The organism is Stenotrophomonas sp. YJH_SMC_123 (genome assembly GCF_059368215.1).
On sequence record NZ_JCAFRM010000001.1, the window covers coordinates 278,119 to 335,150 of the forward strand.

Annotated in this window: 47 protein-coding genes and 1 tRNA gene (2 of these 48 only partly in view); 30 read left to right on the forward strand and 18 right to left on the reverse strand. The window is 66.3% G+C overall.

Annotation, left to right across the window (positions count from 1 at the left end):
- Positions 1–931, forward strand: partial view of a M61 family metallopeptidase gene (locus AC5P5W_RS01315; protein WP_197574635.1) — the 3' end only. 953 nt of this gene lie to the left of the window's left edge; 931 of the gene's 1,884 nt are visible here — the last part of the coding sequence; the start codon falls outside the window, past its left edge; its stop codon occupies positions 929–931.
- Complete coding sequence (locus AC5P5W_RS01320; protein WP_197574634.1) at positions 928–1,617, forward strand: lysoplasmalogenase; 690 nt, start codon at positions 928–930, stop codon at positions 1,615–1,617. Before AC5P5W_RS01315 ends, AC5P5W_RS01320 begins: the two co-directional genes overlap by 4 nt.
- A gap of 59 nt (positions 1,618–1,676) precedes the next feature.
- Here the strand turns inward: AC5P5W_RS01320 and AC5P5W_RS01325 are convergent, their stop codons facing one another.
- Genes AC5P5W_RS01325 through AC5P5W_RS01345 form a run of 5 tightly spaced genes read right to left on the reverse strand, consistent with a single transcriptional unit; the run spans position 1,677 to position 7,694 of the window.
- Positions 1,677–2,384: a hypothetical protein gene (locus AC5P5W_RS01325; RefSeq protein ID WP_197574633.1), complete on the reverse strand. Its 708-nt coding sequence runs from the start codon at positions 2,382–2,384 to the stop codon at positions 1,677–1,679.
- Positions 2,381–3,337, reverse strand: a complete 957-nt coding sequence (locus AC5P5W_RS01330; RefSeq protein ID WP_197574632.1) for a hypothetical protein — start codon at positions 3,335–3,337, stop codon at positions 2,381–2,383. The genes AC5P5W_RS01325 and AC5P5W_RS01330 overlap by 4 nt, the downstream gene beginning before the upstream one ends.
- Positions 3,338–3,382: 45 nt before the next feature.
- Entirely contained in the window at positions 3,383–6,181 is a 2,799-nt protein-coding gene (locus AC5P5W_RS01335; protein ID WP_197574631.1) for a TonB-dependent receptor domain-containing protein, read from the reverse strand.
- Between the two features lie 14 nt (positions 6,182–6,195).
- Positions 6,196–7,164 (reverse strand): FecR family protein, encoded by a 969-nt coding sequence (locus AC5P5W_RS01340; protein ID WP_075076111.1) that lies wholly within the window; start codon positions 7,162–7,164, stop codon positions 6,196–6,198.
- The gene (locus AC5P5W_RS01345) at positions 7,161–7,694 is read right to left on the reverse strand and encodes an RNA polymerase sigma factor (RefSeq protein ID WP_075076110.1); all 534 of its coding nucleotides are present in this window, start codon (positions 7,692–7,694) and stop codon (positions 7,161–7,163) included. The genes AC5P5W_RS01340 and AC5P5W_RS01345 overlap by 4 nt, the downstream gene beginning before the upstream one ends.
- Positions 7,695–7,926: 232 nt before the next feature.
- On the opposite strand from AC5P5W_RS01345, the gene AC5P5W_RS01350 reads away from it, so the two are divergent.
- From AC5P5W_RS01350 to AC5P5W_RS01375, 6 genes are all read left to right on the forward strand, one after another.
- Positions 7,927–10,800, forward strand: a complete 2,874-nt coding sequence (locus AC5P5W_RS01350; RefSeq protein WP_197574630.1) for an autotransporter domain-containing protein — start codon at positions 7,927–7,929, stop codon at positions 10,798–10,800.
- A gap of 97 nt (positions 10,801–10,897) precedes the next feature.
- Positions 10,898–11,899, forward strand: a complete 1,002-nt coding sequence (locus AC5P5W_RS01355; protein WP_049404415.1) for a 2-hydroxyacid dehydrogenase — start codon at positions 10,898–10,900, stop codon at positions 11,897–11,899.
- Positions 11,900–12,119: 220 nt separating this feature from the next.
- Positions 12,120–17,507 carry an RHS repeat domain-containing protein gene (locus AC5P5W_RS01360; RefSeq protein ID WP_142234421.1) on the forward strand — a complete coding sequence of 1,796 codons (5,388 nt, stop codon included), beginning with the start codon at positions 12,120–12,122 and terminating at the stop codon, positions 17,505–17,507.
- 28 nt (positions 17,508–17,535) lie between these two features.
- Positions 17,536–18,486 (forward strand): RHS repeat domain-containing protein, encoded by a 951-nt coding sequence (locus AC5P5W_RS01365; RefSeq protein ID WP_227863666.1) that lies wholly within the window; start codon positions 17,536–17,538, stop codon positions 18,484–18,486.
- Positions 18,483–18,809, forward strand: a complete 327-nt coding sequence (locus AC5P5W_RS01370) for a hypothetical protein (RefSeq protein ID WP_197574629.1) — start codon at positions 18,483–18,485, stop codon at positions 18,807–18,809. The genes AC5P5W_RS01365 and AC5P5W_RS01370 overlap by 4 nt, the downstream gene beginning before the upstream one ends.
- Before the next feature lie 85 nt (positions 18,810–18,894).
- Positions 18,895–18,970 (forward strand) — tRNA-Thr (locus AC5P5W_RS01375).
- A 93-nt stretch (positions 18,971–19,063) separates the two neighbouring features.
- Here the strand turns inward: AC5P5W_RS01375 and AC5P5W_RS01380 are convergent.
- Both AC5P5W_RS01380 and AC5P5W_RS01385 read right to left on the reverse strand, forming a co-directional pair.
- The gene (locus tag AC5P5W_RS01380; protein WP_014646389.1) at positions 19,064–19,399 is read right to left on the reverse strand and encodes a hypothetical protein; all 336 of its coding nucleotides are present in this window, start codon (positions 19,397–19,399) and stop codon (positions 19,064–19,066) included.
- A gap of 13 nt (positions 19,400–19,412) precedes the next feature.
- Complete coding sequence (locus AC5P5W_RS01385; protein WP_046429540.1) at positions 19,413–20,048, reverse strand: GyrI-like domain-containing protein; 636 nt, start codon at positions 20,046–20,048, stop codon at positions 19,413–19,415.
- Between the two features lie 355 nt (positions 20,049–20,403).
- Between AC5P5W_RS01385 and cyoA the strand changes: the two genes are divergently transcribed.
- The 4 genes from cyoA to cyoD are packed head-to-tail and all read left to right on the forward strand — an operon-like array spanning position 20,404 to position 24,420.
- Positions 20,404–21,444 (forward strand): ubiquinol oxidase subunit II, encoded by a 1,041-nt coding sequence (cyoA, locus tag AC5P5W_RS01390; protein ID WP_014646391.1) that lies wholly within the window; start codon positions 20,404–20,406, stop codon positions 21,442–21,444.
- 2 nt (positions 21,445–21,446) lie between these two features.
- Positions 21,447–23,444: a cytochrome o ubiquinol oxidase subunit I gene (gene cyoB / locus AC5P5W_RS01395; protein ID WP_032956371.1), complete on the forward strand. Its 1,998-nt coding sequence runs from the start codon at positions 21,447–21,449 to the stop codon at positions 23,442–23,444.
- A complete protein-coding gene (gene cyoC, locus AC5P5W_RS01400) occupies positions 23,441–24,079 on the forward strand; it encodes a cytochrome o ubiquinol oxidase subunit III (RefSeq protein WP_014646393.1) in 639 nt (212 codons plus the stop codon). The genes cyoB and cyoC overlap by 4 nt, the downstream gene beginning before the upstream one ends.
- Positions 24,079–24,420 carry a cytochrome o ubiquinol oxidase subunit IV gene (gene cyoD, locus AC5P5W_RS01405; RefSeq protein WP_005415725.1) on the forward strand — a complete coding sequence of 114 codons (342 nt, stop codon included), beginning with the start codon at positions 24,079–24,081 and terminating at the stop codon, positions 24,418–24,420. The genes cyoC and cyoD overlap by 1 nt, the downstream gene beginning before the upstream one ends.
- Before the next feature lie 220 nt (positions 24,421–24,640).
- Here the strand turns inward: cyoD and AC5P5W_RS01410 are convergent, their stop codons facing one another.
- A complete protein-coding gene (locus AC5P5W_RS01410; RefSeq protein WP_049404407.1) occupies positions 24,641–26,698 on the reverse strand; it encodes a putative bifunctional diguanylate cyclase/phosphodiesterase in 2,058 nt (685 codons plus the stop codon).
- A 149-nt stretch (positions 26,699–26,847) separates the two neighbouring features.
- Between AC5P5W_RS01410 and radA the strand changes: the two genes are divergently transcribed.
- From radA to AC5P5W_RS01430, 4 genes are all read left to right on the forward strand, one after another.
- Positions 26,848–28,224, forward strand: coding sequence for a DNA repair protein RadA (gene radA / locus AC5P5W_RS01415; RefSeq protein WP_014646395.1), 1,377 nt, complete (start codon positions 26,848–26,850; stop codon positions 28,222–28,224).
- Positions 28,225–28,359: 135 nt separating this feature from the next.
- Positions 28,360–30,219: an ATP-binding protein gene (locus AC5P5W_RS01420; RefSeq protein WP_014646396.1), complete on the forward strand. Its 1,860-nt coding sequence runs from the start codon at positions 28,360–28,362 to the stop codon at positions 30,217–30,219.
- A gap of 48 nt (positions 30,220–30,267) precedes the next feature.
- Positions 30,268–32,574, forward strand: a complete 2,307-nt coding sequence (locus tag AC5P5W_RS01425) for a tetratricopeptide repeat protein (RefSeq protein ID WP_197574682.1) — start codon at positions 30,268–30,270, stop codon at positions 32,572–32,574.
- 107 nt (positions 32,575–32,681) lie between these two features.
- The gene (locus AC5P5W_RS01430) at positions 32,682–33,146 is read left to right on the forward strand and encodes a hypothetical protein (RefSeq protein ID WP_197574683.1); all 465 of its coding nucleotides are present in this window, start codon (positions 32,682–32,684) and stop codon (positions 33,144–33,146) included.
- 99 nt (positions 33,147–33,245) lie between these two features.
- Here the strand turns inward: AC5P5W_RS01430 and AC5P5W_RS01435 are convergent, their stop codons facing one another.
- Positions 33,246–34,040 (reverse strand): cytochrome C assembly family protein, encoded by a 795-nt coding sequence (locus AC5P5W_RS01435; RefSeq protein ID WP_049446996.1) that lies wholly within the window; start codon positions 34,038–34,040, stop codon positions 33,246–33,248.
- Positions 34,041–34,162: 122 nt separating this feature from the next.
- Here AC5P5W_RS01435 and ffh point away from each other — a divergent pair, with 122 nt between their 5' ends.
- From ffh to AC5P5W_RS01485, 10 genes are all read left to right on the forward strand, one after another.
- Entirely contained in the window at positions 34,163–35,539 is a 1,377-nt protein-coding gene (gene ffh / locus AC5P5W_RS01440; protein ID WP_014036403.1) for a signal recognition particle protein, read from the forward strand.
- 127 nt (positions 35,540–35,666) lie between these two features.
- Positions 35,667–36,743: an NAD(P)H-dependent flavin oxidoreductase gene (locus tag AC5P5W_RS01445; protein WP_169410908.1), complete on the forward strand. Its 1,077-nt coding sequence runs from the start codon at positions 35,667–35,669 to the stop codon at positions 36,741–36,743.
- Positions 36,740–37,552: an aminotransferase class IV family protein gene (locus AC5P5W_RS01450; RefSeq protein WP_495220783.1), complete on the forward strand. Its 813-nt coding sequence runs from the start codon at positions 36,740–36,742 to the stop codon at positions 37,550–37,552. The genes AC5P5W_RS01445 and AC5P5W_RS01450 overlap by 4 nt, the downstream gene beginning before the upstream one ends.
- A 111-nt stretch (positions 37,553–37,663) precedes the next feature.
- Positions 37,664–37,924 carry a 30S ribosomal protein S16 gene (rpsP, locus tag AC5P5W_RS01455; protein ID WP_005415733.1) on the forward strand — a complete coding sequence of 87 codons (261 nt, stop codon included), beginning with the start codon at positions 37,664–37,666 and terminating at the stop codon, positions 37,922–37,924.
- 44 nt (positions 37,925–37,968) lie between these two features.
- Positions 37,969–38,481 (forward strand): ribosome maturation factor RimM, encoded by a 513-nt coding sequence (gene rimM, locus AC5P5W_RS01460; RefSeq protein WP_010483256.1) that lies wholly within the window; start codon positions 37,969–37,971, stop codon positions 38,479–38,481.
- Positions 38,482–38,489: 8 nt separating this feature from the next.
- On the forward strand, positions 38,490–39,248 hold the full coding sequence (gene trmD / locus AC5P5W_RS01465; protein WP_046429552.1) for a tRNA (guanosine(37)-N1)-methyltransferase TrmD: 759 nt from the start codon (positions 38,490–38,492) through the stop codon (positions 39,246–39,248).
- Positions 39,249–39,402: 154 nt separating this feature from the next.
- Positions 39,403–39,804 carry a 50S ribosomal protein L19 gene (gene rplS, locus AC5P5W_RS01470; RefSeq protein WP_005415736.1) on the forward strand — a complete coding sequence of 134 codons (402 nt, stop codon included), beginning with the start codon at positions 39,403–39,405 and terminating at the stop codon, positions 39,802–39,804.
- An 82-nt stretch (positions 39,805–39,886) separates the two neighbouring features.
- The gene (locus AC5P5W_RS01475; protein ID WP_032956354.1) at positions 39,887–40,267 is read left to right on the forward strand and encodes a DUF6404 family protein; all 381 of its coding nucleotides are present in this window, start codon (positions 39,887–39,889) and stop codon (positions 40,265–40,267) included.
- A 79-nt stretch (positions 40,268–40,346) separates the two neighbouring features.
- On the forward strand, positions 40,347–40,781 hold the full coding sequence (locus tag AC5P5W_RS01480; protein ID WP_197574686.1) for a DUF1801 domain-containing protein: 435 nt from the start codon (positions 40,347–40,349) through the stop codon (positions 40,779–40,781).
- A 38-nt stretch (positions 40,782–40,819) separates the two neighbouring features.
- A complete protein-coding gene (locus AC5P5W_RS01485; RefSeq protein WP_197574687.1) occupies positions 40,820–41,227 on the forward strand; it encodes a DUF1801 domain-containing protein in 408 nt (135 codons plus the stop codon).
- Positions 41,228–41,344: 117 nt separating this feature from the next.
- Here AC5P5W_RS01485 and AC5P5W_RS01490 read toward each other — a convergent pair whose 3' ends face one another.
- Positions 41,345–42,805, reverse strand: a complete 1,461-nt coding sequence (locus AC5P5W_RS01490) for an MATE family efflux transporter (RefSeq protein ID WP_197574688.1) — start codon at positions 42,803–42,805, stop codon at positions 41,345–41,347.
- 62 nt (positions 42,806–42,867) lie between these two features.
- Here AC5P5W_RS01490 and AC5P5W_RS01495 point away from each other — a divergent pair, with 62 nt between their 5' ends.
- Positions 42,868–43,107 (forward strand): hypothetical protein, encoded by a 240-nt coding sequence (locus tag AC5P5W_RS01495; protein ID WP_014646407.1) that lies wholly within the window; start codon positions 42,868–42,870, stop codon positions 43,105–43,107.
- 9 nt (positions 43,108–43,116) lie between these two features.
- Positions 43,117–43,524: an RNA-binding S4 domain-containing protein gene (locus AC5P5W_RS01500; protein ID WP_069117404.1), complete on the forward strand. Its 408-nt coding sequence runs from the start codon at positions 43,117–43,119 to the stop codon at positions 43,522–43,524.
- A gap of 38 nt (positions 43,525–43,562) precedes the next feature.
- Here AC5P5W_RS01500 and AC5P5W_RS01505 read toward each other — a convergent pair whose 3' ends face one another.
- The 4 genes from AC5P5W_RS01505 to AC5P5W_RS01520 form a co-directional block, all read right to left on the reverse strand.
- Positions 43,563–44,165, reverse strand: a complete 603-nt coding sequence (locus tag AC5P5W_RS01505; RefSeq protein WP_111205789.1) for a DUF937 domain-containing protein — start codon at positions 44,163–44,165, stop codon at positions 43,563–43,565.
- 108 nt (positions 44,166–44,273) lie between these two features.
- Positions 44,274–45,917 carry a catalase gene (locus tag AC5P5W_RS01510; RefSeq protein WP_495220786.1) on the reverse strand — a complete coding sequence of 548 codons (1,644 nt, stop codon included), beginning with the start codon at positions 45,915–45,917 and terminating at the stop codon, positions 44,274–44,276.
- Between the two features lie 189 nt (positions 45,918–46,106).
- On the reverse strand, positions 46,107–48,698 hold the full coding sequence (gene mutS, locus AC5P5W_RS01515) for a DNA mismatch repair protein MutS (protein ID WP_197574689.1): 2,592 nt from the start codon (positions 48,696–48,698) through the stop codon (positions 46,107–46,109).
- A gap of 135 nt (positions 48,699–48,833) precedes the next feature.
- Positions 48,834–49,226: a barstar family protein gene (locus tag AC5P5W_RS01520; protein ID WP_495220787.1), complete on the reverse strand. Its 393-nt coding sequence runs from the start codon at positions 49,224–49,226 to the stop codon at positions 48,834–48,836.
- Positions 49,227–50,392: 1,166 nt separating this feature from the next.
- Between AC5P5W_RS01520 and AC5P5W_RS01525 the strand changes: the two genes are divergently transcribed.
- A complete protein-coding gene (locus AC5P5W_RS01525) occupies positions 50,393–52,615 on the forward strand; it encodes a methyl-accepting chemotaxis protein (protein ID WP_197574695.1) in 2,223 nt (740 codons plus the stop codon).
- Between the two features lie 166 nt (positions 52,616–52,781).
- On the forward strand, positions 52,782–53,150 hold the full coding sequence (locus AC5P5W_RS01530; RefSeq protein ID WP_014646414.1) for a glycine zipper 2TM domain-containing protein: 369 nt from the start codon (positions 52,782–52,784) through the stop codon (positions 53,148–53,150).
- A 129-nt stretch (positions 53,151–53,279) separates the two neighbouring features.
- On the opposite strand, the gene AC5P5W_RS01535 is transcribed toward AC5P5W_RS01530, so the two are convergent.
- The 4 genes in view from AC5P5W_RS01535 to AC5P5W_RS01550 are tightly spaced (each overlapping or abutting the next) and all read right to left on the reverse strand, a layout consistent with a single transcriptional unit that may run on beyond the window.
- Positions 53,280–54,407, reverse strand: a complete 1,128-nt coding sequence (locus tag AC5P5W_RS01535) for an ABC transporter permease (RefSeq protein ID WP_197574691.1) — start codon at positions 54,405–54,407, stop codon at positions 53,280–53,282.
- Entirely contained in the window at positions 54,404–55,591 is a 1,188-nt protein-coding gene (locus AC5P5W_RS01540; protein WP_197574692.1) for an ABC transporter permease, read from the reverse strand. Before AC5P5W_RS01540 ends, AC5P5W_RS01535 begins: the two co-directional genes overlap by 4 nt.
- Entirely contained in the window at positions 55,576–56,589 is a 1,014-nt protein-coding gene (locus AC5P5W_RS01545; RefSeq protein WP_197574693.1) for an HlyD family secretion protein, read from the reverse strand. The genes AC5P5W_RS01540 and AC5P5W_RS01545 overlap by 16 nt, the downstream gene beginning before the upstream one ends.
- Positions 56,582–57,032, reverse strand: partial view of a TolC family protein gene (locus tag AC5P5W_RS01550; RefSeq protein ID WP_014646418.1) — the 3' end only. The gene runs 950 nt beyond the window's last position; only the last 451 of its 1,401 coding nucleotides appear in the window; its start codon lies off the right edge, out of view — the gene reads right to left on this strand; it ends in the stop codon at positions 56,582–56,584. The genes AC5P5W_RS01545 and AC5P5W_RS01550 overlap by 8 nt, the downstream gene beginning before the upstream one ends.

A 57,032-nucleotide genomic window follows, 5' to 3' on the forward strand; every position in this document is an offset into this window, starting at 1 on the left:
GTACCGTCGCGGCGCCGATCTGGCCACCGCCAACTTCAACACGCCGATGGGCGATAGTCTGCTGTGGGTCTACGAAGGCCAGACCCAGTTCTGGGGCCAGGTGCTGGCGGCGCGTTCAGGGCTGTGGTCGACCGCGCAGGCGCGCGACATGCTGGCCAACGTGGCCGCGACCTATGACCGTGGTCGCCCGGGCCTGGCCTGGCGGCCGCTGCAGGACACCACCAATGACCCGACCATCGCGCAGCGCCGCACGCTGCCTTACCGCAACTACCAGATGAGCGAGGACTACTACTCCGGCGGCCAGATGCTGTGGCTGGAAGTGGAGGGCAAGCTGCGCGAACTGAGCGGCAACCGGCGTAGCCTGGATGACTTCGCACGTGCGTTCTTCGGCGTCGGCAACGGCGACTGGGACGTCAACCCGTACACCTTCAACGACGTGGTCGCGACCTTGAACGGCATAGCGCCGTATGACTGGGCGACGTTCCTGCGCGCGCGCCTGGACGGCCACGGTTCGTTGACCGGCGGCCTGGAACTGGCGGGCTGGAAGCTGGTCTACCGCGATACGCCGAACGACGCCTACAAGGCACAGGAAAAACGCGCCAAGGCGGCGCTGCTGGCGTACTCGCTGGGTGCGACCGTGCTCGACAGCGGCGTGGTCGGCGACGTGATCTGGGACAGCCCGGCGTTCAATGCTGGCCTGGCGCCGGGCATGAAGCTGATTGCCGTTGGCGGGCGCGAGTACAGCAGCCAGCGCTTGAAGGATGCGGTAGCTGCGGCGGCGAAGGACAAGGCGCCGATCGTGCTGCTGGTGAAGCAGTTCGACCGCATCGAAACGATGAACATCGCCTACCACGGTGGCCTGCAGTACCCGGTGCTGGAGCGTATCGCCGGCAAGCCTGACCGCCTTGCGGACCTGTGGAAGGCACGATGAAACCGCGCGCCCGCGATGGCGTGATCCTGTTGATGGCGATCCTCGCCATCCTCGGTGCGTTCCTGCACGGCGACGGGCGCTGGCTGCATTGGCTGGCCAAGCCGACCACCACGCTGCTGATCGCTGCCATCGCCTGGCGCGTGCATGATCCAGCGCAGCCGTTCTACCGACGCGCGGTGCTGGCTGGCATGCTGCTGTCGTGCGTGGGGGATATCGCGCTGATGTTGCCGGTGGATGCGTTCGTGCCGGGGCTGGTCGCGTTCCTGCTGGCGCACCTCTGCTACATCGTCGCCTTCCGCGATGGCCTGCGTGCCGGGCGTGGCCTGCTCGCCGCCAGCGTCCTGCTCGGTGCGTTCGCTGTACTCAATGTACTTGGTCTGTGGCCGCACCTGCCCGCACCGATGCGCATTCCGGTGCTGGCATACGTGGTGGTGCTAGCCTCGATGGCGGTCCTGGCGCTCGCACGCCAGTGGCGGCGACCGCACACCGATGCAATGGATGCCAGCAGCTCCCGCTGGGCAGCCGCCGGTGCGCTGCTGTTCGTCGCCAGCGACTCGCTGCTGGCCTGGGACCGCTTCGCCGGCGGCCTGCCACTGGCCAGCCTGCTGGTGCTGTCCACCTACTACGGCGCGCAGTACGCCATCGCCCGCTCCGTGAAACGGCAAAAAGGGGACGGAGGGGATTAAGTCGCAGACGGCACCAAGGCACAAACGACTTAATCCCCTCCGTCCCCTTTTCGCGTTGACTATCGGAGGGTCGCGTTGCCGGAACGGCCCTGTGCGTCGAAAGAGAGGCGTGCGGACTGGCGATCACCGGCGACCTCGTCCGGCAGCCAGACCAGAGTGCCACCCTTGCGCACGATCACATAGACGTGGCCGACTTCACCGGGAGTGCCCGTCAATGCGTTGCGCTGTGCCTGCAGTGCCTGGGCCACGCGCGGCACCGCCTCGAAATCGATGTTGGCCAGCGCCGTGCTGCTGCGGCGCAGGGTGATGGTGGGCGCGAAGCGCTGCGGATTGACCGGGTCGCCCTTGCGCCACTGGCCGCGTTCGAAGTGGTAGCTGTCCACGCGTGACGGCTGCTGCGGATCCACCAGGTCCAGATTGATCCGGCCATCGTCGTAGAAGTGGATGCTGTGGAATACCGTCAGCCGGTGCCCGGCCAGCGCAGGCATCTGTTCCAGTGCCTGGCGGGCGGCCAGCAGGTAGTCCGCATCGAACAACCGGTTGTTGCGTTCGGGCACCGGCGGCAACCGCGGCTCGGTCATCGGCGCGAGCGAAGCGGGCCTCTCGCGCGCTGGCGGCATGGCGATCGGCGCGCTTGCGCTGTCGGCCTGCACCGAATGGCCCAGTGTTTCGCCCAGCGTCTGCAGGGCTCCGCCTGCCACGGCGACGCCGGCCAGCACCAGCAACACCACGGAGAACACCAGCCGGGTCGAGGGCGGCTGCTTCATACACCCTCCAGGCGAACGTTGCGGCGATCTTCCGGGTCGTACAACAGCGTGACCCGCTCGCGCGGAAGATTGGCCAGCTCGATCAATGGGATGAAGCGGCGCACGCTCACCTGCTGCACGCCACCTTCGCGGTCGATGTACTCCAGCTGGAACTCCACCTGCGGCTGCTCGTTGAGATAGGTGCCGGTCTGGCGCAGCTTCAGCACCTTCGCATCCACGCCGATGCCGCGATACTTCAGCGCGTCACCGCGGGCGTCGGCCTGCAGCAGCCGGCCGAGCAGGCGCAGGCCCAGCGCGTAGCCGCACAACACCAGCGGGCACACCAGCAGCGGATGACCGAGCGACAGGAAGGTCCAGCCCAGCCCCTCACTCTGCAGCCGATAGGCGGCCACATAGGCACTGGCCACCGCCACGATGCCGATCGCTGCGCCGACACCACGACGCCAGAGGCTGGCGACATCCAGTTCGGGCTGCGCTCCCTCCAGCACCACGTTGGGGAACGCGCCCGGCATCCGGCTCAGGCGCACCTCGATACGCTGGCCGGCCACGAAACGCTGCAGCTGCGGCTTGCTGTCCACCACCAGCATCTGTTCGTTGATGGGCGTGCCGGACAGGTTCTTGAAGCCCAGTTGCAGCTTCCACTGCGCGAAGCCGCGCACGTGCACGCCGGTCGGCTCGGCCTGTTCGATCAACGCGTCGCGCGGCTCACCGCCGGCCAGGATGGTGCGCACCCGATGCAGCGCGCGCGGCGGGCCCAGCAGCAGGTAGTGCAGGAAGGCGAGCAGCAGGGCCAGCCACAGGATCACCGATAGCGCGAGCAGCAGCAGGGCCAGCCATGGCGCGCTGCGGTCGGCCAGTTGCACCGGCCACGACGTGCCGACATAGAGGATGCAGGGGAAGGGCAACGCGAAGAACAGCAGGAACGCGCCCCAGAACCAGAGATAGGCCTTCATGGGGTGGTGGTGAACCGATGGAACAGGGCGCGTAGGGTACTACGCTCAGCGGATCTGCAGGGTCAGCAGGAAGTAGCGGCCGAGCGGATCGTCGAGCCCCGGCATCTGGCCACCGTTGCCAACCAGATAGTTCACCGGTTGCGTGTCGAGCACGTTGTGCACGTCCAGCGCGGCGACCACGCGCGGCCCCAGGCGTCGTGCGAGATGCAGGTTCCAGCGCAGCTGCCGGGGGTTCATGCAGTGGTTCTGCTCGCGCTGTTCCTCCGGGCATTCCGCACCGGGCAGCCAGGCGCGCGTGCGCCCCACCTGGTTGCCGCGCAGGGCGATGTCCCAGTTGCTGTTCTGCCACTGCACGTTCAGCACGGCGGCCATCGTCGGCGTGACATGGCCGCGCAGGTCCACCGTTGCATCATGGCCACGTTCGCGGCGCAGTTCCTGCTGCTTCAGCGCATCGAGCGAGAACAGCCACTGGCCGGTGCTGCCGGTATCGATGTGGTACTCCCCGCGCAGTACAAAGTTGCGCGAGGTGGTGCGGCCGATGTTGTCGAAGGACAGGCGCAGGTTGCTCAGGTGGCCGTCCTCGTCCAGCTCCCAGGTGCCGGGGTTCCACACCGCGTCGGCCGGTTGCAGGGCCAGGATCTCGTTGCGCAGTTCGACGATGTTGTGGGTGAGTGACAGCGAGAATGTATCGGTCGGCGTCCAGGTCGCGGCCAGGGAATGGCTGCGCGACCGCTCGGCCTTCAACGCATCGTTCTCCACCACGTCCACGGTGACGCTGCAGCGCCCGTTGCCGCTGCTCTGCGCGCAGTCGGGCAGGGCGCTGGAGGCCGGCAGCTCGATCGCACCGAAGTAGCCCGGGGGACGCCGCTGTTCGAACAGGCTGGGCGCACGATAGCCGCGCCCGCTGGCAAGCAGGAAGGACCACCGGGGCGTGGGGCTCCAGCGCACGCCCACGCGGGGCGAAAAGGCCTGGTAGTCGCCGTCGCGGTCCCAGCGTGCGGCCAGGTCCATGCGCAGCGTGTGCGCCAGGGGCAGGCCGAGTTCGGCGTAGGCGCCGCTACTGCGGCGCGCCAGGTGGCGCTGCTCCTGCGGCAGGCCCAGCGCCAGGTCACCCTGGCTCAGCAGGGCGTCGGGATGCGAGGTCCAGCGCTCCTGGCGCAGGTCGATGCCGGTGGCCAGCTGTGCAGCACCGCCGGCCAATGGCATCAGCTCCCGCTGCATGCCCCACCAGCCCTGCCACTGCTCGGTGCGCCCGCGATTGCGGATCGACGGGAACAACTGCTCGGCCGCGCCCGCCGGCAACGAGGTGAAGCCGGGCAGGAAATCCAGTGTCTCGGCGACCCGCAGCAGGGGCTCGGCGCGCACGGTGCCCGACGTGGACAGGCTGACATCGCTGCGTTGTGCGCTGATGCCGGCATCCCAGCTGCGCCGGCCCTGGTCGCGGCCAATGCCGAAGGTGACGTCGGCGTCGGTGGCACGTACATGCGGACGCACGTTGCCGGCTTCGCGCAGCACGCTGTTGAAGGTGAACCCGTACAGGCCGATGGCAACGGCGGTTGGACCAAGGTCGAAGCGTTGCCGGTTGTGGCTGGCCCGCGCCTCGGCGTAGGCATAGCGACCTTCGCCGCGCTCATGCCGGTAGCGCAGGTAGGTCGAGGCGGTATCCGAGGCCGGTTGCAGCGAGCGTGGTCGGGCGCTGTCGAACCAGCAGGCACCATCGCGCCGCGTCAATGGGCCTTCGCAGCGTTCTGCCGGCCAGTAGCGTCCATCGCGGAACGCGCCGATCAGGTACTGCGAGGTTTCCGCATGCCATTGGCGGCGATCACCGGCCACGTGGTCGATGCGGTGCAGGTCGATGCCGGCGAACCAGCGGTCCCCTCCGTCGCGCACGCCGCCGGTGGCCGCCTGCACGCGATACTGGCCAGCGTCGCCGCGCCCGCTCAGGCCGGTCTGCAGCATGGCTTCCGGGCCGTCAGCCTGGTCGCGCAGGATGATGTTGACCACGCCGGACATCGCGTCGGCGCCATAGATGGCCGAGGCGCCGCCACGTACCAGCTCGATGCGTTCGACGAAGCTGAGCGGAATTCCCCCAAGATCGGTGAGCCCACCCTGTTCCAGCGACACCATGGGATAGCGTGGCAGGCGACGGCCATTGACCAGGAACAGGGTCGCACGCGGGCCCATGCCGTCCAGGCTGGTGGTGGTGGCCGCACCCACCGGCAGGTACTGCGAATCGCCACTGCGCGAGGTGCTCATCGCCGGGTGGCCGTTCATGCCCGGCAAGTGCCGCAGCAGGTCGAACAGGCTGCCGTAGCCGCTGCGCAGGATGTCATCGCGGTCGATGATGGTGACCGGCAGCGTGGTCTGCACGGAGGTGCGCGGCAGCCGGCTGCCGGTGACATGGATCGGCGCCAGTTCCACCTGCGGCGGCGCGTCGGCGGATTTGTGTGGCGAAGGTACTGCGGGCGTGGCGCGTGCCGCGACCGACGGTGGCGATGGTGGCGCGGGGCGGGTGCGGCGGACGACGAATCCGCCAGCAGGCGTACGCAGGATGTTCACCGGCATGCCCGCGACCAGTTCCTTCAGGGCCGCGGCCGCATCGCGGTGGCCATGGGTGCCGGCCGTGCGCAGGCCATCCAGCTCACGCGCATCGAACAGCAGGGCAATGCCGCTCTGTCGCGCCCATTGCTGCAGGGCCGGCGCCAGCGGGCCTGAGCCAACATCGACCTCCAGGGTGCCCGCTTGCTCGGCCGCAGCGGCAGACGGCAGCGCGGGGATGCCCAACGCGAGGCAGAACAGGGTGCGGAGCAGCAGCCCCCCCTGCAGCGCGCCCGGTACTGCCATCACCGCAGGCCTCCTCAGTACGTGCGGCGCAGTTCCAGCGCGCCATCCGGTCGCGTCTGGCCAGCCACCGACCAGCCCAGTTCCAGTGCCGACAGCAGTTCCTGCGCGTCGCCGGCACGGAAGGTGCCGCTTACCGCCAGGCTGGCGATCTCCGGATCGGCGATCACCAGCGGCGTGTGGCCGTAGCGGTTCATGCGTTCGACCACGATCGATAGCGGTGTGGCATCGAACACCAGCTGTCCCTGCAGCCAGCCTTCAGCGGCGGCATTGGACGACAGTGCCGGACCGGGCTGGATGCGGCCCGACGGCAGTACCTGCAGTTGCTGGCCGGGCGCCAGGGTGTGCTGGGTGCCCCCGCTGCTGACTTCCACCGCACCTTCCAGCAGTGCGACTTCGACCAGGCCATCATGCAGGCGTTCCACCTGGAAGGTGGTGCCGATGTCGCGGATGGTGCTGTCGCCGGCGCGCAGCTGCAGGGCCTTGCCCGACGGTGCGACCTGCAGCTGCAGGCGGCCACGTTCCAGCACCAGGTTGCGATGGCGCCAACCGAAACGGGCGTGCAGGGTGGTGCCCGCATCCAGCGTGGCCACGCTGCCATCGGCCAGCGTCTGCAGCCGGGGCTGGTGGGAATCGTTGGCATAGCGCAGCGGCGTGGGGTTGCCGTCGACGGCAATCATCCAGCCGATCCCGATGGCCAGGCAGACGCCTGCGGCAGCGGCCACTGCCGGCAGCCAGCGACGCGGCGCCGGCCGTGCCGCACGTGCCGCGGCGGTGCGCAGCCACGGGTCGGCGGCCAGTTCCTCGCCCTGCTGGAACAGGGTCTCGGCCTGGACCCAGGCAGTAACATGGGCCGGGTCCTCGGCCAACCAGTCCTCGAACGTCTCGCGCTCGCCCGGCGTACAGTCCGGAGCCTCCAGCCGCGCCACCCAGGCGCTGGCGCGTTCGAACAGCTGCGTATCTTCCCTGGGCCTGGCGTGACTCATCCGTTGTCCCTGTCGTTGTGCAGCGGATCCGTTCCGAGTTCCTGGCGCAGGCCCTGCAGGGCGCGGGCGATGTGTTTTTCCACGGTCTTGGCAGTAATTCCACAGTGCCGCGCGATCTGCGTGTAGCTCATGCCGGTGATCCGGTTGAGCAGGTACACCTCGCGCGCGCGCTCGGGCAGCTTGAACAGGGCCTGCCGCAGCAGGGACAGCATCTGCCCGGACTCGGCCTGGCGCAATGGATCGGGCGACGTGCTGGAAGGCTCGTTGCCGCCATCATGTTCGGCGAGGGACAGATGCGGCCGCGACTGCGACGAACGGCCGCGGTCTGCCAGGCGGTTGCGGGCGATACGATACAGCAGCAGCCGCAGCTCGTCGGCACTGTGCGCGCGATAGCGGATCAACCGCTCCATGCAGTCCTGCGCGATGTCCTCCGCATCCTCCGGCCCGACACCGCGCGTGCGCAGGAACGCACACAACGGCGCGCGTTCCTCCCGCACGAACGCAATGAACGCGTCCGCCGGCGCGGACAGGTCCGGCGCGCGATGGATCAGAGGAGAGGGGGCGGACAGGGCTGGCCTCGGACGTCGGTGGCGGGTACGTCTTCGAGTTTTACGCGACGATGACCGGATGGGGAAGAGTGTGCGTGGCCCACGAATCCATTGTGAATGCGTTCATGTTTCGAGGGGCGCTGCACTGGGGGAGGGCGCACCGTCCGGACGTTGAACTTTCGACCCGTGCGTTGCGGGTGGAGAGAGAGAACACATGAAGCATTCGAAGTTGAGCCTGGCCCTGGCAGCGTTGCTGGGCATCACCGCCATGGCGGCGGTTGATGACGTCATGGCAATGAATTATCACGTGCAGGACGATCGCGTCTTCCTCAGCGGCGGCGTAACCGTTGCCGATGTGGTGGCGCTGCCCGCGCTGCTGGCCAAGGCGCAGGCCGAAGGACGCCCGATCCGCGAAGTCGTGCTGCGCACGTCCAACGGTGGCGCGCTGATCGCCGGCGAGTGGCTGCAGGCGGTGATCCGCACCCAGGGCCTGGACACGATTGTGTCCGGCCACTGCATTTCGTCCTGCTCGATCATGCAGTCCGGCGGCGTCAACCGTTATCTCGGCGGCGACCTGCCGCTGGTCGATTCGGTGCAGATCCATGCCGCCAGCAGTGGTGGCAGGATCACCTACGCACCGTCGCCGCGCATGACCCAGATCTACACCGGCAACTATGGCGGCGGCATGGATGCCGGCCTGCTGCACAAGGCCATGTATGAGGTGGTGCGGCCCAATGGCCTGCTGGTGTTCCGCGACCCGGCGCGCACCACGGGTACATCGGTCACCTTCGATCCGGATGGCAGCGGCAGCAAGCTGGAGTCGTTCCCGGGCCAGGACATCCGCGGCAACAACATCATCAACACGGCAGGCTATCGCGATCCGGGCGACACCCTGCATGTGACCAGCAACGTCAGCGGCGACATCAATCCGGGCTACCTGCGCACCGCGCGCCAGTTGCAGGCCTTCGTCGACGACGATTTCGCGCGCTGGAACACCGACTGGGCCAGCACCTACATCAACTACGCGGTGAGCCTGTACAACGTCTCCACGCGGGGGCCGAACGGCATCGGCACGCAGTCGCTGCAGCAGCTGCTTGCCGACCCCGACCTCCAGGATGAGCTGCGCGGCCAGTTGCGGCTGGCCGATCTGGATGCGTCCACCCTGGCAGGTTCGGCGGGCGTGATCCGTGTCAGCAATGGCGCCACCTGGCGCACCGCCGAAACCACCGGCGCCGATTTCATGCTGGTCGACAACGGCACCATCGCGCTGGAGGGCGGCGCGCTGCGTACCCCCGAGCTGCGGGTGATGCCGGGCAGCGTGGTGGTTGGCCATGGCGATATCGCATCGGTCGGCACCGACAGTGATGCGTTGCTGGATGGCACCGGCCCGTCCTGGCGCGAAGACGGCTTCAACCGACTGCGCGTGTTCGGCACGCTGATGCCGCGTGGCGGTGATCTGGTGACCCACGGCTACGTCAACATCATGCCCGGCGGGCAGGTGCTGTTCGATGTTACCGAGGCCGGGGGCACCGGCAGTGGCCGCCTGCGCGTCGGCAGCTTCTACGATGGCGGGGCCGAAGAGGGGGCGCTGGTGATCGCGCAGGGCGCACACCTGGCGTTGAACGTCGCCCAGGGCTTCTATGCCGGCGGCTACCGCCGCGATCTGGTGGAAGGGCCGATCTACCAGGGCGGTTTCCAGGATGCCGTGCGACTGGGCGACACCGGCTACAGCGCCAGCATCACCGCGGGCGAAGTATTCCGCCCGCGCCACAATTCGCTGCTCAGCTTCAACGTCAACCAGACGGCCGACGGGCTGTGGCTGACCGCCAACCCGGGCTTCGATCAGCTGGGCCTGTTTGCCAACGGCACCTCCGGCGATGGACTGGGGCGCGCGCTGGCAGCCGCATCGGATCGCCAGGACAGCGGCCTGAAGTCGCTGCTCGGCGCACTGCAGTTCGCCGACCGCGATGTGATCGCACAGCAGGCCGGCGCCCTGCGCGGTGATGCACACGCCAGCCTGCGCCTGGCCGACAATGCACTGCTGGGCAGCATCGGCAACGTGGTGCAGCAGCACCAGGCGGCGATGCGCAGTGGCGGCGATGCCGATGGCCTGGCCTCGCAGGCGGCGCAGTCGGTGTCGGCGCAGCCGGGCATGCGCCATGGCAGCCTGTTCAACCAGCTGGCCATGCATCTGGTCGAGCCGGCCGGCGAGGCTGCTGGCGACAGCCGCGCGGCGGGTGGCAGCCGTGGCCTGTGGGCGCGCGGTTTCGCCAGCCATGGCCGCATCGACGCCGACGGTGGCGTGGCCGGCCTGAGCCATAACATCGGCGGCATCGTGGTCGGTGCCGACACGCACGTGGCCGATGACCGCGTCACCCTCGGCGTCAGCGTGGCCGCCGCGGACATGTCGACCAAGGCCAGCGATGGCTCCGGTTTCAGTGGCGACGTGCGCGCGCTGGATGTGGGAGGCTACCTGGATGCGACCTATTCGCGTGGCTACCTGTCGGCGGCCGTGCGCTACACCGACCTGCGCCACGATACCCGCCGCAGCCTTTCGGCCATCGATGGCCTGAAACAGCCGCTGCGCGCCCGATACAGCAACGACGCGATCTCGGCGCGGGTCGAACACGCGTTCTCCTTCACCACCGGCAAGGGACTGGTGATCCAGCCGCTGCTGCCGGTGGTGGATTACGCGCGGACCTCGGCCACCCGCTTCAACGAAGAGCAGGGCGCTGGCGCGCTGGTGGGGCGCAGCGGCAGCCTGGAGAGCATCCGCGTGGGTGCCGGCCTGCAGCTGTTCAAGACCTTCGAGGGCAACAACGGCGAGCGCATCACCCCGCGTGCCCGCGTGGCCTGGCAGAAGGAGCTGGGCGATTCACAGGCGCGCTACAGCACCGGTTTTGCTGCGGCCCCGGACCTGGTGTTTGGTGCCAGCAGCCAGGCCGTGGGCGAGCAGGTGCTGGCCTGGAACGTGGGCGTGACCAGTCGCGCCAGCGAGCGCCTGTCGATCATGGCCGACTACGTGGGTGAGCGCCGCGACGGGCAGATCCGGAACGGCGTGATGCTGGGCCTGGGCTACCGGTTCTAAGCGGTACCCGGCCCCGGCGATATGCGTATCGCCGGGGCCATCCCATCAGGGCAGGTGCTGCGGTATGGTCGGCAGGGAACTCCCGCCAGGCCCCGTCATGCAGATCGCCGTCTTCAGTGCCCGCCCCTACGATCGTCGTTTCCTCGACGAGGCCAACCAGCGCGATGCGGCCGGGCAGGGCTTTGCATTCGTGTATTTCGATGCCGCGCTGGACGTGCATACCGCTGCGTTGGCACAGGACTGCGCCGCCGTCTGCGTGTTCGTCAATGACCGCCTCGACGCGCCGGTACTGCACGCGCTGCATGCGCTGGGCGTACGCGCCGTACTGCTGCGCTGTGCCGGCTTCAACAATGTGGACCTGGCCGCCGCGAAAGCGCTGGACCTGTTCGTCGCACGGGTGCCGGCCTATTCCCCCGAAGCCGTGGCCGAGCACGCGCTGGCGCTGGTGATGACGCTCAACCGGCAGACCCATCGCGCCTACAACCGCGTGCGCGAGGGCAACTTCATGCTCGATGGCCTGCTCGGGCGCACCCTGCATGGGCGCACGGTCGGCATCGTCGGCACCGGCAAGATCGGCCTGGCCACCGCGCGCATCTTCAAGGGCATGGGCTGCACCGTGCTGGGGCATGATCCGTATCCGTCGCCGGCCTTCGCCGGCGTGGGCGACAGGGTTGGTCTGGATGAACTGCTGGCGCGGGCCGACATCGTATCGCTGCATTGCCCGCTGACGCCCGATACCCAGCACCTGATCAACGACGCCTCGCTGGCGCGGATGAAGACCGGCGCGATGCTGGTCAACACCTCGCGCGGCGCGCTGGTGGATACCCATGCGGTGATCCGCGCGCTGAAATCGCGGCGGCTGGGTCATCTGGCCATCGACGTCTACGAGCAGGAAAGCGCGCTGTTCTTCCAGGACCTTTCCGGCGAGATCATCGACGACGAGGCCTTCCAACGCCTGATGACCTTCCCCAACGTGCTGGTGACCGGCCACCAGGGCTTCTTCACCGTGGAGGCGCTGCAGGAGATCTCGGCGATCACGTTGGGGAACCTGCGCGATTTTGCGGAGGGGCGGGTGTGTGCGAACCGGGTGGGAGCGTAGACACGCTGCGGAAGTGGGCCTCACCCAGTCCCCACCTGGGGTATTTACTTTGGGTGAATATCATATGAAGCTGTCGTGAAGGGGGGCTTGTCCTCCCTTGAAGTACAGGGGGCGCAAGGGACGGCGCAGCTGCTTTCTGGCCGGAACATGACGCCAGCACACGTCGGTGGATTACCGATCGTCTGGTGATTGCCGACGCAATTGGACAAAGGGATGTTCCATGCGTATCTGGCAGTGGCAGGCGTTGTTGGGCGCGGCATTGGTCGTGTCATCCGGGTGGACCTGGGCGAGTAGCCCGGTCACCCCGCATACCGAGTACTACAAAAAGATCAAGAACAGCGAGGGGCTGGCACCGCTGACCTCGAGCCTGTTCGGGGATAGCATCAGCCCCAGCTCGGGGTCGACCGAATTTGTCGTTACCGACATCGACTTGCCAGGCAACAACGCGCTGCCGGTGCGATTGCAGCGTCGTCTCGCTGTGCAGTCCTTCAAGGACCGGCAGCCGTTGGGGGGATTCGGCAGCTGGGACATCGAAGTCCCCTACATGCACGCCACCTTCGACTCCATCTGGAAGTGGAACGAGTCGGGTAATGGCGCCACCCAGCGTTGCTCGCAGACCTTCTACCCCAAGACGCGTACCGGCGTGGGCACCTTCGAGATATGGACCGGCGTGCAGGTGCGTGTCCCCGACCAGGGCGAGCAGGAGATGCTGCTGATCGCCAACGCCTCCAACCCTAAACCCACCAACGGTGAAACCTATCGCTGGGGTACTCGGGGCAACATGCGCCTCAGTTGCCTGGGCTCGACGGCCAATGGCTATCCCGGTGAGGGATTCCTGGGCGTGGATGCATCGGGGAATCGCTACTTCTTCAATGTGGGTATTGAACGAACAGCCGGTTTCATGGATCTCGGCCAGGGCGTAGGTTCAAAACTGGTGCGTGTTCTGCTGATGGCCAGTCGGGTCGAAGATCGCCACGGCAACTGGGTAGCCTATGACTATTCGGGCGACAAGCTGGTTGGCATTCGCGGCAGTGATGGTCGCGCCATCTCCATTGCCTATGCCGGGGACCGTATTGCAAGTGCAACAGCCAATGGCCGTACCTGGAGCTATGAGTACAACGAGGGCTCCGGTGCAATGGGATTCGCACGCTGGCCTGCGCTGCGTGCCGTGCAGCAGCCGGATGGTGCTCGCTTCGGCTATGAGTACAGCTGGCAGGACGGCGGATTCGGGGGCCTGAACCCGGAGTATCAGAGCTGGGATGGTGAACCGAAGCTCTGCATCAAGCCCACGTTCGAGCAGTCTGGATTCACCCTGATCGCGACCCATCCATCAGGAACGCGTGGACAGTTTGAGTTCAAGTACCTGCGCCGCACCCGGCTGGGTGTAAAAAGTACCGCTTGCGCAGACATGGGCGGTGGGCGCTACGCGCAACGCGCCTCCAATGCGTTCGACCTCTTCGCGATCACCAGCAAGACGCTGACGGGGCCCGGGTTGGGCAGTTTGACCTGGACGTACGAGTCGGGCGGATATGACTCGGGCCTGGCCAACTCCGCAGTGTCGACGATTGTGGAGCCAGATGGTACGCGCCGTCACAGTGTGTTCGGACGAAAACTCGACGAGAACGAGGGGCAGTTGCTGCAGGAGGCGGTGCGTGCGCCGGACGGTCAGATCGTCCAGGTCATCACCAATACCTATATGAGTTCGGACGAGGTCCAGGCCGGACCGTTCCCGGACAGCTACGGTTCGATGACCGCGGCCGATGATCCCTTCGCCGTCAAGATTCGTCCCCTGAAGCAATCTGTGCTCAGCCAGGATGGCGTCAACTTCGTCAATACGACCGATCAGTTCGATGCGCATGTGCGGCCGGTGGTGCAGACCGAGAGTAACTCGTTGGGGCGCGCGCGAACGCTGAGAACCACCTACTTCGACGACACGGGTCGTTGGATACTCAGCCAAGTCGCGCGCAGCACACAGAGCGTTGGCGGCGTTGAGATTGAGACCGAACGCACCGAGTTCGACTCGATGGCGCGCCCGCAACGTACCTACGCCTTCGGCGCGTTGCAGCAGACGCTGGGCTATCACGCCGATGGCACGCTCGCCTCCGTGGCCGATGGCAAGGGCAATGCCATTGCGCTTGGCAGCTGGAAGCGTGGCCTGCCGCAGAGTGTCGCGTACCCGGACGGCAGCAGTGCCTCGCTGCAGGTCGATGACAATGGCTGGGTGCGCGCAGCGGTGGAGCCCAATGGTGCCAGCCGAAGCTTCGACTACGACGGGATGGGCCGAATCGTACTGGCGACCCAGGCCGCCAATGACAGCGTGGCCTGGAATCCTTCTACAACGCGATTCTTCCAGGTGGCGGGAGCGGAGATCGGGCTGGAAGCGGGACATTGGAAGCGCGAGTCCAGTACCGGCAACGCACGCGCGGTGACGTACTACGATGGGTTGTGGCGCCCAGTATTGGAAGAGTCGTTCGACGCTGCGGACCGTGGCGGTACATTGCGCCAGACGGTGACCCGTTATGACAGCAATGGGCGCCTGGTTTTTACCTCCTATCCGACGCGCGCGGCGTCCGACTTCCGCTCGGCGCTGCCCGGCACCCATACCGGCTATGACGCGCTCGGGCGCCCCAATCGCAGCGAGCAGGACAGCGAACTGGGCCGGCTTGTCACGACCACCGAGCAGATCGGCGGAGGCAGCGTAAGGGTGACCAATCCGCGCGGCATTGCCACCACCACCGACTACTTGATGTACGGCAAGCCCAGCCAGGACACGCCCATCCGGATTCTCCACGCGGAAGGGGTAGTGACGGAGATTCAGCGCGACACGCTGGGCAAACCGCTGTCGATCCTGAGGCGCAACTACGATGGCAGCGTCAGTGTACGGCGCCAGTACGTCTATGACGGCGCCCAGCGGCTGTGCAAGAGCATGGAGCCTGAGACCGGTGCGACCGGCATGGGCTATGACGCTGCAGGCAATCTGCTCTGGTCTGCCTCGGGCCTGACGTTGCTGGGCCCTCAGTGCGACAGCGACGCTGCCTATGCGTCGCCTTCGCGGGCTGACCGCAGCTACGACAGCATGAATCGCTTGCTGACCCTGCGTTTCTCTGATGGCCAGGGTGATCAGGACTGGAGTTATTGGCCGGGCGGGAAAGTCAAGCGTGTGCAGACGCGCAACAACGGCGCCGTCACCACTAACGACTACACCTACAATCTGCGTGGACTGCCCACGTCCGAGAGCGTGGCCTACGACGGTGGCGAGGCCTGGGCGCTGGGCTATGGCTACGATGCAAACGGCGCCTTGGCAACCCATGTGCAGCCGTCCGGCCTGACGATCGACTACGGCCCGAATGCGCTGGGGCAGCCGACGCGAGCCGGAGCCTTCGCCACCAACGTGCGCTATTACGCGAACGGCGGCATGAGCGGCTTCACCTATGGCAACGGCGTCGTGCATCAGATGACGCAGAACGCGCGCGGCCTGCCCGATCGCAGCACCGACAGTGGTGCAGGTGGCAAGGTCATCGATGACGGCTACGACTACGATGCCAATGGCAATGTGGCGGCCATCAGTGACGGCCTGCCGGCAGCCCCTGGAAACCGCGACATGCGTTACGACGGCCTGGATCGTCTGACCACGGTGACGGCGGCCAGCTTCGGAAACGCAAGCTATGCGTACAACGTTCTGGACAATATCGTCACCGCCAGCGTTGGTGCACGGCGGCAGTCCTTTGAGTACGACTTCAACAATCGGTTGACGAACGTGCGGGATGTCGGCAGTGGTGCGACCGTGACCGGGCTTGGCTATGACAGCCAGGGTAACCTGAAGATCCGCAATGGCGTGGCGTTCCGGTTCGACTACGGCAATCGCCTGCGCGAGGTCGATGGCAAGGAGGCCTATCAGTACGACGCGCATGGACGCCGCACCCTGGCCAGTGCGCCCAATGGCAACATTCGTTCCCTCTATGGGCAGGATGGCGTGCTGCGCTATCAGCACGATCAGCGCCAGGCGAAGGGCTTTGACTATATCCAGCTCAACGGCAGCCTTGTTGCCAAGCGTGCCGTGGATATCGCGCCTGCAGCACTGGTCGTAACGGTTCCGGGTTACAGCGCGGACGGTGCGTTTGCGGTGCAGTGGACAGCCGTTGCCGGTGCGCAGCGTTACGAGGTGCAGGAGTCGGGTGGCGGTGACTGGCAGGCTGTCTATCAAGGGCCTGCGCTGAACGTTTCGCTGGCCGGGCGAAGCTCCGGCGTCTATCGCTATCGTGGCCGTGCCTGCAATGGCACTGTCTGCGGTGCTTGGGGTGTGGAAGCCTCCATCCAGGTGGAGCTTGCTCCCACCGCTGCGCCGGTGATCACTGCACCGGCGCAAGGTATCAACGGAACCTATTTCCTGAGCTGGTCAGCGGTACAGGGTGCCGCCCGCTTTGTGCTTGAAGAGGCCGTGGGTGGCGGATGGAGCGTGGTCTTTGATGGTGCTGGCCGCACCTATCAAGTGACCAGCAAACCGGCAGGCACCTATCGCTATCGGGTCAAAGCATGCAATCCACAGGGCTGCGGCGTCTACTCGGCCGAAGCGGCGATTACCGCGCTGTATGCCCCATCCGTACCCGCACTGTCGGTACCTGCTGCGAGCTACAACGGCAGCTACGCCGTCTCTGTTTCGAGCGTGGCACAGGCCAGCAGCTATCGCATTGAAGAACAATTCAACGGAGCAGCATGGACTGAGATCAACCGGATCAGTGGGAATCAACTGGCCATCAGCGGACGAATCGCCGGCAGTTACGCCTATCGTGCCTTTGCATGCAATGACGCCGGGTGCAGTGCGTCAAGCGCCGTAGGCAGTATCGTCGTGACATTGCCACCGGTCCAAGCCACGGCGATCAATCTCGGTGGCGTGAGCTACAGTTCAACCGTGAGCATGTGGTGGGGCGCAATCCCCGCAGCGACGAGCTATCAGCTGATGGAGCAGCTCAATGGGGGTGGCTTCGGACTCGCCCAGGAAGACGGTGCGACCGCCGTGGCCCGAGGCGGCCGCTGGCCGGGACAGTGGGACTACCAGGTGCGTGGCTGCAATGTCGCCGGTTGCGGACCGTGGTCCGCGGTAGCGGGCGTGCGCGTGATTGGTCCTCCGGCGACCCCGGTTCTGCGCGTGCCGGATGGGGTGGGAATCGGCGCGGCTTACTCGATCTCCCTGCTGGAAGTGGCGGACGCGACGCGCTATGAAATCGACGAAAGTACTGACGGCGCCAACTGGTCGCTGATTGCGGGGGATCGAGCCGTTTCCCTCAGCAAGGGCGGCGGAGGCAACTTCTACTACCGTGGTCGTGCTTGCAATCCCGCAGGCTGCAGCCCCAGTTCTGCTGCTGGCCTGGTTGCGATTTCCAGTGCGCCGGCCGTACCTACGGGTGTGAGGATCGTAAAGAGCGGCCCCAACATCTGCTCGGTCATCTGGAATGCGTCGCCGGGTGCCACCTACTACAACATGCGTTCAAGCAGCGGCGGCGCGACCTATAGGGCAGAAGGCATCGGCTACGACCTCGATACGCGCTGCCAGGGTGGTTACAAGGTGCGTGCCTGCAACGCGCAGGCGTGCTCGGCCTGGTCGAACTGAGGTGGGCGCGATGAACGCAGGAATGAAGATGCTGGTGAGTCGAACCGTAGGTGGGGCCGCGCTGATTCTGGGTGGACTGTTCAATCAGGCTGCTGCGGAGACGATTACCTATATCCATACCGATGCGTTAGGGTCACCGGTCGCTGAGACTGACGCGGCTGGCAGCGTTATCCGGCGTACCACCTATGAGCCCTATGGCGCCGTGGTTGGTGGGTCCGTTGCTGATGGGCCTGGCTATGCAGGGCACGTGAGTGATGCTTCGACGGGCTTGAGTTACATGCAGCAGCGGTATATGGATCCAATCCTTGGTGTGTTCCTTAGTGTGGATCCGGTGTCGCCCCAAAGCGATTCGGTGGGAGCATTCGGACGCTACAGGTATGCCAATTCGAACCCATATCGCTACTTTGATCCCGATGGCCGGCGAGCATGTGGCAAAGACACTGACTGCCAGTTGGAGCAGGGGGCATACGGTGGTTCTTCTGCAGGTCGAGGAACGATGGGCACGGGGGCAGTGGGAAGCAGGCAGTCAACTTCGGCGTCACCAAGTTACGGTCGCTCTCCGCAATCGACTGATCCTGCTTGGACGAGAGATCCTGGGCTGAAGCGGCAGATGGAGCGAGCTTGGCAGGACTCCAACCCCGATGCGCCAACTGTATTGTGGGGGCAACCTGGATCGCTGAAGCGGGAACAAGGAGGGTGGATCGTGGCTCCGAACCTGGTTGGCGCCCCTCAATTGATTCGTGCTCAACCTGGTACTCGTGCTCAAATGGGGCAGGATGTGCTTTTCAAGCCTTCAGAGTTTCAGTGTGGTTGCCGAGTTATAGGATTCTTCCATACTCACCCGAATACTCGGGAAGAGGGTTATCGCCCTGCAGCTAACGGGTATGACTATCAGTTCCTTGAAGAAATGGGAGTGCCTGGGATGATTAGAAGTCATGAGGGTTATGAGTTCGTACCTATCATGGAGGGACGCAGATGAAACGCTCAGTCATCTTGAAAGTGGGGCTGCTGTTTTCATTGCTGATAGCAGGCGGCTGTGCAGCGAAGGAGCCCCGAGGTGAGAAGGGGTTGGAAGGGCTAGAAAGATGCGTGACGACAATCGAGACTTACGTCCAAGAGACGAGGGGATGGAAACGGGAGATGTATCGCATTGCGGAGGAGTCTTCCGGCACCGCAGATATTGGCTTCTCAGTCCAGCACGTCCATGACAGGGTTCTGCTGCCAGAAGGTGGACTGAAGTCATTTCATGTTGATCTCGACCAGCGATGTTCCAAGGTCATCCGTGAAAGCCACTATCAGTAGCTGGTAGCGGCTTGTTGGCCCATGAAGAGGGTAGATGCGCAGCCATTGACCGCATGTTGCTTGTAGTCCTACAATGTCCAGCTAGGCCGGAATAGCTCAGTTGGTAGAGCGGCGCATTCGTAATGCGTAGGTCGCAGGTTCGACTCCTGTTTCCGGCACCAGTTGTAGTTAAAAGCCCCGGCCTTTGGTCGGGGCTTTTTGTTTGCGCCCGCCGGTTATCATAGGATGGTGACCTCACTGAAGGCTGCAAGCCTTCAGCAACGTCTCGTCATCCCCGCATCCCGTGCCAGCCACCACGCGAGCTGCCGGAGATAACCACCCGCTGCTCCCGCCGATGCACCGATCAGCAGGTGTGCGAGCACCCTGATCCCACGCGCGGCCCGCTCCCGCACCCAAGGCAGGACCGCCACCACCTGCGCACCCAGCAACAGCATCAGTACGTCCAGGCCCAGCGCATCCACCACCGGCAACAACGGCAGCAGATCCGGATTGCAGGCCAGCACGATCACCAGCGCGGCACCCAGCACGGCCATCAGGCGGCGCCCGGCGGGCAGGGTGGTCCAGTGCAGCAGTCGGTTGATCAGGTGCATGGCATTCCTTGTGTCATGTGCCGGAATCCTCATCAGGCTTGATCGGCCGCACCGGCTGCCGCAGCACGGTTTTCAACCGCGCCGCGTCGGTCCTGCGCGGGTCGCTCAGGTAGATCTCATGATGGGGGCCGGCGAAGGTGTAACCCAGTGCGGGCATCACTTCCTCATGCAGATGCGCCAGGACGGGGCCTTCGTCGTCGTAGGCGCCCACGTGCAAGGTCTGCAGGCTGGGGCCCTCGGCAAGGATTTCATTGCGGAGGCTGGGCGGCGCATCCCCCAGCTTCGCGCGCGCCTTGCTGATCGCGGCCTGCCACTGCGTAGGGCCGATGCCCTCGGGCGTGCGGATCATTACGGTCCAGGCCCACTCGTCCTTGCGTCGCGCGATGAAGCTGGCCGGGTCCTCGGCGCTCCACAGCGCCTCCAGCGGTGGCACCACGTAGTCGCGCCCTTCGGCCTTCAGCGCGAACTTCAATGCATAGCTCACCGAATACAGCCACTGCACGGCCTGCAGGTAGGCGGGGGCCGTGTTCGGGTCGCCGCGACCATCGACCATCACGTAGGGCAGGGGCGGCACATCGACCGGTACGAACCTGCCGGCGGGCGGTTGATAGAGCGCCTGGTCGCGCTTCTTGAAGTCGATCTTGTCCATCGGGGGCTTCCTCCTGTGCAGAGCATCCCACGCCAGGCACCCGCCAGTACGCTGAACCGGTTCAGGTGACTTTGCCGAACGAGGGCGAATGGCCCCACGAGCGCGCGGGGCCGCGACGCAGTCCTGGGTCATGCGCCCGTCACACCTGCGCGGTGCGACAACGTGTCGCAGCCAGAATCGGGCCTTTCCTGCGCTCGATCAATGTCAATGCCTTTCTTAAATGGTGGGTGACGGCCTAAAATTGAAAGGCTGACTCGACCCCACCTCCCTGCCTGTCTTCCGGACCGGTGGGACCGGCTTTTGGCCGGAACAGGCAGGGACGGGGAACGGCATTCCCTCGCAATTGGATCGACCGATGATTCCGTTGAAAACCCTTGGGCGCTGGTTGCGCCCGGGCCTGCTGCTGTCGTTGCTGGTGATGCTCACCGGTTGCGATGCGGTGGCCATCCTCAGTCCGAAGGGCCAGATCGGCCAGGATGAGAAGACCCTGCTGATCACGGCCACCGTGCTCATGCTGCTGGTCGTCATCCCGGTCATCATCATGACCCTGACGTTCGCGTGGAAGTATCGCGCCTCCAACACCAAGGCCCGTTACGAGCCGAAGTGGTCCCACTCGACGGCGATCGAGGTGGTGGTGTGGTCCATTCCCTGCATGATCGTGCTGGTGCTGGCGGTCCTGACCTGGCGTTCGTCGCACGCACTGGACCCGTATCGTCCGCTGGATTCGGACGTCAAGCCGGTCACCATCGAGGCGATCTCGCTGGACTGGAAGTGGCTGTTCATCTATCCGGAAGAGAAGGTGGCGGTCGTCAACGAAATCAAGTTCCCGGTCAACACGCCGCTGAACTTCAAGATCACGTCCGATTCGGTGATGAATGCGTTCTTCATCCCGCACCTGGGCAGCATGATCTATTCGATGGCTGCGATGGAGACCAAGCTCCACCTGATCGCCAACGAGACCGGCGAATTCCCGGGCATGTCCTCGCACTACAGCGGCGCGGGCTTCGCCAAGATGCACTTCACCGCCTACTCGGTCACCGATGCCGAATACCGCCAGTGGCTGGACCAGGTCCGCGCCGGTGAGCAGACCCTGGACAAGGCCTCGTTCAAGGCGCTGGGTGAAGCACGCAACGCCGAGTGGTATCCGGTCACCTACTTCGGCAAGACCGAAGAAGGCCTGTTCGACTGGGTCATCGCCAAGCACATGGGCGACAACAAGCATTACGGCATGAAGCACTCGCATGCCGGTGCCGCCGCTGCCGATGCCGCCACCCATGAAGCGCACGAGGGCCATGCCCCCAGTGATGCGCATGATTCCAAGGAATCGGGTGAAAACCTGGATGCCAACGAACACGAACACGCAGGCCATGCCGGCCACGCGGGTTCGGGAGAATGAACATGTTGGGAAAACTCTCTCTTGAGTCGATCCCCCACGATCCGATCGTCCTGACGACGTTGATCGGCGCGGTTCTTGGTGGCCTGGGCGTCGTCGCCCTGATCACCAAGTTCAAGCTGTGGGGCTATCTGTGGAAGGAGTGGTTCACCTCGGTGGATCACAAGAAGATCGGCGTGATGTACCTCATCGTCGCCTTCGTCATGCTGCTGCGCGGTTTCTCCGACGCCATCATGATGCGTACCCAGCAGGCCATCGCCGTCGGTGGTTCCGAGGGCTACCTGCCGCCGCACCATTACGACCAGATCTTCACCGCCCACGGCGTGATCATGATCTTCTTCGTGGCGATGCCGCTGATCACCGGCCTGATGAACCTGGCCGTGCCGCTGCAGATCGGTGCGCGCGACGTCGCGTTCCCGTTCGTCAACTCGCTCAGCTTCTGGCTGTTCGTGTCCGGTGCGGTGCTGATCATGCTGTCGCTGTGGATCGGTGAGTTCGCTGCCACCGGCTGGCTGGCATTCCCGCCACTGTCGGGCATCGAATACAGTCCAAGCGTCGGCATGGACTACTACATCTGGGGTCTACAGGTCGCAGGCCTGGGTACCACGCTGAGCGGTATCAACTTCTTCATCACCATCCTGAAGATGCGTACCCCCAGCATGAAGCTGATGCAGATGCCGGTGTTCACCTGGACCGCCCTGGTGACCAACGTGCTGATCGTCGCTGCCTTCCCGGTGCTGACCATCACCCTGGTGCTGCTGACCCTGGACCGTTACCTGGGTACGCACTTCTTCACCAATGACGGTGGCGGCAACGCCATGCTGTACATCAACCTGATCTGGATCTGGGGTCACCCGGAGGTGTACATTCTGGTCCTGCCGGCGTTCGGTGTGTTCTCCGAAGTCATCGCGACCTTCTCGCGCAAGGCGCTGTTCGGCTACAAGGGCATGGTCTACGCCACCGCCTGCATCGGCGTGCTGTCGTTCATCGTGTGGCTGCACCACTTCTTCACCATGGGCTCCGGTGCCAACGTCAATGCCTTCTTCGGCATCACGACGATGATCATCTCGATCCCGACCGGCGTGAAGATCTTCAACTGGCTGTTCACCATGTTCCGCGGCCGCGTGCACTTCACCACCCCGGTGCTGTGGACCATCGGCTTCATGGTCACCTTCGTCATCGGCGGCATGACCGGCGTGATGCTGGCGATCCCGGCCATCGACTTCGTGCTGCACAACAGCCTGTTCCTGATCGCCCACTTCCACAACGTCATCATCGGCGGCGTGGTGTTCGGCATGTTCGCCGGCATCACCTACTGGTGGCCGAAGATGTTCGGCTTCCGCCTCAATGAGTTCTGGGGCAAGTGCGCGTTCTGGTGCTGGTTCATCGGCTTCTACGTGACCTTCATGCCGATGTACGTGCTGGGCTTCATGGGCATGACCCGTCGCCTGCAGAGCACGGTCAACCCGGCCTATGAGCCGCTGCTGCTGATCGCCGCCGCAGGTGCCTTCATCGTTGGCGCCGGCATCCTGTGCCAGATCATCCAGGTGGCCGTCTCGATCCGCGACCGCAAGAAGACCGTCGACCTGACCGGCGACCCGTGGGATGCCCGTACGCTGGAGTGGGAAACCTCTTCGCCGCCGGCCTTCTACAACTTCGGCACGCTGCCGGAAGTCACCGAGCTGGACGATTTCTGGGAGCGCAAGCAGCGTGGTGAAGCCTGGCCGAAGCCGGCCAAGTACACCGACATCCACATGCCGCGCAACACCGGCACGGGCGTTGTCATCGGTGCTTTCAGCCTGGTGTTCGGCTTCGCGATGATCTGGCACATCTGGTGGCTGGCCATCGTCGGCTTCGTCGGCATGATCGCCACGTTCATCTACCGCACCTTCGACCAGGACGTGGACTACTGGGTCCCGGCCGCCGAGGTGGAACGCATCGAGAACGAACACCGCAAGCACCTGGAAGCCCAGGGCCTGGTGAAGTCGGAGCTGAAGGCATGAGCACCAATACCTCGACCCTGAGCCACGGGCACGCCGCGCACGCGGCGGCCCATGGCCATGACGACCACGAGCACCACGACACCGGCGGCAACACCGTCTTCGGTTTCTGGGTGTACCTGATGAGCGACTGCCTCATCTTCGCCTCGCTGTTCGCCACCTACGTGGTGCTGGCAGGCGGTACCGATGGTGGCCCGACCGCGAAGGACCTGTTCGAACTGCCGTTCGTGGCGTGGGAAACCGCGCTGCTGCTGACCTCGTCGCTGACCTTCGGCCTGGGCATGATCGCCATGCACCGCAAGCAGGTTGGCCAGATGTTCCTGTGGCTGGCGGTTACCTGGCTGCTGGGCTTCGGCTTCATGTGCATGGAAGTCTATGAGTTCCAGCACCTGATCCATCAGGGCTACGGTCCGGACCGCAGTGCCTTCCTGTCGGCGTTCTTCGCCCTGGTCGGCACCCACGGCCTGCACGTCAGCGCCGGCCTGCTGTGGCTGCTGGTGATGTTCGTGCAGCTGAAGAAGTACGGCCTGACCCCGACCAACAAGACCCGCATGGCGTGCCTGAGCCTGTTCTGGCACTTCCTGGACCTGATCTGGATCGGCGTGTTCTCCGTCGTCTACCTCAATGGAGCGCTGTAATGGCACATGACAACCACGCACACGACCACGGCACCGGCGGCGAAAGCCACGGCAGCGTGAAGTCGTACCTGATCGGCTTCGTGCTGGCGGTGGTGCTGACCGTCATCCCGTTCTGGATGGTGATGTCGGGTGATTTCTCGCGCACCGTCAACGGTGTGGTGATCGCGGTCACCGCGGTGCTGCAGATGCTGGTCCACCTGGTGTTCTTCCTGCACCTGGACCGCTCTTCGGAAAGCCGCTGGAACGTCAACGCTGCGGCCTTCACCGTTGTGGTGATCGGCATCATCGTGATCGGCACCCTGTGGGTCATGCACAACATGAACGTGCACATGATGCACTGACGTCCTCGCGACGTTGCCACGCAGAAAGGCCGCCCTCGGGCGGCCTTTCTGTTTGCTGTGGTTGCGCGTTTCGTGCACCCACCAGGCTGGTAGTGCCGGCCGCTGGCCGGCAATTACGCGAAGCCGGCCAGCGGCCGGCTCTACCAGGAGATCCACGCCATGCGTGGATGGGGTCAGAGCCCTTGCCTGCGGCAAGGGATCCGACCCCGGACCTGGCGCCTCACCCCACCCGGCGCAGGAATTCCTCGGCGTCCATCGGTCGGCCCAGGTGGTAACCCTGCAACTGATCACACCCCAGTTCGCTCAGGTACTCGCGCTGCGCCTGCGTCTCCACGCCCTCGGCCACCACCTGCAGCTGCAGGGTGCGGCCCAGCGCGATGATCGACGAGACGATGGCGGCGTCCTCGTCATTGCGCTCCAGGTCGTGCACGAACGCACGGTCGATCTTCAGTTCGGTGGCCGGCATGCGCTTGAGGTACAGCAGGCTGGAATAGCCGGTGCCGAAATCATCGATGGCGATGTGCACGCCCATCGCGGTCAGGTCGTTGAGAATCGCGAGGCTGGCATCGACGTCCTTCATCGCCGTGGTCTCGGTGATCTCCAGGGTCAGCCGCGCCGGTTCGATCCGGTGCCGGTGCAGCACCTCGCGCACGCTGTCCAGCAGTGCCGGCGAGGCGAACTGCAGCGGCGAGAGGTTCACCGCCATTGTCCATTCCGTATGCCCGGCCTGGTGCCATGCCCGCAGCTGCGCACAGGCGCGGTCCAATACCCAGTCACCGATCGGCAGGATCAGGCCGCTGCGCTCGGCAATGGGGATGAACACGTCCGGCGCCAGCAGTCCCAGCTCCGGGTGCTGCCAGCGCAGCAGCGCTTCGGCCCCGGTGGCCGGTGCGCCGGCGGCAGGGAACTTGGGCTGGTAATGCAGGATCAGTTCGTCGCGGGCGATGGCCTTGCGCAGGTCCTGCAGCAGGCGCAGCTGGCGGTTGGCACTGAGCTGCATCGACGGGGTGAAGAAGGTATAGCCGTTCCGCCCGGTTTCCTTGGTGTGGTACATCGCCGCATCGGCGTGGGCCATCAGCTCGCGCTCGTTGCCGGCGTCATCCGGGTACAGGGCAATGCCAAGGCTGGCGCTGACCTGCAGTTCGGCCGCATCCAGCAGGAACGGTTCGCCGGCCGCGGCGATGATGCGCTCGGCCACCACCACCGCGTCGTCGGGAATGTCGATGGCCAGCACGATCACGAACTCATCGCCGCCGAGGCGGGCCAAGGTATCCTGCGGTCGCAGCTGGCCGCCGATGCGCTGTGCCACCGCCACCAGCAGGCGGTCGCCGAGCTGGTGGCCGTACGCATCATTGACCGCCTTGAAGCCGTCCAGGTCGCAGAACATCACCGCCACTGCATGGTTGCGGCGCCGCGCCTTCTCGATGGCCTGCTCGATGCGGTCCTGCAGCAGCATGCGGTTGGGCAGCTGGGTCAACGGGTCGTGCAGCGCGGCCTGGATCAGCTTGTCGTTGGCGTGCGCCAGCGAATCGGCCAGCAGACCGGTGCGCACGCGCATCTGCCGGTCGAACAGCGAGGCGACCAGGGCGATGCCCAGCGTGGCCACGGTGGTGACGATCACCAGCACCGCCAGCCAGCGCGTGTCGATGCCGCCACTGCCGACGGCGCCACAGATGCTGCCTTCGGGGAAGCGCGCCGCCGCCATGCCGGTGTAATGCATGCCGACGATGGCCAGGCCCATCACCAGCGAAGCAAGCGCGCGCAGCAGCAGGGTGTTGCGCCGCTCGGCGCGCAGGCGGAAGGCGATCCACAGTGCGGCGCCGGCGGCACCGATGGCCACCGCGATGGACGCGGCAAACCAGCCCGGGTGGTAGTCGATGCCGGGCTGCATGCGCATCGCCGCCATGCCCAGGTAATGCATGGTGGCGATGCCCAGGCCCATCAGCACGGCCCCGGCCAGCAGCCGGCGCCACGGCAGGCTGGGCCGCGACACCAGCCACAGTGCATACGCCGAGGCGCCGATCGAGACCGCCAGCGAGTACAGGGTGATGCCAAGGTCGTAACCCACCGGAATCGGCAGGTCGAAGGCGAGCATGCCGATGAAGTGCATCGACCAGATGCCCAGGCCCATGGCCGCCGCGCCGCCGGCCAGCCACCAGCGGGCCACGCGACCCTCGGCCGTGGCCAGGCGCCCGGCCATGTCCAGCGCCGTGTACGAAGCAAGAATGGCCACCAGCAGGGAGATGATGACCAGGCTCTGACTGTAGCTGCCAGTCATGATGAATCCAGTGGGGGAGGAAGGGGCGCCCGCAAGGCGCACGCCCGCGACCCCTATCGGCGCAGGTGGGCAGGACTTGAGTGGTCGCAGCACCTGCGACCCGGCTCGGCTATCCTGCCACGCCTGTTCCCGTTGCTGGAAATCATCCGATGGCAAAAGCCCGCACCGCCTACGTCTGCAATGAATGCGGCGCCGAATTCAGCAAGTGGCAGGGCCAGTGCACCGAGTGCAACGCCTGGAACTCGCTGTCGGAAATCGTGCTGGAAAGCGCGGCGGCGGCCAAGGCGCCGGCTTCGCGCCGGGCCGGCTGGGCCGGCAAGATCGACCCGCCGAAGATCACCGCCCTGAAGGACGTGGAGCAGACCGAGCATCGCCGGGTCTCCACCGGCATCGGCGAGTTCGACCGGGTGCTGGGCGGTGGCCTGGTCGAGGGCGCGGTGGTGCTGGTCGGTGGCGATCCGGGCATCGGCAAGTCGACCCTGCTGCTGCAGGCGGTGGCGAAGATGGCGGCCGAACTGCCGGTGCTGTACGTCACCGGCGAGGAATCGCTGGCGCAGGTCGCCGGCCGCGCGCACCGCCTGGAGCTGCCGCTGGACGGGGTCAACGCGCTGGCCGAGACCGGGGTCGAATCGATCCTGCAGCATGCGTCCAAGGCCGGCCCGCGGCTGATCGTGGCCGACTCCGTGCAGACCCTGTGGACCGAGAGCCTGACCGCCGCGCCCGGTTCGGTCAGCCAGGTGCGCGAGAGCGCGGCGCGGCTGGTCCGGTTTGCCAAGGAAACCGGCACGGCCGTGTTCCTGGTCGGCCACGTGACCAAGGAGGGCGGCATCGCCGGCCCGCGCGTGCTCGAGCACATGGTCGACGCGGTGCTGTATTTCGAGGGCGAGAGCGGCAGCCGCTTCCGCCTGCTGCGCGCGTTCAAGAACCGCTTCGGTGCGGTCAACGAACTGGGCGTGTTCGCGATGGGCGACAAGGGCCTGAAGGAGGTCTCCAACCCATCGGCGATCTTCCTGTCCGGCGGCAGCACCCATCAGCCGGGCAGCTGCGTGATGGTCACCCGCGAGGGCACCCGGCCGCTGCTGGTGGAGGTGCAGGCGCTGGTCGATGCGTCGCCGCTGTCGAATCCGCGCCGTGTCGCGGTCGGCCTGGAGCAGAACCGCCTGGCCATGCTGCTGGCGGTACTGCATCGCCACGGCGGCGTGCTGGTCGGCGACCAGGACGTGTTCGTCAACGTGGTCGGTGGCATCCGCGTGCAGGAAACCGCCGCCGACCTGCCGGTGCTGCTGGCGGTGTTGTCGTCGCTGCAGGACCGGCCGCTGGCGGAAAAGACGATTGCGTTCGGCGAGGTGGGCCTGTCCGGCGAGATCCGGCCGGTGCCCAATGGCGAAGACCGCCTGCGCGAGGCCGCCACCCATGGCTTCAAGCGCGCCATCGTGCCCAAGGCCAATGCGCCCAAGGGCGGATCGGTGAAAGGCATGGAAGTGATCGCGGTGGAGCGCCTGTCCGAGGCCATCGACGCGGCGTGAGGCACTGGGGGGACTGCTGCGGGGCCTGCCTCCACATACGTCATATACGGCAACGGTCAGGCTGGCTGTGCTAGTTTTTCCCGCTCGACGAAGGCGCCCTCTGGCGCCTTTCCGTGCCCAGGAGTAAACGATTACATGCAGGACACCGCGCTCACCGCCCCCAACGCCGAGATCCGTCGTGCCGGGGTCGATCTCAATGGACTGATGACGGTGCTGGGCAAGCACCTGTATTCCACCCCGGTGGTGGCGCTGCGCGAACTGGTGCAGAACGCGCACGACTCGATCATCCGCCGCCGCATCGAGCAGCCCGGCGTCCAGGTGCCTTCGCGCATTTCGGTGCAGGTCGATGCCGGTGCCGGCGTGCTGCGCATCACCGATACCGGTGCCGGCCTGACCCGCCAGGAGATCCACGACTACCTGGCCACCGTCGGCGTCGGCTATACCCGTGGCCTGCGCCAGGGCGGCGAGGATGATGAAGGCCTGATCGGCATGTTCGGCCTCGGCTTCCTGTCGGCCTTCGTGCTGGCGCGCCGGGTCAGCGTGCGTACCACCTCGTACCAGACGCCGGAGCTGGGCCATCTGTACGTGTCCAGCAATGCCGAGCAGTACACCGTCAGCGAAGTGCCGGCACGCGCGGTCGGCACCGAGGTGGAACTGGAACTGCATCCGGATTTCCTGCCACTGGCCAACGAGGCGCGCCTGCATGAGGTGCTGGGCCGCTACTGCGCGCTGCTGTCCGAACCGATCTTCATCGGTGCTGCGACCGAAGCGCTCAACCCCGAGCCGCCGCCGTGGCGGGGGCAGGGCGACGTGGCCGTGCACCCGGTGCAGGCACGCCGCCAGGCACTGCAGTTCGCCGCGCGCTTCGAGCACGATTTCGAGCCGATCGTCACCGTGCCGCTGCGGGCCGACGGCAACAGCGATGCCACCGGCCTGCTGTGGGTGCAGGATGGTGCCACCTATGGCACCAGCGACAACCGCAACCTGTCGGTGTTCGTGCGCGGCATGCTGCTGGATGACGATGCCCGTGACCTGCTGCCGCCGTGGGCTGGCTTCATCGGCGGGGTGATCGAATCCTCGCGGCTGACTCCCACCGCCAGCCGCGAAGACCTGCAGCGCGATGACCAGTACCGCGCTGTGCAACATGCCTTGCTGGAGGCGCTGATCGATGGTCTGGCCGACGTTGCGCGGCAGCAGCCGGAGGCGTGGCGACGCGTATTGAGCCGCCACAACGAGGCGCTGCTGGGCGCGGCGCTGTGCGATGACCGCCTGTTCGACCTGCTGATGGAGCATGTGCGCGTGCCGACCTCGCAGGGCGACCTGCCGGCCAGTGCCCTGCCGGCGCGCGGTGCCGTGCATGTCATCCTCGACAATGGCGGTGGCTTCGAAGAGATGCTGTTCCGCGCGATGGGGGTGCCGGTCGCGCATGGCCATCGCTACGCGGTGGTGCCGTTTCTGCGGCGCTGGGCCCAGGCCAAGGGCCTGCGCCTGGTTGAACTCGGCACCGAGCAGGGCAATCGCGCACTGTTCCGCAGCGATGACAGCCTCGACGACGCGCAGCTGGCCTGGCTGCGCGAACAGTTGGGTGATGGCGAGCAGCTGCTGCCGGCGCGTTTCAGCCCGGAAGCACTGCCGGTGGTGGTGGTGCCCGACCGCGAGGCCGAACTGAAGCAGCGCCTGGAAGACGACGAGAACGACAAGCGCGTTTCGATGGCGGCGCTGCGCCTGGCGCGCCAGTTCACCGCACGCATCGAATCGCGCGCACCCTCGCGGCTGTACCTCAACCTCGACAACCCGGCGGTGCAGGCGCTGCTGCGCGCCCAGCGCGAGGGCCACCCGCAGGCCGAAGCGGCGGCACGCCTGCTGCGCTCGCTGAAGATCATCGTCGCTGCGCAGGGCCGTCCCTTGGCCCGGGCAACGACCGCCACGCAGGGCCCGGATCTCAACGGCGCCTTTACCGATATCGCCGGTGCCCTGCAGCAGATGCTGCGCTGAGCACCGCGCCCTCTCATCCAGCCTTCGCTAGACAGGAGTACTTACCCCATGGACATCTGGAACTGGGTCGAAAAACTGCAGGGCGACCTGCGCCAGGCCGGCCAGGCGCAGAACGCGCACCTGCTGAACCGCCTCGCCGACGAGGTCAGTGAGCTGCAGATCGACCGCGTCGATGCACTGCTGCCCGAAGCACGCGCACTGGGCAAGGCGCTCGACAACCCATGGGTCGACGTCTACGTCGGCCACTGGGCGCTGCGCAACCGCGTCGGCAACCGTGTTGAAGGCGAGAGCGCACTTGGCGAAGCCGTTGCGCTGTTCGAGCGGGCACACCGCGAAGACACCCTGGAATGCCCGCAGTCGATCTGCGTGACCCAGGACCTGGCCGCCTGCTACGGCAACATCGATGGCCCGGGCTGGGTGCCCGAGCGCATCGAGGTGTGCGACGAGACCCTCGGCCGCATCGATCCCAGCTGGGCCTGCTTCCAGTGCCTGAGCTGCGAGAAAGCCGATGCGCTGCTCGACGATGGCCGTGGCCAGGAGGCGCTGGATTACCTGCAGGCGCAGGCCGACGCCGTGGAGGCCTGTGGCAAGGAAGTGTTCGACAGCTTCCCGGAGATGCAGATCAAGATCCTGCTCGCTGTCGGCCGCGCCGACGAGGCACTGGCGCTGATCGAGAAGCGCGAAGCCGAAGTGGCCGCCTCCGGGGAGTACGAGCCGGCCAACTGCACGGTGCCGCGCCGCTTGTCCAAGGCATGGGCGTTGGCCCAGCTGGGCCGCGACGAAGAAGCGCTGCAGCAGCTGGTGCCGTGGAGCGAGCTGACCCCGAACTACTGGCGGCTGTGGGCGAACACCGCCGCAGCGCTGTGCCAGCGTGACCCTGCGCGCAATACGTGGGACCTGGGCACGCGCTTCAACACGATCATCGAGCACTTCGCCCGGGTCGGTTCGCATCGCCTGCTGATCGAAGTGGCGGCGCTGAGCCTGGAGCTTGCGCTGCAGCGTGGTGCGCGCTGGGTGGCGCTGCGCCAGCTGGAACTGGCCCGCACCCATCTGGCGCAGCTGCGCCAGGACCGGGGGGCGGCAGCGCTGGTGGCCGGCCTGGCGGCACGCATCGATGCATTGCCGGATGTCGCACCGCTGCCGGTGCCGGCCGGCGAGCTGCTGGCATGGCTGGACGCGCAGGGCGAACAGAACCAGGCGCGCGACCCCGAGCGCGAGGCGCAGTGGTTGCTGCAGGCGCAGGCGCAGCTGCCCGATGACGAGGCCTTGGCCGAGATGGCCGCCTCGGCGCTGAGCGCCTGCGGCGCGCAGGCCGAGGCGCGAGCGCTGTTGTGGCGGTTCGTACGCAGCCATGCGCAGAACGATGGTCCCGCAGCCTACACGCTGATGCGCTGGCTGGCCGAGCAGGGGAACGACGACGGCCTGCGCCAGCTGGCCGAGGTCTACCGCAGCAGCGTGCCGGTGTTCGCGCACTGGTGCGACGTGCAGCGCGCACGCCGGGTGTCCGACTGGCCGGCGCTGGAGCAGGCGGCCCGATCGCTTCTGGAGCTGTCTCCGGGCTCGCACGGCGCGCGCGGCACGCTGGCGCGCATGTACATGGAAACCGGCCGCTTCAGTGAGGCCCAGGCCTGCTATGCGCAGTTGGTGGAGCTGCTGGACGAGCCGAACGCCGCGCATTGGGACCACATGAGTGCGGCCAGCGCGGCGCGCGACTGGGACGCGGTGCGCCGCTCGGCCGCGGCGATCGGCATGGAGCTGTCCAGCCAGGAAGGTGTGGTCGAGGAGCCATGGGGCTGGGTGATCATCCGCAGCGAAGAGAACGGCGAGCCGATGGAGTACTACGCCCGCCGCAGCGGCCCGGTGACCGCGCGCATCGTCGAGAATGCGCCGTCCAACCGCGCCCAGCAGGTGGGCGACTGGGTGGTGTTCGATGCCGCACTGGTGCATCCGGCACCCGAGGAGGAGGAAGCGCGCGAGCATTTCATCCCGACCTATGCGCAGGTGCATGTGCTGGAGCGCGGCGGCTTCGCCCGCAGCTGGATGATCGATGGCGCGCACCCGGGCGAAGAGGCGTGGAACGCCTTCGTCGAGGCGGCCGAAGCGCAGGGTTGGAAGGTGTGGTCGCACAGCCGCCCGGACTACACCGTCACCGACCCCGATAGGGAGGGGGGCACGCTGCCCGGCCTGCTGTTCACCGTCGCCCAGCCGCAGGACCATGCGCCGCTGGCGCTGCACCGCTTCCTCCAGCAGCACACCGCGACGTGGCCGCATCCGCATTGCTGGCTGCGCCTGGCTGAAGCCTGTGACCAGGACCGCCAGCCGCATCTGGACGTGATCGAGCGTTACGGGCTGTAAGCTGCACGCTCCTGTAGAGCCGAGCCTGCGCTCGGCCCACGCGGAAAGCAGCCGAGCATGGGCTCGGCTCTACAACGGATCATCATCACCACCAGGGAATGGAATACATGCGAAAGACAGGGATGTTCGTGATCGCCGGGCTGCTGCTGGCCCCCACCGTGCAGGCCGCACCGGCCTGCCAGGAACCCATGGCCGTTGCCCGTGCCTTGTTCGAGGCCACGACCGGCAATGGTGACCTGCTGGAGCCACCGCCCGCGCTGGTCAGCCCGGCGTTCGGCAAGGCACTGCGTGGCGAGCGTGCCTGCCAGCAGCGCGAAGAGGGCATCTGCACGATCGATTCCGACCCGTGGCTGGATGCGCAGGACGGCGACATTGAAACCCCGGTGCGTTACCGCTGGAAAGAGGCCTCGGCCACTGCCGGCCAGGTCGAGATGCGCTATGCGGTATGGAAGAAGGCCTACGTGGCCCGTCTGCCGATGGTGCGCCAGGGCCAGGGCTGCTGGCAGGTCGATGACATTCTCACCAACAGTGGACGCTCGGTACGGAAGATACTGGCGCAGCCGCTGCCTTGATCGTCTGCGGCATCCACGTAGGGCGTGGTTCAGTTGCCGGCCAGCGGCCGGCACTACCCGGTGATGTTGGGTGGGTGCCGACCGTTGGGCGGCACGCTTCTATCGCGTATGCCCGAACACCAGTTCGATCACGAACTGGCTGCCGAAGAACGCCAGCAGCAGCAACAGCATTGCCGCCAGCGTCCAGTGCACGGCCTTCATGCCGCGCCAGCCGTAGCGGCGACGGCCGATCAGCAGCACGCCGAACACGATCCACGACAGCACGCTCAGCACGGTCTTGTGCACAAGCTTCTGCGCCAGCAGGTCGTCGACGAACAGCACGCCGGTGACCAGGGTCAGGGTCAGCAGCGCGAAGCCGACCGTGATCACCCGGAACAGCAGCGATTCCAGGTCGGCCAGCGGTGGCAGCGCGCGCAGCCACGGGCGGAACTCGCGGCGGCGCAGGGCGCGTTCCTGCAGCCACAGCATGATCGCCAGCAGCGCGGCGATGCTCAGCGTGGCGTAGGCCAGCAGCGCCAGCCAGGCATGGCTGGCCAGGCGCCAGCCCAGCACCTTGCTCGGCTCGTGGCCGTAGCCGTGATAGGCCAGAAGCAGTACCGCGGCCAGTGGGAACACCACCACGCCCAGCGCCGACATGCGGCCGCGCGCGCCCACCAGCGAGGTCAGCCAGGCCATGCCCAGGCCGACCAGCGACAGCGCGGCGAAGAAGTGCATGTCCGGCCCGCCGTTGGTGCGCATCGCCACCATCACGTGGTAACCGCCATGCAGCAGCATCGCTGGCAGGGCCGGCCACAGCCAGGTGGGGGAGCCGGTGCTTTCATCGCGGCCGAGCGCGCGCACCAGCAGGGCACTGGCAGCCAGGTAGAGCAGGACGGCGATGAGAACGATTGTCATCGTTGCAGTTTCGCATACCCCTGTGATGCTGGCGACGGCCCGGTGGTCGCAGTCCGGGCGGACAGCCGGACCCGTTATACTGTCTGCCTTATTGTCCCCCGCTTTCAGACAGGTTGCGCCGCATGTTCGAGTCCCTGACCCAGCGCCTTTCCGGCACCATCGAGCGCCTGCGTGGCCGCGGCCGCCTGACCGAGGAGAACATCCGCGAGGCGACCCGCGAAGTACGCATCGCGCTGCTCGAAGCCGACGTCGCGCTGCCGGTGGTGCAGGCCCTGATCGAGCGCATCAAGGTGCGCGCGGTTGGCCAGGAAGTGCTGAAGTCGCTGACCCCGGGCCAGGCCCTGATCAAGGTCGTGCGCGACGAGCTGACCGCGGTGATGGGTGCCGAGGCCAGCGACCTGAACCTCAATGTGCCCGCTCCGGCCATCATCCTGATGGCGGGCCTGCAGGGCGCCGGCAAGACCACCACGGTGGGCAAGCTGGCCAAGCACCTGAAGGAAAAGCGCAAGAAGAAGGTGATGGTGGTTTCGGCCGACGTCTACCGCCCGGCCGCGATCGAGCAGCTGAAGACCCTGGCCGAGCAGGTCGGCGTGCTGTTCTTCCCGTCCAGCGCCGACCAGAAGCCGGAGGCCATCGTCCGCGCCGCCATCGACGACGCGCGCAAGTCGTTCGTCGACGTGCTGCTGGTCGATACCGCCGGCCGCCTGGCCATCGACGAAGCGATGATGGCCGAGATCAAGGCCCTGCACGCTGCCGTGAACCCGGCCGAAACCCTGTTCGTGGTCGACGCCATGACCGGCCAGGACGCGGCCAACACCGCCAAGGCCTTCGGTGATGCGCTGCCGCTGACCGGCGTGGTGCTGACCAAGACCGACGGTGACGCCCGCGGCGGTGCCGCGCTGAGCGTGCGCTACATCACCGGCAAGCCGATCAAGTTCGTCGGTGTCAGCGAAAAGCCGGAAGGCCTGGACGTGTTCCATCCGGACCGCATCGCCAGCCGCATCCTCGACATGGGCGACGTGCTGTCGCTGGTCGAGCAGGTGGAGCAGCAGGTCGACAAGGACAAGGCCGCCAAGCTGGCCGAGAAGGTCGCGAAGGGGAAGAAGTTCGACCTGAACGACATGCGCGACCAGCTCGAGCAGATGCAGAACATGGGCGGCATCGGCGGCCTGATGGACAAGCTGCCGGGCCTGGGCAACATCCCCGACCACCTGAAGCAGCAGGTCAGCCAGGGCAAGGAAGTGCCGCGCATGATCGCCATCATCGGCTCGATGACCAAGAAGGAACGGCGCAACCCGAACCTGCTCAACGGCTCGCGCCGCGCGCGCATCGCCAAGGGTTCGGGTGTGACCCCGGCCGACGTCAACAAGCTGATGAAGCAGTACATGCAGATGGAAAAGATGATGAGCAAGATGGCCGGCGGTGGCATGAAGGGCATGTTGCGCAGCATGAAGGGCATGATGGGCGCCATGGGCGGCCGCGGCATGCCGTTCCGTTGATGACGGCCCCGGTCGCAGTGTGATGTAGCGCCCGAGCCTTCGCTCGGGCGGCGGCGCGCAGCAGCAGGCTCGACTCTTCCCCTGTCCCGCGCGCACCATGGGGGCCTGTCCGAAACGATGGGCCGTCATGCAGAGTTCCGCTGTAACTTCCCGCGTCGAGGCGTTCTGCCGGCGCTTTGGCATTTCCGTTCCGATCCTGCTGGCACCGATGGCCGGTGCCTGCCCCGTACCGTTGTCCGCCGCGCTGGCCAATGCCGGCAGCATGGGGGCGATGGGCGCGGTGCTGTCGTCGTCGGCCGATATCGGTCGCTGGATGGAGGACTTCCGCGCGACCTCCACCGGCCCGGCGCAGGTGAACCTGTGGCTGCCGGACCCCGCACCGAGCCGTGATGTCGCTGCCGAGGCCGCCAGCCGCGCTTTCCTCGCGCAGTGGGGCCCGGACGTGCCGGCCAGCGCCGCCGACGCCACGCCTGCCGATTTCGAAGAACAGTTCGCTGCGTTGCTTGCGGCACGCCCGGCGGTGGCGTCGACCATCATGGGCGTGCTGCTGCCGCGCCACGTGCAGCAGCTGAAGGACGCCGGCATTGCCTGGATCGCCTGCGCGACCACCTTGTCCGAAGCGCGTGCCGCACAGGACGCCGGTGCCGACGCCGTGGTGGCGCAGGGCATGGAGGCCGGTGGCCATCGCGGTGCGTTTGATCCGGCAATGGCCGAACGCCAGCTGGTCGGGCTGTTCGCGCTGTTGCCGCGCCTGGCCGATCACCTGCAGATTCCGGTGATCGCTGCCGGTGGCATCGCCGATGGCCGTGGCATTGCTGCCGCACTCACCCTGGGGGCCAGCGCCGTCCAGATCGGCACCGCCTTCCTGCGCACGCCCGAGGCGGCGATCGCGTCGGCGTGGGCCGATGGGCTGGCCGCCAGCGAACCGGAAGATACCTGGCCGACGCGCGCGTTCAGCGGCCGCCTTGGCCGTGGCCTGGCGACCGCGTATGTGCGCGCCGCTGCTGCCGAAGGCGCCCCTGCGCCGCGCCCGTACCCGGTGCAGCGCGGCCTGACAGCCCCGATGCGCAGGCAGGCGGCGCAGGAAAATCGCCTGGCGGCGATGCAGGCCTGGGCCGGGCAGTCGGCGTGGATGGCGCCTGCACAGCCGGCCGCCGACGTGCTGCGCGGCATGTGGGAACAGGCGCAGGCGCTGCTGCGATGAGGGTCACCTGCAATGGCCAGCCGGCGCAGGTGGCGGACCTGCTGCCGGCGCTGGTGAACTACGGCCACTTCACCTCGCTGCAGGTGCGTGGTGGTGCAGTGCAGGGGCTGGACCTGCATCTGGCGCGGCTGTCGCAGGCCACGCGCGAACTGTTCGGCAGCGAACTGGACACGGTGCAGGTGCAGGCGTGGATGTCGCAGGCGCTGCGGCAGGCCGGCCTGGCCGATGCCTCGCTGCGGGTGACGGTGTACTCGCGCCGCTTCGATTTCCGCAATCCGCTGGCGGCCGTGCCGGTGGACGTGCTGGTGGCAGTTTCAGCGCCGGTGGCCCGGGCCGCGCCCAAGCGCGTGCGCAGCGTGGCCTGGCAGCGCGAAATGCCGCAGATCAAGCATGTGGGCACATTTGGCCTGTTTGCCGAGCGGCGCGCGGCGATGGCGCAAGGATTCGACGATGTGCTGTTCGTAACCGCCGATGGCGACGTGAGTGAAGGCAGCACCTGGAACCTGGCCGTGCACGATGGTGAACGGCTGCTCTGGCCGCAGGCGCCGGCCCTGCGCGGGACCGCCGAAACGTTGCTGAAGCAGCATTGGTCCGGCGCACAGTTGACGCGGCCGTTGGCGCTGGCAGAACTGGACAGTGTGAAGGCCGCTTTTGCCTGCAACGCCAGCGGCCTATGGGCGCTGGACGCCATCGACGGGCATGCCCTGCCAAGCTCGCAGACGCTGGCTGAACAGGGCAGGGCGGTGCTGGCGGCGGTGCCTTGGGACAGATTGGGGTCAGATCCCTTTTGCGGCGCAAAAGGGTTCTGACCCCGGGCGGGACCCCGGGCGAGTTCCCCCGGGGTTGGCTCGGCCGGGCTCTGCCGCTATAATCGCCCGCTTACCTCGCCATCCTGGCGACTGGGCAATAGGAAAAACACCATGGTCAAGATTCGACTGACCCGCGGCGGCGCCAAGAAGCGTCCGTTCTACCACATCATCGTCACCGACGTGCGCAGCGCGCGCGACGGCCGCAACATCGAGCGCGTTGGCTTCTACAACCCGGTTGCCCAGGGCGCCGAGAAGCGCATCGAGCTGGACCTGGCCCGCGTTGACCATTGGGTCAAGAACGGCGCCCAGCCGACCGACAAGGTCCGCAACCTGATCAAGGAAGCGACCAAGTCCCAGGCCGCTGCGGCCTGATCCTGACGGGCCACGCTTTGGCGTGGCCCTCTTGGTTGAAGCAGATGAAAGATATCGAGCGCCGCATCCTGCTGGGCAGGGTTGTCGGCGCTTTTGGTGTGCGCGGCGAAATCAAGCTCGAGTCCTGGACCGAGCCACGTTCCGCCATTTTCCGTTACCAGCCGTGGATCGTGCGCAGCCCGTCCGGCGTGGAAACCACGATTGAAGGTGTGCGTGGCCGCGACAGCGGCAAGCACCTGGTCGCCCGTTTCCCCGGCGTCGAGGACCGCGATACCGTCGAAGCGATGCACGGCACCGAGATCTACGTGGCCCGCAGTGCATTGCCGCCACCGAAGCCCGATGAGTACTACTGGGTGGACCTGGAAGGCCTGGACGTGAAGACCACCGAGGGCGTTGCCCTGGGCCAGGTCTCGCACCTGTTCAGCACCGGCGCCAACGACGTGGTGGTGGTCCGCGGTGACCGCGAGCGGATGATTCCGTTCGTGCAGCCGGACTTCGTCAAGTCGGTCGACTTCGAGGCCAACCTGGTCGTGGTCGACTGGGATCCCGAGTTCTGAGCGTGAGCATGCGTTTCGACGTCATCACCCTGTTCCCCGAGTTCCTCGCCCAGTCCGCCGGACTGGGCGTGGTCGGGCGCGCGCAGGAGAAGGGGCTGTTCAGCCTGCACGGCTGGAACCCCCGTGATTACGCCGAAGGCAACTACCGCCGCGTGGACGACCGTCCGTTCGGTGGTGGCCCGGGCATGGTGATGCTGATCGAGCCGTTGCAGGCCTGCCTGCAGGCGATCCGTGAGGCCGATCCGACCCCGGCGCGGGTGATCTACCTCAGCCCGCAGGGGGCGCCGCTGACCCAGGCCAAGGTGCGGGAACTGGCGGCGCTGCCGCGCGTGGTCCTGCTCTGCGGCCGCTACGAGGGCATCGACGAGCGTTTCCTGGAGGCCAATGTCGACGAGGAGATCTCCCTCGGCGACTACGTGCTGTCCGGGGGTGAACTGGGCGCGGCGGTGATCATCGACGCCGTGGCCCGCCTGCAGGACGGTGCCCTGAACGACGCCGAATCGGCGGCGCAGGACAGCTTCGAGGGCGACCTCGGCCTGCTCGACTGCCCGCACTACAGCCAGCCGGCCCAGCACCCGCTGGGTGACGTACCGGACGTGCTGCGCTCGGGCAACCACGCGGCCATCGCCGCCTGGCGCCGCCAGCAGTCGCTGCTCCGGACCGCCGAGCGGCGCCCGGACCTGCTGGATGAGCAGGCACTGGGCAAGGCCGACCGCAAACTGCTGGAGCAGGGCCGTCAGGCCCGGAACCAGAAGGCCAGCCCCTAGCGCAGGGTCGGCTTTATCGGCTATCATGGCCAATTCCCGTCGGCCCTGGTCGGCGCGCGCAGTACCCAAAACAAACGTGCAGCACAGTCCGGTGACTGCATGAGCCTACGTTGTCGATACGACACGCCCACCCGAACAAGAATCGGTGTAACCCATGAGCAAGCTGAACAAGTCCATCGTCGCGGAATTCGAATCCGCCCAGATCACCCGTGAACTGCCGAAGTTCAGCCAGGGCGACACCGTTGTCGTCAACGTGAAGGTGAAGGAAGGCAGCCGCGAGCGCGTGCAGGCCTACGAAGGCGTCGTCATCGCCACCAAGAACGCCGGCCTGAACTCCTCGTTCACCGTCCGCAAGATCTCGCACGGCTACGGCGTCGAGCGCGTTTTCCAGACCCACAGCGCCATCATCGACTCGGTCGAAGTGAAGCGTCGTGGTAAGGTCCGCGCCGGCAAGCTGTACTACCTGCGTGGCCTGGAAGGCAAGGCTGCCCGCATCAAGGAAGACCTGGCTGCCGCTGCTGCCGCCAAGGCTGCCCGTCTGGCCGACAAGGCCTGATAAACAACTTCGGTTGTTGCCGCGACGGCCACCTTCGGGTGGCCGTTTGCGTTTCCGGCATCGCATCGGCCACGATCAGGTGATGAACGACATCAACCTTCGCTATCCGGCCGTGATCCAGTCGGCGTTGCGCTTTCTCGACGGCAAGGGGCTGGCACGCGTGCAATCGGCGCCGTTGCTGCATCGCCTGTTGTGGCGCCTGGGCATCGCACTGCCGCCACCGATCCTGGCCGGCTTTGGCACCAACGCGTTGGTGCAGGGCCTGCTGTTCGGGCTGTTCTGGACCGCGCTGATGTGGCTGATGCTGTGGCAGGGCAGCGAACGTCCGCTGGTGCTGTTGCTGGTGGCCGGTCTGGTGGCCGGCGCGCTGTTCGGCCTTGTGATGGCGGCGCTGATGCGCTCGCTGCGCCGCCACCGCAAGCTGCCGGACTGGCGCCAGTTCCGGGCGCGGCAGGCGGACTGAGCCGATGGCGCACTGCGCCGTGACCGCTGGCTACGGGCCGCGCTAGGCTGCGGTTTCATCCCGATGGACGTGCCGTGCGATGCCTGCCAAGCGAACCGCACCTTCCACCGCGCCCACGCTGTTGTCCGGCGGCAACCCCCGGATCGCCAAGGGCGAGGGCGATCCTCCGGTGCAGGCATACATCGCCGCCATGCCGGACTGGAAACGCCCGGTCGGCGCACAGCTGGATGCGTTGATCGAACGGGCCGTACCCGGCGTGCACAAGGCGGTGAAGTGGAACTCGCCGATGTATGCGGTGGCGCCGGGCGAAGGCTGGTTTCTCAGCTTCCATTACTTCACCCGCTACATCAAGGTGGCGTTCTTTCGTGGCGCGGTGCTGAAGCCGATGCCGCCCGAGCCGTCCAGGAGTGCCGATACGCGCTACCTGCATATCGCACAGGATGGCGCGCTGGATGAGGCACAGTTCCTCGACTGGGTGCGCCAGGCCGCCGCGTTGCCCGGCGAGCGCATGTAAGCCCACCGTTCTGATTCCTTTCCCGACGAGAACCGCTGATGGCCACGCATGCTCCGAACCCTGACGATGCCGGAATCCCGGCGACCGAACTGATCGATGCACGCATCGCCGAACTGGGAGACTGGCGCGGCGAAACGCTGGCACGCGTGCGTGCATTGATCCATGAAGCGCTGCCGGACGTGCAGGAAGCCTGGAAGTGGCGCGGTACACCGGTGTGGGAGCACAACGGCATCCTGTGCACCGGCGAAACCTACAAGCAGGCAGTGAAACTGACCTTCGCCAACGGTGCGGCGCTGGCGGACCCGAAGGGCCTGTTCAACGCCAGCCTGGAGGGCAACACGCGGCGTGCGATCGACATCCATGAAGGTGCGAAGCCGGATGCCGCTGCGTTCAAGGCGCTGCTGCGCGCAGCGGCGGCGTTCAATGCGGCGAAGAAGAAACGGTAGAGCCGGCCGCTGGCCGGCTGTTGCGCGATGCTGCTGGAGAGGTGTGAGGTTGCCGGCCAGCGGCCGGCACTACCTTGTCATTGGCCGGTCCATGAGGTTGCCGGCCGGCGGCCGGCACTACCGCAGCGGTGCGGCATCCGGGTCGGCCACCGGCGACGGCGGACAGGCCGGAATCTCCGACGGCGTCGCCAGTTCTTCGGCATGCGAGGGCTTGCCCATCATCTTCGCCTTGCGCCAGCCGCCCCAGCGGTAATACGCCAGCGACAGCAGCATCGACACCAGCGAGCTGACCGGGAAGCTCCACCAGATTGCATCGGCGCCCCAGTACGGCTGCAGCAGTTCGGCGAACGGCACGCGCACGCCCCACAGCGAGCCGGCCAGGATCAGCAGTGGCGGAATCACCGCGCCGGTGGAGCGCACCACGCCGGAGATCACGAAGCTGACGCCGAAGAACAGGAACGAGCCGATCACCACATGGTTGAGGTGGCGGGCGATGTCCAGCGCCTGGCTGGCCGGCGGCAGGAACAGCGCCAGCAGCTGGCGATCGAACACAACCAACGGCAGGATCAGCGCGCCGGTCAGCAGGAAGTTGAACAGCACGCCCTGGCGTGCGGTACCGCGCACGCGGTCCCAGCGCTGCGCACCGACGTTCTGTGCGGCCATCGAAGAACACGCCGCACCGATCGCCATCGCCGGCATCTGCAGGTAGTTCCACAGCTGCAGGGCAGCACCGTAGCCGGCGCCGGTGTCGGTGCCGTACTGGTTGACCATGGTCATCAGCAGGATCACCGACAGCGAAATCAGCACCATCTGCAGGCCCATCGGCACGCCCTTGACCACCAGCGCCTTGAGGATGGTCATGTCGAGCTTGAACAGGCGCAGGTCGGCGCGGCCCAGCCACAGGGTGTGGCGCTTGTGCCGCATGTACAGCAGCAGGCCGGCCAGCGACAACGTCTGCGCGACCAGCGTGGCCCAGGCCGAGCCGGCGATGCCCAGCGCGGGGAAGGGCCCCATCCCGAAGATCAGTACCGGGTTCAGCACGATGTCCAGTGCCACCGATACCATCAGGAAGCGGAACGGCGTGCGCGAATCACCGGCACCGCGCAGGGCGGCGGTGAGGAAGGCGAACGCGTATAGCGTCGGCATCGCCAGGAAGATGATCTGCAGGTAGGCCTCGGCCAATGGCAGCGAGGCGGCCGGCGTGCCCATCGCTGCCAGCAGCGGATGGGCCATGAACCAGCCGGCGATGGCGATGATCACCGACAGGCCGATGAAGAAGGTGGCACTGGTGCCGACCACGCGCCGCGCCTGCGCGATGTCGCGCGCGCCGATCGCCTGTCCGATCAGGATGGTCGAAGCCATGCCGAAGCCGAACACCGAGCCGATAAGGAAGAACATGATGTTGTTGGCGTTCGCGGTGGCGGTCAGTGCCGCCTCACCGAGGAAGCGCCCGACCCAGACCGCATTCACCGAACCGTTCAGCGACTGCGCGATGTTGCCTGCCAGGATCGGCAGGGAAAACAGCAGGAGATTGCGGCCGATCGGGCCGGAGGTCAGGTCAAGCGGCGCTTTGGCCATGGAGTGGTGATCGAATCCCGGGAGGCGCACACTAGCACCAAGCCGGTTTGCGGGATGTGGCAATGCATCAACGACTGCAGGTGAAGTGGAGCCTGGCGCTGGCCTTGATCAGCGTCGTACTGGCCGCATGTTCGACAGGTGACCGGCTGGGCGATACCCAGGTGCGGCCCACCGACCGGCCCGAGTGCCTGGTCGGCAGCCAGCGCCAGGATCTTTCTGCCGGCGTACCCACCCTGATCGGGGGCAGCGGCTGCCGCACCGACCCCGACAACCCGCGTCCCCTGAACAAGCGAACGGAGTAGTCCCTACCGATGACCGAGCTTTCCCCGCTGCCGCCCAGTGTCCGCCTGGACATCTGGCTGTGGGCGGCCCGTTTCTTCAAGACCCGCAGCCTGGCCAAGCAGGCCATCGAGACCGGCAAGGTCAGCGTGGCTGGGCAGCGCCCGAAATCCTCACGCGCGGTGCGCGTCGGCGAGCAGCTGCAGGTGGAACGCGGCGAGGAGCATTTCGAGATCCAGGTGCTGGGGCTGAGCGATCAGCGCGGGCCGGCGCCGGCGGCGCAGCAGCTGTATGCCGAGAGTGAGGCCTCCAGGGCCCGCCGCGCCGAGCAGCGGGCGCTGCGCATCGCCGCACGCGATGGTTTCCAGCCGCCGGAGCACAAGCCGGACAAACGCGCACGGCGGTTGATCCGCGCGCTCGGCGATATCGACGCGTTGTAAGTTGCAGGGCGCCAGACCGGGTCCGGCGCCCCCTTGGCTCAGCGCTTGCCGCCCAGCAGGCTGCCGCCGATCTTCAGCAGATCGCCCACGCCGAGCTGGCCGTCACCGTCCTGGTCCAGCACGCTGCCAAGCAGGCCGCCGGCAAGGCCGCCCTGTTGCTGCACCTGCTGCTTCTCCTGGCCGAGGGCCTGGCTGAGCGAGCCGGCATCGGCCTGGCCACCACCGAGGCGCTGGGCGAGGAAGGCCATCACGATCGGTGCGAGGATCTGCAGCAGCTGGCTGGTACGGCCGCTGTCGAGCTGGGTGGCCTGGGCCAGGCCGGTTTCCACCTTCTGCTGGCTGCCGCCGAAGATGTGGCCGAGGATGCCGGCACCGTCGCTGGCGGCGCCACCGCCACCGCCGCCCAGTACCGAGCCGAGCACGCTGCTCAGGTCCAGGCCGCTGTGGTTGTTCTGCAGTGCACCGAGCAGCGCCTGTGCGCCCTGCGGCTGCGAGGCGTTGTTGCCCAGCGCGCCCATCAGCACCGGCAGCGCGGCACTGATCGCACCGGAGGCCTGGGTATCGCTGATGCCGAGCTGCTGCGATACCTGCTGCAGCGGGGCGCCCTGCAATTTGGCGAGAAGTTCGTCGGTCAGGCTCATCTGCGGAATCCTTGATTGGGGTTGGGCGTGCAGAAGGTACGACGCAGACCGTTAAAACGGCGACGCCGCCTCACGGGGAGGCGGCGTGGCGTTCACGGGGCAGGGCGATCAGAGCTCGATGTCTTCGGCACCCGGGGTCGCGGTGGGGAAGTCCGCTTCCGGCTGGGCCGGCTTGAACGGATCCGTTGGCTGGCTGGCCAGCGCCTTCAGCGCCGCGGCAACACCAGCGCCATAGGCCGGGTCGGCCTTGCTGCAGTTGTCGATGTGGCGCTGCTTGATGAAGTCCGGCGCATCGCCCAGGGCACGGGCGGTGTTGGCGAACAGTCGCTCCTTCTGTGCCTGGTTGTAGCTGCGGAACAGCGCACCGGGCTGGCTGAAGTAGTCGGCGTCGTCCTCACGGAAGTTCCAGAAGTCGGCGTCGCCCCGGATCTTCATCGGCGGTTCGCGGTACTGCGGCTGTTCCTGCCACTGGCCGTAGCTGTTGGGCTCGTAGTGCGGCAGGCCGCCGTAGTTGCCGTCCACGCGCATCGCACCGTCGCGGTGGTTGCTGTGCACCGGGCAGCGCGCCGCGTTCACCGGAATCTGGTGGTGGTTCACGCCCAGGCGGTAGCGCTGCGCATCGGAGTAGGCGAACAGGCGCGCCTGCAGCATCTTGTCCGGCGACGGGCCGATACCCGGCACCAGGTTGCTCGGCGCGAACGCTGACTGCTCCACGTCCTGGTACCAGTTGACCGGATTGCGGTTCAGTTCGAACTGGCCCACTTCGATCAGCGGGTAGTCGCTCTTCGGCCACACCTTGGTCAGGTCGAACGGATGGATGCGGTAGGTTTCCGCCTCCAGTTCCGGCATGACCTGGATGAACAGTTTCCACTTCGGGAAGTCGCCCTTCTCGATCGCGGCGAACAGGTCGCGGCCGTGGCTTTCGCGGTCATGGCCGACCAGGATCTGCGCCTGCGCGTCGGTCAGCGATTCGATGCCCTGCTGGCTGATGAAGTGGAACTTCACCCAGAAGCGCTCGCTGTCGGCGTTGGTGAAGCTGTAGGTGTGCGAGCCGAAACCGTGCATGTGGCGGAAGCTGCGCGGAATGCCGCGGTCGCTCATCACCACGGTCACCTGCAGCAGGGCTTCGGGTAGCAGCGTCCAGAAATCCCAGTTGTTGCGTGCGCTGCGCAGGTTGGTATGCGGGTCGCGCTTGACGGCCTTGTTGAGGTCGGCGAACTTGCGCGGGTCGCGCAGGAAGAACACCGGCGTGTTGTTGCCGACCAGGTCCCAATTGCCTTCTTCGGTGTAGAACTTCAGGGCGAAGCCGCGGATGTCACGCTCGGCGTCGGCGGCGCCACGCTCGCCGGCCACCGTGGTGAAGCGGGCGAACATCTCGGTCTGCTTGCCGACCTTCTCGAACAGCTTGGCGCGGGTGTACTTGCTGATGTCGTGAGTGACGGTGAAGGTGCCGAATGCGCCCGAGCCCTTGGCGTGCATGCGGCGCTCGGGAATGATCTCGCGGTTGAGGTTGGCCAGCTTTTCCAGCAGCCACACGTCTTCCACCAGCAGCGGGCCACGCGGGCCGGCGGTCTTGCTGTTCTGGTTGTCCACCACCGGTGCGCCGAAGGCCGTGGTCATCGGCGTGACCGGTTCATCGCCGTGCTTCTGCTTCGGGGTAGTGCTCAGCTCGCGCTGCTGCTGGGCGCCTTCCGCAGGCGACGGCGCGGTGTGATACGGACATTTCGGGCTGTTGTTATCGGACTGGCTCATGGCTGGCTCCTGCGGGTGAAGACGGGATGGAACATCTTCACTCGACTTTAGCTAGGGCCAGATGAAATGAATAATCGAATGATCCGCTCAGTTTGATAGTTTTTGTCAATTGAAACAAAGAATCAGATTTGCCGGATCTTTCGACAGGCCTCCCGCGTGGCGGCGGGAAGCCATGGGTGCGTGCTGCGGTTACAGCAGTGCTTTCAGTCGGTACAGCGCTTCCAGTGCCTGCTTCGGCGTCAGTTCGTCCGGATCGATGGCGGCCAGTGCTTCCTGTGCCTTGTTCGACGGCGCCGCGAACAGGCCGAACTGCTGCGGTGCATCCAATGCCTGCGGCGCCAGCTCGGCGGCATGGCTCTCACCGCCGCGCTGTTCCAGCTCGGCCAGTCGACGGCGCGCCTGCGCCACGGTGGCGCGCGGCAGGCCGGCCAGTGCGGCCACCTGCAGGCCGAAGCTGCGGTTGGCCGGGCCGTCCTTAACGGCGTGCATGAACACCAGCGCTTCACCGTGCTCGACGGCATCCAGGTGCACGTTGGCGATGCCGCTGCGGCCGCCCTCGTGCTGCTCGTCGGCCAGCGCGGTCAGCTCGAAGTAGTGGGTGGCGAACAGCGTGTAGCAGCGGTTCTGGTAGGCCAGGTGGCGGGCCACCGCGTCGGCCAGCGCCAGGCCGTCGTAGGTGGACGTGCCACGGCCGATCTCGTCCATCAGCACCAGCGAATGCGCGGTGGCGTGGTGCAGGATGTAGCTGGTCTCGGCCATCTCGACCATGAAGGTCGACTGCCCGCGGGCGAGGTCGTCACCGGCGCCGATGCGGGTCAGGATGCGGTCGATCGGGCCGATCAGCGCCCGGCTGGCCGGCACGAAGCTGCCGATGTGGGCCAGCAGCACGATCAGCGCGTTCTGCCGCATGTAGGTCGATTTACCACCCATGTTCGGACCGGTGATGACCAGCATGCGGCGGTCCGGATGCAGATCCAGATCGTTGGGTTCGAACGGCTGCTCGCGCACCGCCTCGACCACCGGATGGCGGCCACGCTCGATCTTCAGGCACGGTGCCGTTTCAAGTTCCGGCCGCGACCAGTCCAGCGCCTGCGCGCGTTCGGCGAAGGCGGCCAGCACGTCCAGTTCGCTCAGCGCGGCGGCGCACTGCTTCAACGGTTCCAGCTGTTCGCCGAGGGTGTCCAGCAGCTGCTCGTACAGGTACTTCTCGCGCGACAGCGAACGGTCGCGCGCGGACAACACCTTGTCCTCGAATGCCTTCAGTTCTTCGGTGATGTAACGCTCGGCATTGGTCAGCGTCTGGCGGCGGGTGTAGTGCACCGGCGCGCGATCGGACTGGCCCTTGCTGATTTCGATGTAGTAGCCGTGCACGCGGTTGTAGCCCACCTTCAGGGTGGGAATGCCGCTGCTCTCGCGCTCGCGCAGTTCCAGGTCAACCAGGAACTGGTCGGCATGGGTGGACAGGCGGCGCAGCTCGTCCAGCTCTTCATCGAAGCCATCGGCCAGCACGCCGCCGTCGCTCAGCTTCAGTGGCGGCATTTCGGCGATGGCGCTGGCCAGCAGTTGTGCGCACGCGTCGTGCTCGCCCAAGGCGGCATGCAGTGCCTGCAGGCGCGGTGAATCCAGCGGCGCCAGCACTTCGCGCACCGCCGGCAGCAGGCCCAGGCCATCGCGCAGGGTGGAGAAATCACGCGGGCGCGCCGAACGCAGTGCGACGCGGGTCAGGATGCGTTCCAGGTCGCCGAGGCGGCGGAACTGTTCGCGGATGTCGGCATCGCTGCCGCGATCGATCAGGGTTTCCACCGCATGGTGGCGCTGTACCAGCACCTCGCGCAGGCGCAGCGGGCGGTGCAGCCACCGGCGCAGCAGGCGCCCGCCCATCGGCGTCACCGTGCTGTCGAGCACGCCCAGCAGGGTATTGCGGGTATCGCCGTCGACGCGCGTATCCAGTTCCAGGTGGCGGCGGGTGGCGGCGTTCATCGCGATCGCCTCGGCGGCGGTTTCCATCGCGATCGAGGTCAGGTGCGGCAGGCGCTGCTTCTGGGTTTCTTCGACATAACCGAGCAGGGCGCCGGCGGCGGCGGTGGCACGTGGCTTGTCATCGATACCGAAGCCGCTCAGATCGTGCAGCTTGAAGAAGTTCAGCAACTGGCGGCGGCCGCTGTCCGCGTCGAACAGCCACGGCGCACGGCGGCGCACGCCGGTGCGCTGGCGCAGGAAGTCGGGCCAGTTCTCCTCGTCGGGCACCAGCAGCTCGGCCGGTTCCAGTCGGGCCAGTTCGGCTTCCAGCGCGTCGTCGGTCTCGACTTCATTGACCAGGAAGCGGCCACCGGCTAGGTCGGCCCAGGCCAGGCCGTAGCCCTGCTTCGTGCGCGACAGCGCCATCAGCAGGGTGTCACGGCGCTCGTCCAGCAGCGCTTCGTCGGTGACGGTGCCGGGGGTGACGATGCGCACCACCTTGCGTTCGACCAGGCCCTTGGCCAGCGCCGGGTCGCCGATCTGCTCGCAGATCGCCACCGACTCGCCCAGCGCCACCAACCGCGCCAGGTAGCCTTCATAGGCATGTACCGGCACGCCGGCCATCGGAATCGGCGCGCCGCCGGAGCTGCCACGCTGGGTCAGGGTGATGTCGAGCAGGCGCGCGGCCTTGCGCGCATCGTCGTAGAACAGCTCGTAGAAGTCGCCCATGCGGAAGAACAGCAGCAGGTCCGGATACTCGGACTTGGCTGCGAAGAACTGCTTCATCAGCGGGGTGTGTTCGGCGGACTTTTCTTTGGACATGGGGCTCGTGAATCCGGGGCGTCCGTTCGCGCCGGAGGGCAGCGGCAACGGAGCGGGTACAGGGCCGTCCATGGTAACTGCTGGGGCACAGGGCTGCCGCCACCGGTGGCAGGCGGGTACCGCACAGCCACGGGGTCAGGCCGGGACCAGGGTGATCTGCCGGTGGCTGGCGAAGATATCCATCACGATCTCGAAGTAGGTTGGGCCCTCGCCCCGTTGCAGGGCGTCCAGCTGGCGCGCAATGATCCGCGTGTTGACGGTGCCCGGGGCTTCCAGCTTGGACTGCAGCCACTGGCGGGTGGTAGTTCGTCCCAGTGCGGCGCGGCTGTGCTCGATATCACTCCAGATCACCGTGGCCCGCTCATGGCCGGCCAACACGCCATGGACGCCATGCAGCAGATCATCCAGGGCGTCCAGGCTTGGCCCGAGCTGCCAGTCCTCGCCGGCCATGAACACGCGGTTGATCTCCGCGTACAGGCTGGGGATGTCGTGAATGGTACAGCCTTCGATCTGCAGGATGAGCGTCATATGTCGACTGTAGCGTTGTTCCCTGTGCGTTGGACATGGCTGAGCGCCGGATGCTTTGGGGACCCATGCTGGGGTTTGGCAAACTTCTTTGCTGAGTCAAGTGCTCGGCACTCCCGTCGTGGCGCGCGCCGGTTTGCAGGGAAGAAAACGACGTGACCCATCGCCAATAGCAGGGCCATCAGCTGGTAGAGAGTTCGCCCGAAGTCTTCTTCTTCATTGATTGGTGCCATCGGCAGCAGGACCCCCTCGGGCGCGTTCAACTTCCACTGTCAATGATGACTGGCTGGGTGATGGAAATAGATTCTCCTCCTGTATCATCGGCAATAAAGGTCTGGAAAATTGTTTCTGGGATGGTCAGTAACGTTGTATCTGCGTCTCCGGTGAGGTGGGGGGTAGTTTGATCTGTCCCCGTTGTGAGCAGGGTGAGGTGTTGAAAGCTCAAGTAAAGGAGCGCGGCGTTCAGATATTTGTCTGCGACGAGTGCGATGCCGTGTGGTTCTCCTTCGCTGCTATAGGGGTCTCTCCGTTCAGAGACCTTGAGCGGTATCTTGAGGAAATTTCCGTCGCGCGGTCCTGGGAGTCAATTTCCGTGGACAGGCATGAGTAGAAAGTACGCAGTTTCCATGCACTCCTCGATCGTATTGCCTCAGCGCAGCGCGTGGGTCCGTGCAGCATGGGATGACCTTCCCGTCTCCTACTTCCAGAGCGACGAGAATCTCAATGACTGCGGTTTTATTGACTTGAAGGTCAAAGTGGGAGATCAGTGGCAGTCGATTGTAATGGGGTCTGGACCCCTTCATCAGGGTTGAAATACTCAAGGGTCGGGGCCCTGCGATGGCAGATGCCAGATTGCAGCCCTGACGGTAGTCGCGAAGCAGCGCGTTGTTCCTCTGGACAGAAGGGTGCCGGATCGATGGGCTTCATCCTCCCCCTCCGTGCATCAAGTGACGGTTTCTGCGGTCACGACTCGCGAGCGCTGCGTGATGACTGCGATTGATGTGCTCGTGCATTGATATGCCCGGTAGGAATAACCACCTCCATTAAGTGTGTCCTTCACACCTGTCTGCATAGTTCCAGAGATTTGGATCGATACAATAATATCGACCCATAAAGTTTCCCCGCGCTGCGCCGCCATCGATCGTACGGCCATGATCAAGGGAATTGAGATGCTCGCCTTACGCAACCTCCGAGTGGGATCCCGGCTGGGTGCCGGGTTTGGATTGCTGCTGCTGTTCATCGTGGCCATCGTTGGCCTGGCGCTGTACGGAAATCACCTGAAGTCCGCCCAGTTCGAGAAAGTGGTGGACGTCAACATGGTGAAGATGCGGCTGTTGAACGACATGCTGGATACCAACAACGCGGTGTTGATGCACCGCCGCCTGATGGTGATCAAGCGCGGCGAGGATTTCGACAAGGATTATCAGAAGGCGCAGGAGCTGTCGCAGACCTACGACGGTATCTGGGCCAGGTACATCAGGATTCCGCGCGACGCGACCGGCGATACCCTGGTGGCGAAAATCGATGCGGCACGCAAGGCCACCGACGCCTCCACCCGGCATCTTCACGAGCGCATGAAGGCCGGGGATTTCGACGGCGCGGCCAAGGAACTGCTTGCCGAGCAGGGGCTGGCAACCGCGTGGAACGAAGCGATCTCGACCCTGCTGCGGCATCAGGAGACACTGACCGAGCGCAGCCGCGAGGAATACCGTTCAACTGAATCCTGGACCGGCACGCTGTCGATCGTGTTCGGCGTGTTGAGCCTGGTACTGGGCTCGCTGGCCGCCTGGGCCATCACCCGCAGCCTGACCCGCCCGCTGGAAGGCGCGGTGAAGCTGGCCGACGGCATCGCCAATGGGCGGCTGGACAACAGCATTGACGCCTCCGGCAACGATGAGGTCACGCAGCTGCTCAGGTCGATGCAGCGCATGCAGGCGCAGTTGCAGTCGGTGATGGCGGCGCAGGGCGAGTTGGCCCGCCAGCACGATGCGGGCAGCCTCAGCTATCGCATGGACGAGAGTGCCTTCCCTGGTGACTACGGGCGCATGGTGCACGAGACCAACGCGCTGGTCGGCTCACACGTGCAGGTACAGAACCGGCTGATCGAAGTGATGAAGCATTACGCCCGTGGCGACCTGTCGGTGGACATGGATCCGCTGCCGGGCGAGAAGGCGGCGATCACCCAGGCAATGGACGAGACCAAGGCCAGCCTGTCGGCGATCAACAGCGAGATCCGCCGGCTGGCGACGGCCGCGGCGGCGGGCGACTTCAGCCTGCGCGGCGATGAAGATCGCTTCGCCTACGATTTCCGCGACATGGTGGCCGGGCTCAATCGCCTGATGCAGACCACCGACCAGAACCTGGTGCAGGTGTCGAGCCTGCTGCAGGCGATCTCGCGCGGTGACCTCACCGTACGCATGCAGGGCGACTTCCACGGCGTGTTCGCCCGCATGCGCGATGACTGCAATGCCACCGTCGATCAGCTCAAGCAGATCGTCGGGCGCATCCAAGCCAGCGCGTCCAGCATCAATCTGGCGGCAGGCGAAATCGCCTCGGGCAACACCGATCTGTCGCGGCGCACCGAGCAGCAGGCGGCGAACCTGGAAGAGACGGCGGCGTCGATGGAGGAACTGACCTCCACCGTGAAGCAGAACGCCGAGCACGCCCGCCAGGCCAACCAGCTCGCCATCGGTGCGCACGGTGTCGCCTCGCAGGGCGGCGAGGTGGTCGGCCAGGTGGTCACCACGATGTCGGCCATCGAGGCCTCGTCGAAGAAGATCGCCGAGATCATCTCGGTCATCGATGGCATTGCCTTCCAGACCAACATCCTGGCGTTGAACGCGGCGGTGGAAGCCGCGCGTGCCGGCGAGCAGGGCAGGGGCTTTGCGGTGGTGGCCAGTGAGGTGCGCACGCTGGCACAGCGCTCGGCCGGTGCGGCCAAGGAGATCAAGGGCCTGATCGAGGATTCGGTTGGCAAGGTCGCCGATGGATCGGCGCTGGTCCGACAGGCAGGCACCACGATGGGCGAGATCGTTGCTTCCGTGCAGCGCGTGACCGACATCATGGCCGATATCTCTGCTGCCTCGCAGGAGCAGAGCTCGGGCATCGAACAGGTGAACCAGGCGGTGGTGCAGATGGACGAGACCACGCAGCAGAATGCGGCACTGGTGGAAGAGGCCAGTGCTGCGGCGCGTTCCATGGAGGAGCAGGCGAACCTGCTGGCCGAGGCGGTTTCGGTGTTCCGCACCGGCGCGGTAACGGCGGCTGCAGCCGTGCGTCCGGCCCTGGCTGCGGTGGCCGCGAAGGTCACCCCGGTGCGCAGGGCGGCAACGCTGTCGCCGCGCATCGAGCCGACACTGGCGGCCAATGCCGGGGGGTGGGAAGAGTTCTAGCAGAGGGCAATGCCGGCAGGGAGACGGCGCCCATCACGCTGGCTGATCGTGATGGGCGCGGATTTTCTTCCTGAACGCGCGATGGCCGATGAGGCCGCGGACACGCGCATTTCACTTCCGGTTGCCAGCCGCGGGAGGACACTTGCGCCATACCGGAACCTAGGAGATGGCCATGAAGACCTCGACCCGATTGCTTGTGCTGGGCACCCTGCTGGCGGCTTCGTCGGTGGCCGGCGCGCAGACCTATGGTCCGCGTGATGAAGGACGCCGATTCAACGATGGCAGCCGCGTGGTCTGCAAGAACGTGGAAGTGCAGCGCAACTCGCGCGATCCGAACCGCATCGCCGGTACGGCCACTGGTGCGGTGATCGGCGGCCTGCTGGGCAACCAGGTGGGCGGCGGCAATGGCAAGAAGCTCGCTACCGTGGCCGGTGCTGTTGCCGGTGGTGCGGCGGGCCGCCAGATCCAGGGCAACAGCCAGCAGAAGAATGGCGACCGCGTGGTCGAGCGCCGCTGCGAACGCGTCTATCGCTGATCGATCGCCGACGGCCCCCGTTTTTCCCCTTCCACATCGCAGTACTCGAACGCCGGCCTCGCGCCGGCGTTCTTCATTGCAGGAAAAGGGGACGGAGGGGATTAAGTCGCAATCCCCCAAACCGGCCGCTTACGACTTAATCCCCTCCGTCCCCTTTTTTGCGAGGAGGCGCCAGGTGGCGAGGCTGCCGTAGAGCAGCAGCAGGACGGTGAGGGTGATCAGTTCGTGGCAGACTTCGGCCAGGCTGGCGTCCATCTGGTTCAGGCGCACCATCAGGTTGATGCCGGAGGTGGTCGGCAGCAGCTGCGCCAGCCAGACCAGCGGTTGTGGCGTCATCACCGAGGGCCACGACAGGTTGGCGAGGAAGAACAGCGGGATCGAGGTGGCGATGATGTACTGGAAGGCGCGTTCGCGGGTGCGGAAGAAGCTGCCGACGAACAGGCCGAAGGCCACCGTCGCCGCGATGAACAGCGTGCCACCCAGCAGCTGGCCCAGCGGGTTGCCTCCGCGTGGATAGTCCTGCACCCAGGCAGTGAACCCGGCATACCAGAACAGACCGAACAGGCCGATCAGGCCGAAGCCCAGTGCCATGCCGGCCAGGGTCGGCAGGTCGAAGCGCAGGCGCCGGCCGAGCGCGAGGCGGCGGCCGCCGAGCAGGACGCCGATGCCCATCATCAGCGTCTGGTGCACGATCAGCTCGGCCACGCCGGGAACGATGGCGCTGCCATAACCTTCCTGCGTGTTGTACAGGGGGCGCTGCACAAGCGTGACCGGCGGTGCCTGCGGTGCGCCCATGAAGGCGGCCTGGCCGACCACGGCATCACGCCCGAATGCACCCAGCGCGTCAGCCACGCTGCCCAGCACCCAGCTGGCGCGGCCCAGGTAGGCACCGTTGCCAAGCAGTACCAGCTTGGCCGGGTGGCCGCGCAGGATGTCGCGCTCCAGATTGGCGGGGATCACGACGATCCCCTCGGCATGGCCGGCTTCCAGCTGCTGGCGCGCGCTGTCGACGTCCGCGGGTTGACCGACCACGCGCGCAACGCGCAGTGCGTCGAGCTTTCGCAGCAGCTCGCGGCTGGTCGCGCTGTGGTCTTCGTCCACCACCAGCACCGGCAGGTTGCCGGCCACCTGGTGCCGGTAGGCGGCTGGATAGAAGAACGAGTACAGGATCACCGCCCCGACCATCACCACGATCGCGTAGCGGTCGCAGAGCACTGCCATCAGGGTCTGCCGCAGGCTGCGCCAGAGTGCGCTCATGCGTCGGCCCCTGCGGGTTGTGCGGCGGCAGGTGTGCGCGCAAAGGCGATCAGGCGCAGGCCGCCGACGCCTCCTGCCACCACCGCCATCAGCAGCAATGTGGCCAGCGGCCACGCCGAAACCTGCAGCGGTGAACCGATGAACTGCTGCTGGGTCTGCAGCTTGATGTAGGCGCTGAGGGGCAGCAGCTGATGCCAGACGCGGGTGAACAAGGGACCGTCGAGGACCGGGAAGGTGGCGCTGGAGAAGGCCAACGCGGTGCCGATGCTGAGGCCGACTGCGGACAGCGCGGTACCCATGTCGCGGGTGACGCCGACGAAGAACAACGCGTAGGCGGCCGTGGCCAGGTAGAACAGTGGCTGTGCGAGCAGCAGCAGGAGCACGCTGCCGGCCACGCCGTCACCGCGCAGCCAGGCCAGGTAACCGATGCCGAGCGCGCCATACAGCGAGAACAGCAGGATGTATGGCGCGACCTTGCCGGCAATCGCCGGCCATGGCGTGCGGCCCAACGAGGCGGGCAGGGTGCCGTCGCGGATCTCGCGGCCAAGGCTGCCGGCCACTGCAAGTGCCAGTACCAGCGACAATACCGCCGGGAAGATCAACGGCAGCAGGAACAGCTCGTAGCTGCGTGCCGGGTTGTACAGAATGTCCGACTGCACCGCGATGGGTGCCGCGCGCAGCTTGCCCGGGCCGACCTGCAGGCCGATGCGCTCGCGCAGCAGGCGCGCGTTCCAGGCCGAGACCGCGTCGCCGATATCGCGCGACGCGGACTGGCCGGTGGTCATGTAGGTGGCGTTGTAATAGGCGAACACCGTGCCCTGGCGTCCACGCAACGCCTGCCGGGTGACATCGCGCGGCACCAGTACGATGGCGAACACATCCAGCCGACGCAGCTGCGAACGTGCGTCTTCCAGGTCCACCGGCTGGCTGGCGACGCGCACGCCGGGACTGGCGTCGAGCATGCGCAGCAGCAGGCGGCTGTCACTGCTGTGGTCGAGGTCGACCACCGCGATCGGGATATCGCGCATCACCGAGGGCGTGAACATCCATGCCATCACCGCCAGCATCAGCAGCGGCAGCAGGGTGACCAGCATCAGGTCGGCGCGGTTGCTGCGCAGCGACTGCAGCTCGCGCCGCCAGCTGGCGGCGAAGCCGCCGCGGCCGGGGCTCAGTGCTGGGGCCATGCGAACAGCACGCTCATGCCGGGGCGGAAGCCCTCGATGCGGCGTACCGGGCGCACCCGCACCTCGAAGCTGCGGACGTCGTAGCCGGACGACTGGCGGGTGGTACGCCAGGTTGCATAGTCGCCGGCCGGATTGATGAAGTAGACCTCGAATTCGCCATCCAGGCTGAGCGCCGGCACGCTGCCCTGCAGCTTGCTGCCGACCTTCAGGCCCTGCATCTGCGATTCGCGCAGGTTCATGGCGACCCACATGCGGTCGATGTCGACCAGGGTGAACACCGGGTAGCCGGCCGGCACCAGCTCGCCCGGGTCGGCCATGCGCTTGTTGATTTCGCCGGCCACCGGCGCGCGCCCTTCCACTTCGACACGCGCGGCGTTGACTTCGGCCACCGCGCCCTGTGCCTGTTGCACCTGGCCCTGCGCGGCACGCTTGTCCTGCTCGCGCGCGCCGGCCAGGGCCATGTCGTACTGCGCGCGCGCGGCACGGGCCAGCTCACGGGAACTGGTGGCCTGGGCATGCGCTTCATCACGCTTCTGCCGGGTCATCACCCCTTCGTTGAACAGGTTCTGCACGCGCTGGTAAGTGGCTTCAGCCAGCGTCGCACCGGCTTCGGCCCGCTTCCAGTTCGCTTCGGCGGCGCGGATGTCTTCGCTGCGTGCGCCTTCGTCGGCCTTGTCGGCCACTGCCTGTGCGGCGGCCAAAGCGCCGTGCGCCTGCTGTTCCTTGGCGGCCACTTCGGGGCTGTCGAGCAGGAACAGCACCTGCCCGGCCTGCACGCGGTCGCCCTCGCGCACCTTCAGTTCGGCCACGCGCGCGGTGATCTTGGCGGCCACGTTGATCGTGTCCGCATCGGCCATGCCCTGGATCTGGTCGGCCGGGCTGCGCCAGGCCAGCCACAGGCCGAGCACCACCACGACCAGCAGCACCACTGCCAGGATCGGTCCCAACCGGCGCTTGCCCGGGGGCGTCGTCGCATCGTCGTGCAGCACATCACTCATGGTCGATCACCTCGTCCGCCCGCCGCCGGAACTCTTCGAAACGGTCCATCTGTCCACTGATCTCCAGCAACTGTGCCAGCGCAATATCGTATTGGTAGGCGGCCTGTGCGCGCTCGACGCGGGCGCCGCCCAGGCCGAGCCGCGCGTCGATCACATCCAGCGAAGTCGCCTGGCCTTCGCGGAACGCCAGCTCCTGCAGGCGCAGGTTTTCCTGTGCCTGGGCGATGCTGCTGTCGAGCAGCACGTACTGCTGGCGTGCGGTTTCCAGCTCGTTCCAGGCCTTGCGCACACCCAGCGCGACCTGGTTCTCGGCCTCGCGCAGGCCCGCTTCGGCCTGGTCCTGCTGCGCACGCGCGGCGCTGATCTGCGCCGGCCGCGAGTTCGGCGACAGGAAGGTGTACTTCAGGCCGATGCCGAACGCCCAGTCCGGATCGGTCAGCATC

Excerpts from the sequence above, each read along its gene's own strand:
- AC5P5W_RS01320 (WP_197574634.1), top strand. The coding sequence starts at position 928 with ATGAAACCGCGCGCCCGCGATGGCGTGATCCTGTTGATGGCGATCCTC.
- AC5P5W_RS01325 (WP_197574633.1), bottom strand. The coding sequence starts at position 2,384 with ATGAAGCAGCCGCCCTCGACCCGGCTGGTGTTCTCCGTGGTGTTGCTG.
- AC5P5W_RS01330 (WP_197574632.1), bottom strand. The coding sequence starts at position 3,337 with ATGAAGGCCTATCTCTGGTTCTGGGGCGCGTTCCTGCTGTTCTTCGCG.
- AC5P5W_RS01335 (WP_197574631.1), bottom strand. The coding sequence starts at position 6,181 with ATGGCAGTACCGGGCGCGCTGCAGGGGGGGCTGCTGCTCCGCACCCTG.
- AC5P5W_RS01340 (WP_075076111.1), bottom strand. The coding sequence starts at position 7,164 with ATGAGTCACGCCAGGCCCAGGGAAGATACGCAGCTGTTCGAACGCGCC.
- AC5P5W_RS01350 (WP_197574630.1), top strand. The coding sequence starts at position 7,927 with ATGAAGCATTCGAAGTTGAGCCTGGCCCTGGCAGCGTTGCTGGGCATC.
- AC5P5W_RS01355 (WP_049404415.1), top strand. The coding sequence starts at position 10,898 with ATGCAGATCGCCGTCTTCAGTGCCCGCCCCTACGATCGTCGTTTCCTC.
- AC5P5W_RS01360 (WP_142234421.1), top strand. The coding sequence starts at position 12,120 with ATGCGTATCTGGCAGTGGCAGGCGTTGTTGGGCGCGGCATTGGTCGTG.
- AC5P5W_RS01365 (WP_227863666.1), top strand. The coding sequence starts at position 17,536 with ATGCTGGTGAGTCGAACCGTAGGTGGGGCCGCGCTGATTCTGGGTGGA.
- AC5P5W_RS01370 (WP_197574629.1), top strand. The coding sequence starts at position 18,483 with ATGAAACGCTCAGTCATCTTGAAAGTGGGGCTGCTGTTTTCATTGCTG.
- AC5P5W_RS01380 (WP_014646389.1), bottom strand. The coding sequence starts at position 19,399 with ATGCACCTGATCAACCGACTGCTGCACTGGACCACCCTGCCCGCCGGG.
- AC5P5W_RS01385 (WP_046429540.1), bottom strand. The coding sequence starts at position 20,048 with ATGGACAAGATCGACTTCAAGAAGCGCGACCAGGCGCTCTATCAACCG.
- cyoA (WP_014646391.1), top strand. The coding sequence starts at position 20,404 with ATGATTCCGTTGAAAACCCTTGGGCGCTGGTTGCGCCCGGGCCTGCTG.
- cyoB (WP_032956371.1), top strand. The coding sequence starts at position 21,447 with ATGTTGGGAAAACTCTCTCTTGAGTCGATCCCCCACGATCCGATCGTC.
- cyoC (WP_014646393.1), top strand. The coding sequence starts at position 23,441 with ATGAGCACCAATACCTCGACCCTGAGCCACGGGCACGCCGCGCACGCG.
- cyoD (WP_005415725.1), top strand. The coding sequence starts at position 24,079 with ATGGCACATGACAACCACGCACACGACCACGGCACCGGCGGCGAAAGC.
- AC5P5W_RS01410 (WP_049404407.1), bottom strand. The coding sequence starts at position 26,698 with ATGACTGGCAGCTACAGTCAGAGCCTGGTCATCATCTCCCTGCTGGTG.
- radA (WP_014646395.1), top strand. The coding sequence starts at position 26,848 with ATGGCAAAAGCCCGCACCGCCTACGTCTGCAATGAATGCGGCGCCGAA.
- AC5P5W_RS01420 (WP_014646396.1), top strand. The coding sequence starts at position 28,360 with ATGCAGGACACCGCGCTCACCGCCCCCAACGCCGAGATCCGTCGTGCC.
- AC5P5W_RS01425 (WP_197574682.1), top strand. The coding sequence starts at position 30,268 with ATGGACATCTGGAACTGGGTCGAAAAACTGCAGGGCGACCTGCGCCAG.
- AC5P5W_RS01430 (WP_197574683.1), top strand. The coding sequence starts at position 32,682 with ATGCGAAAGACAGGGATGTTCGTGATCGCCGGGCTGCTGCTGGCCCCC.
- AC5P5W_RS01435 (WP_049446996.1), bottom strand. The coding sequence starts at position 34,040 with ATGACAATCGTTCTCATCGCCGTCCTGCTCTACCTGGCTGCCAGTGCC.
- ffh (WP_014036403.1), top strand. The coding sequence starts at position 34,163 with ATGTTCGAGTCCCTGACCCAGCGCCTTTCCGGCACCATCGAGCGCCTG.
- AC5P5W_RS01445 (WP_169410908.1), top strand. The coding sequence starts at position 35,667 with ATGCAGAGTTCCGCTGTAACTTCCCGCGTCGAGGCGTTCTGCCGGCGC.
- AC5P5W_RS01450 (WP_495220783.1), top strand. The coding sequence starts at position 36,740 with ATGAGGGTCACCTGCAATGGCCAGCCGGCGCAGGTGGCGGACCTGCTG.
- rpsP (WP_005415733.1), top strand. The coding sequence starts at position 37,664 with ATGGTCAAGATTCGACTGACCCGCGGCGGCGCCAAGAAGCGTCCGTTC.
- rimM (WP_010483256.1), top strand. The coding sequence starts at position 37,969 with ATGAAAGATATCGAGCGCCGCATCCTGCTGGGCAGGGTTGTCGGCGCT.
- trmD (WP_046429552.1), top strand. The coding sequence starts at position 38,490 with ATGCGTTTCGACGTCATCACCCTGTTCCCCGAGTTCCTCGCCCAGTCC.
- rplS (WP_005415736.1), top strand. The coding sequence starts at position 39,403 with ATGAGCAAGCTGAACAAGTCCATCGTCGCGGAATTCGAATCCGCCCAG.
- AC5P5W_RS01475 (WP_032956354.1), top strand. The coding sequence starts at position 39,887 with ATGAACGACATCAACCTTCGCTATCCGGCCGTGATCCAGTCGGCGTTG.
- AC5P5W_RS01480 (WP_197574686.1), top strand. The coding sequence starts at position 40,347 with ATGCCTGCCAAGCGAACCGCACCTTCCACCGCGCCCACGCTGTTGTCC.
- AC5P5W_RS01485 (WP_197574687.1), top strand. The coding sequence starts at position 40,820 with ATGGCCACGCATGCTCCGAACCCTGACGATGCCGGAATCCCGGCGACC.
- AC5P5W_RS01490 (WP_197574688.1), bottom strand. The coding sequence starts at position 42,805 with ATGGCCAAAGCGCCGCTTGACCTGACCTCCGGCCCGATCGGCCGCAAT.
- AC5P5W_RS01495 (WP_014646407.1), top strand. The coding sequence starts at position 42,868 with ATGCATCAACGACTGCAGGTGAAGTGGAGCCTGGCGCTGGCCTTGATC.
- AC5P5W_RS01500 (WP_069117404.1), top strand. The coding sequence starts at position 43,117 with ATGACCGAGCTTTCCCCGCTGCCGCCCAGTGTCCGCCTGGACATCTGG.
- AC5P5W_RS01505 (WP_111205789.1), bottom strand. The coding sequence starts at position 44,165 with ATGAGCCTGACCGACGAACTTCTCGCCAAATTGCAGGGCGCCCCGCTG.
- AC5P5W_RS01510 (WP_495220786.1), bottom strand. The coding sequence starts at position 45,917 with ATGAGCCAGTCCGATAACAACAGCCCGAAATGTCCGTATCACACCGCG.
- mutS (WP_197574689.1), bottom strand. The coding sequence starts at position 48,698 with ATGTCCAAAGAAAAGTCCGCCGAACACACCCCGCTGATGAAGCAGTTC.
- AC5P5W_RS01520 (WP_495220787.1), bottom strand. The coding sequence starts at position 49,226 with ATGACGCTCATCCTGCAGATCGAAGGCTGTACCATTCACGACATCCCC.
- AC5P5W_RS01525 (WP_197574695.1), top strand. The coding sequence starts at position 50,393 with ATGCTCGCCTTACGCAACCTCCGAGTGGGATCCCGGCTGGGTGCCGGG.
- AC5P5W_RS01530 (WP_014646414.1), top strand. The coding sequence starts at position 52,782 with ATGGCCATGAAGACCTCGACCCGATTGCTTGTGCTGGGCACCCTGCTG.
- AC5P5W_RS01535 (WP_197574691.1), bottom strand. The coding sequence starts at position 54,407 with ATGAGCGCACTCTGGCGCAGCCTGCGGCAGACCCTGATGGCAGTGCTC.
- AC5P5W_RS01540 (WP_197574692.1), bottom strand. The coding sequence starts at position 55,591 with ATGGCCCCAGCACTGAGCCCCGGCCGCGGCGGCTTCGCCGCCAGCTGG.
- AC5P5W_RS01545 (WP_197574693.1), bottom strand. The coding sequence starts at position 56,589 with ATGAGTGATGTGCTGCACGACGATGCGACGACGCCCCCGGGCAAGCGC.